Source organism: Campylobacter sp. US55, assembly GCF_004378955.1.
Taxonomy (GTDB): Bacteria; Campylobacterota; Campylobacteria; order Campylobacterales; family Campylobacteraceae; genus Campylobacter_D; species Campylobacter_D jejuni.
In genome coordinates, this window is sequence record NZ_RYYF01000006.1 from 57672 (window position 1) to 115342 (window position 57671).

At 30.4% G+C, this 57671-nt stretch carries 55 protein-coding genes, 1 tRNA gene and 2 pseudogenes (2 of these 58 cut by a window edge); 18 read left to right on the top strand and 40 right to left on the bottom strand.

What is annotated here, in order from left to right; translation table 11 throughout:
* From bumR to ELQ07_RS05380, 9 genes are all read right to left on the bottom strand, one after another.
* Positions 1-122: the 5' end (the start) of a butyrate response regulator transcription factor BumR gene (bumR, locus tag ELQ07_RS05340; protein WP_088303602.1), read on the bottom strand. Its footprint begins 559 nt before the window's first position; the window shows 122 of its 681 coding nt (coding positions 1-122); the start codon lies at positions 120-122; the stop codon falls past the left edge of the window.
* 2 nt (positions 123-124) lie between these two features.
* Complete coding sequence (gene bumS, locus ELQ07_RS05345) at positions 125-1336, bottom strand: butyrate sensor histidiine kinase-like phosphatase BumS (protein ID WP_088303603.1); 1212 nt, start codon at positions 1334-1336, stop codon at positions 125-127.
* Positions 1333-1992, bottom strand: a complete 660-nt coding sequence (locus ELQ07_RS05350) for a sulfite exporter TauE/SafE family protein (protein ID WP_088592077.1) — start codon at positions 1990-1992, stop codon at positions 1333-1335. The genes bumS and ELQ07_RS05350 overlap by 4 nt, the downstream gene beginning before the upstream one ends.
* Entirely contained in the window at positions 1989-3107 is a 1119-nt protein-coding gene (gene carA / locus ELQ07_RS05355; protein ID WP_052785476.1) for a glutamine-hydrolyzing carbamoyl-phosphate synthase small subunit, read from the bottom strand. Before carA ends, ELQ07_RS05350 begins: the two co-directional genes overlap by 4 nt.
* Complete coding sequence (locus ELQ07_RS05360; RefSeq protein ID WP_002851269.1) at positions 3107-3658, bottom strand: DUF507 family protein; 552 nt, start codon at positions 3656-3658, stop codon at positions 3107-3109. The genes carA and ELQ07_RS05360 overlap by 1 nt, the downstream gene beginning before the upstream one ends.
* Positions 3659-3750: 92 nt before the next feature.
* Complete coding sequence (locus ELQ07_RS05365) at positions 3751-4269, bottom strand: MotE family protein (protein ID WP_002851265.1); 519 nt, start codon at positions 4267-4269, stop codon at positions 3751-3753.
* Positions 4262-4690 carry a flagellar export protein FliJ gene (locus tag ELQ07_RS05370; protein WP_002880459.1) on the bottom strand — a complete coding sequence of 143 codons (429 nt, stop codon included), beginning with the start codon at positions 4688-4690 and terminating at the stop codon, positions 4262-4264. The genes ELQ07_RS05365 and ELQ07_RS05370 overlap by 8 nt, the downstream gene beginning before the upstream one ends.
* Complete coding sequence (locus tag ELQ07_RS05375) at positions 4687-5937, bottom strand: adenylosuccinate synthase (protein WP_052785477.1); 1251 nt, start codon at positions 5935-5937, stop codon at positions 4687-4689. The genes ELQ07_RS05370 and ELQ07_RS05375 overlap by 4 nt, the downstream gene beginning before the upstream one ends.
* Before the next feature lie 27 nt (positions 5938-5964).
* Positions 5965-6062, bottom strand: a tRNA-Sec gene (locus ELQ07_RS05380).
* Positions 6063-6202: 140 nt separating this feature from the next.
* Between ELQ07_RS05380 and yedE the strand changes: the two genes are divergently transcribed.
* A complete protein-coding gene (gene yedE / locus ELQ07_RS05385; protein ID WP_070300849.1) occupies positions 6203-7411 on the top strand; it encodes a selenium metabolism membrane protein YedE/FdhT in 1209 nt (402 codons plus the stop codon).
* Positions 7412-7414: 3 nt separating this feature from the next.
* Positions 7415-7642 (top strand): sulfurtransferase-like selenium metabolism protein YedF, encoded by a 228-nt coding sequence (yedF, locus tag ELQ07_RS05390; RefSeq protein WP_002862153.1) that lies wholly within the window; start codon positions 7415-7417, stop codon positions 7640-7642.
* A gap of 15 nt (positions 7643-7657) precedes the next feature.
* Here yedF (ELQ07_RS05390) and putP read toward each other — a convergent pair whose 3' ends face one another.
* The 13 genes from putP to nspC form a co-directional block, all read right to left on the bottom strand.
* Entirely contained in the window at positions 7658-9127 is a 1470-nt protein-coding gene (gene putP / locus ELQ07_RS05395) for a sodium/proline symporter PutP (RefSeq protein WP_208357092.1), read from the bottom strand.
* A gap of 17 nt (positions 9128-9144) precedes the next feature.
* A complete protein-coding gene (locus tag ELQ07_RS05400) occupies positions 9145-12633 on the bottom strand; it encodes a proline dehydrogenase family protein (RefSeq protein WP_134224847.1) in 3489 nt (1162 codons plus the stop codon).
* A 129-nt stretch (positions 12634-12762) separates the two neighbouring features.
* Positions 12763-13785, bottom strand: a complete 1023-nt coding sequence (gene selD / locus ELQ07_RS05405; RefSeq protein WP_079461991.1) for a selenide, water dikinase SelD — start codon at positions 13783-13785, stop codon at positions 12763-12765.
* 10 nt (positions 13786-13795) lie between these two features.
* A complete protein-coding gene (gene yedF, locus ELQ07_RS05410; RefSeq protein WP_052785480.1) occupies positions 13796-14368 on the bottom strand; it encodes a sulfurtransferase-like selenium metabolism protein YedF in 573 nt (190 codons plus the stop codon).
* Positions 14369-14479: 111 nt separating this feature from the next.
* Complete coding sequence (gene ccaA / locus ELQ07_RS05415) at positions 14480-16582, bottom strand: aspartate chemotaxis receptor CcaA (protein WP_070316795.1); 2103 nt, start codon at positions 16580-16582, stop codon at positions 14480-14482.
* Between the two features lie 114 nt (positions 16583-16696).
* Complete coding sequence (locus tag ELQ07_RS05420; protein ID WP_002855349.1) at positions 16697-17434, bottom strand: winged helix-turn-helix domain-containing protein; 738 nt, start codon at positions 17432-17434, stop codon at positions 16697-16699.
* Complete coding sequence (gene fdhD / locus ELQ07_RS05425; protein WP_070241095.1) at positions 17427-18209, bottom strand: formate dehydrogenase accessory sulfurtransferase FdhD; 783 nt, start codon at positions 18207-18209, stop codon at positions 17427-17429. The genes ELQ07_RS05420 and fdhD overlap by 8 nt, the downstream gene beginning before the upstream one ends.
* 166 nt (positions 18210-18375) lie before the next feature.
* Complete coding sequence (locus ELQ07_RS05430) at positions 18376-19308, bottom strand: formate dehydrogenase subunit gamma (protein ID WP_134224848.1); 933 nt, start codon at positions 19306-19308, stop codon at positions 18376-18378.
* On the bottom strand, positions 19305-19946 hold the full coding sequence (gene fdh3B / locus ELQ07_RS05435) for a formate dehydrogenase FDH3 subunit beta (RefSeq protein ID WP_002851264.1): 642 nt from the start codon (positions 19944-19946) through the stop codon (positions 19305-19307). Before fdh3B ends, ELQ07_RS05430 begins: the two co-directional genes overlap by 4 nt.
* Positions 19943-22747, bottom strand: a complete 2805-nt coding sequence (locus tag ELQ07_RS05440; RefSeq protein WP_079742596.1) for a formate dehydrogenase subunit alpha — start codon at positions 22745-22747, stop codon at positions 19943-19945. Before ELQ07_RS05440 ends, fdh3B begins: the two co-directional genes overlap by 4 nt.
* Positions 22747-22938, bottom strand: coding sequence for a twin-arginine translocation signal domain-containing protein (locus ELQ07_RS05445; RefSeq protein WP_002851537.1), 192 nt, complete (start codon positions 22936-22938; stop codon positions 22747-22749). Before ELQ07_RS05445 ends, ELQ07_RS05440 begins: the two co-directional genes overlap by 1 nt.
* Positions 22913-23626, bottom strand: a complete 714-nt coding sequence (locus ELQ07_RS05450) for a molecular chaperone TorD family protein (protein WP_079860164.1) — start codon at positions 23624-23626, stop codon at positions 22913-22915. The genes ELQ07_RS05445 and ELQ07_RS05450 overlap by 26 nt, the downstream gene beginning before the upstream one ends.
* A 302-nt stretch (positions 23627-23928) precedes the next feature.
* Positions 23929-25077: a carboxynorspermidine decarboxylase gene (nspC, locus tag ELQ07_RS05455; RefSeq protein WP_134224849.1), complete on the bottom strand. Its 1149-nt coding sequence runs from the start codon at positions 25075-25077 to the stop codon at positions 23929-23931.
* Positions 25078-25200: 123 nt separating this feature from the next.
* On the opposite strand from nspC, the gene cueO reads away from it, so the two are divergent.
* From cueO to ELQ07_RS05475, 4 genes are read left to right on the top strand one after another with little or no spacing between them, the layout of a single operon-like run.
* On the top strand, positions 25201-26742 hold the full coding sequence (gene cueO, locus ELQ07_RS05460) for a multicopper oxidase CueO (protein WP_134224850.1): 1542 nt from the start codon (positions 25201-25203) through the stop codon (positions 26740-26742).
* Between the two features lies 1 nt (position 26743).
* Complete coding sequence (locus ELQ07_RS05465; protein WP_002779488.1) at positions 26744-26965, top strand: MoaD/ThiS family protein; 222 nt, start codon at positions 26744-26746, stop codon at positions 26963-26965.
* Positions 26966-27412 carry a molybdenum cofactor biosynthesis protein MoaE gene (locus ELQ07_RS05470; RefSeq protein ID WP_002932396.1) on the top strand — a complete coding sequence of 149 codons (447 nt, stop codon included), beginning with the start codon at positions 26966-26968 and terminating at the stop codon, positions 27410-27412. It abuts the gene before it with no gap.
* Positions 27413-27415: 3 nt separating this feature from the next.
* Positions 27416-28606 carry a molybdopterin molybdotransferase MoeA gene (locus tag ELQ07_RS05475; protein ID WP_070241101.1) on the top strand — a complete coding sequence of 397 codons (1191 nt, stop codon included), beginning with the start codon at positions 27416-27418 and terminating at the stop codon, positions 28604-28606.
* A 429-nt stretch (positions 28607-29035) separates the two neighbouring features.
* On the opposite strand, the gene cas2 is transcribed toward ELQ07_RS05475, so the two are convergent.
* Genes cas2 through cas9 form a run of 3 tightly spaced genes read right to left on the bottom strand, consistent with a single transcriptional unit; the run spans position 29036 to position 33310 of the window.
* Positions 29036-29467 carry a CRISPR-associated endonuclease Cas2 gene (cas2, locus tag ELQ07_RS05480; protein ID WP_002797817.1) on the bottom strand — a complete coding sequence of 144 codons (432 nt, stop codon included), beginning with the start codon at positions 29465-29467 and terminating at the stop codon, positions 29036-29038.
* A complete protein-coding gene (cas1, locus tag ELQ07_RS05485; RefSeq protein WP_057042706.1) occupies positions 29460-30350 on the bottom strand; it encodes a type II CRISPR-associated endonuclease Cas1 in 891 nt (296 codons plus the stop codon). Before cas1 ends, cas2 begins: the two co-directional genes overlap by 8 nt.
* Positions 30347-33310 carry a type II CRISPR RNA-guided endonuclease Cas9 gene (gene cas9, locus ELQ07_RS05490; RefSeq protein ID WP_057042707.1) on the bottom strand — a complete coding sequence of 988 codons (2964 nt, stop codon included), beginning with the start codon at positions 33308-33310 and terminating at the stop codon, positions 30347-30349. The genes cas1 and cas9 overlap by 4 nt, the downstream gene beginning before the upstream one ends.
* Positions 33311-33516: 206 nt before the next feature.
* Here cas9 and dcuC point away from each other — a divergent pair, with 206 nt between their 5' ends.
* Positions 33517-34971, top strand: coding sequence for a C4-dicarboxylate transporter DcuC (dcuC, locus tag ELQ07_RS05495; RefSeq protein ID WP_057042708.1), 1455 nt, complete (start codon positions 33517-33519; stop codon positions 34969-34971).
* A 20-nt stretch (positions 34972-34991) separates the two neighbouring features.
* Here the strand turns inward: dcuC and purM are convergent, their stop codons facing one another.
* Complete coding sequence (purM, locus tag ELQ07_RS05500; protein WP_057042709.1) at positions 34992-35981, bottom strand: phosphoribosylformylglycinamidine cyclo-ligase; 990 nt, start codon at positions 35979-35981, stop codon at positions 34992-34994.
* Between the two features lie 60 nt (positions 35982-36041).
* On the opposite strand from purM, the gene coaE reads away from it, so the two are divergent.
* From coaE to ELQ07_RS05515, 3 genes are read left to right on the top strand one after another with little or no spacing between them, the layout of a single operon-like run.
* Positions 36042-36647, top strand: coding sequence for a dephospho-CoA kinase (gene coaE, locus ELQ07_RS05505; RefSeq protein WP_057042710.1), 606 nt, complete (start codon positions 36042-36044; stop codon positions 36645-36647).
* Positions 36644-37393: a diaminopimelate epimerase gene (gene dapF, locus ELQ07_RS05510; RefSeq protein WP_057042711.1), complete on the top strand. Its 750-nt coding sequence runs from the start codon at positions 36644-36646 to the stop codon at positions 37391-37393. The genes coaE and dapF overlap by 4 nt, the downstream gene beginning before the upstream one ends.
* Entirely contained in the window at positions 37368-38099 is a 732-nt protein-coding gene (locus tag ELQ07_RS05515) for a glucosaminidase domain-containing protein (protein ID WP_057042712.1), read from the top strand. The genes dapF and ELQ07_RS05515 overlap by 26 nt, the downstream gene beginning before the upstream one ends.
* Here the strand turns inward: ELQ07_RS05515 and ELQ07_RS05520 are convergent.
* The 7 genes from ELQ07_RS05520 to tupB form a co-directional block, all read right to left on the bottom strand.
* Entirely contained in the window at positions 38096-39133 is a 1038-nt protein-coding gene (locus ELQ07_RS05520; protein WP_002892926.1) for an ATP-binding protein, read from the bottom strand. The genes ELQ07_RS05515 and ELQ07_RS05520 overlap by 4 nt on opposite strands.
* A gap of 64 nt (positions 39134-39197) precedes the next feature.
* Positions 39198-39647 carry a Dps family protein gene (locus ELQ07_RS05525; protein ID WP_057042713.1) on the bottom strand — a complete coding sequence of 150 codons (450 nt, stop codon included), beginning with the start codon at positions 39645-39647 and terminating at the stop codon, positions 39198-39200.
* A gap of 127 nt (positions 39648-39774) precedes the next feature.
* The gene (locus ELQ07_RS05530; protein WP_052799596.1) at positions 39775-40995 is read right to left on the bottom strand and encodes a glucose-6-phosphate isomerase; all 1221 of its coding nucleotides are present in this window, start codon (positions 40993-40995) and stop codon (positions 39775-39777) included.
* Entirely contained in the window at positions 40989-41813 is an 825-nt protein-coding gene (gene galU, locus ELQ07_RS05535) for a UTP--glucose-1-phosphate uridylyltransferase GalU (protein WP_070287187.1), read from the bottom strand. Before galU ends, ELQ07_RS05530 begins: the two co-directional genes overlap by 7 nt.
* 81 nt (positions 41814-41894) lie before the next feature.
* The gene (gene acs, locus ELQ07_RS05540) at positions 41895-43868 is read right to left on the bottom strand and encodes an acetate--CoA ligase (protein ID WP_070241107.1); all 1974 of its coding nucleotides are present in this window, start codon (positions 43866-43868) and stop codon (positions 41895-41897) included.
* Positions 43869-44005: 137 nt separating this feature from the next.
* The gene (gene tupC / locus ELQ07_RS05545) at positions 44006-45001 is read right to left on the bottom strand and encodes a tungstate ABC transporter ATP-binding protein TupC (RefSeq protein ID WP_002877295.1); all 996 of its coding nucleotides are present in this window, start codon (positions 44999-45001) and stop codon (positions 44006-44008) included.
* Between the two features lies 1 nt (position 45002).
* Positions 45003-45689 (bottom strand): tungstate ABC transporter permease TupB, encoded by a 687-nt coding sequence (tupB, locus tag ELQ07_RS05550; protein WP_002877293.1) that lies wholly within the window; start codon positions 45687-45689, stop codon positions 45003-45005.
* A gap of 78 nt (positions 45690-45767) precedes the next feature.
* On the opposite strand from tupB, the gene tupA reads away from it, so the two are divergent.
* From tupA to ELQ07_RS05570, 4 genes are all read left to right on the top strand, one after another.
* A complete protein-coding gene (gene tupA, locus ELQ07_RS05555; protein WP_002882425.1) occupies positions 45768-46577 on the top strand; it encodes a tungstate ABC transporter substrate-binding protein TupA in 810 nt (269 codons plus the stop codon).
* A 141-nt stretch (positions 46578-46718) separates the two neighbouring features.
* On the top strand, positions 46719-47486 hold the full coding sequence (locus ELQ07_RS05560; protein WP_070316791.1) for a LamB/YcsF family protein: 768 nt from the start codon (positions 46719-46721) through the stop codon (positions 47484-47486).
* Between the two features lie 9 nt (positions 47487-47495).
* The gene (gene pxpB, locus ELQ07_RS05565) at positions 47496-48236 is read left to right on the top strand and encodes a 5-oxoprolinase subunit PxpB (protein WP_070316790.1); all 741 of its coding nucleotides are present in this window, start codon (positions 47496-47498) and stop codon (positions 48234-48236) included.
* Positions 48217-49182, top strand: a complete 966-nt coding sequence (locus tag ELQ07_RS05570) for a biotin-dependent carboxyltransferase family protein (protein ID WP_134224851.1) — start codon at positions 48217-48219, stop codon at positions 49180-49182. The genes pxpB and ELQ07_RS05570 overlap by 20 nt, the downstream gene beginning before the upstream one ends.
* Here ELQ07_RS05570 and ELQ07_RS05575 read toward each other — a convergent pair.
* Positions 49179-50075 carry a DMT family transporter gene (locus ELQ07_RS05575; protein ID WP_002921812.1) on the bottom strand — a complete coding sequence of 299 codons (897 nt, stop codon included), beginning with the start codon at positions 50073-50075 and terminating at the stop codon, positions 49179-49181. The two genes, ELQ07_RS05570 and ELQ07_RS05575, sit on opposite strands and share 4 nt — an antisense overlap.
* 33 nt (positions 50076-50108) lie before the next feature.
* Positions 50109-50687: an NAD(P)H-dependent oxidoreductase gene (locus ELQ07_RS05580; protein WP_070316788.1), complete on the bottom strand. Its 579-nt coding sequence runs from the start codon at positions 50685-50687 to the stop codon at positions 50109-50111.
* Positions 50688-50786: 99 nt separating this feature from the next.
* Here ELQ07_RS05580 and ELQ07_RS05585 point away from each other — a divergent pair, with 99 nt between their 5' ends.
* A complete protein-coding gene (locus ELQ07_RS05585) occupies positions 50787-51128 on the top strand; it encodes a helix-turn-helix domain-containing protein (protein ID WP_002867086.1) in 342 nt (113 codons plus the stop codon).
* The gene (locus tag ELQ07_RS05590; protein ID WP_070316787.1) at positions 51121-51570 is read left to right on the top strand and encodes a lipocalin family protein; all 450 of its coding nucleotides are present in this window, start codon (positions 51121-51123) and stop codon (positions 51568-51570) included. Before ELQ07_RS05585 ends, ELQ07_RS05590 begins: the two co-directional genes overlap by 8 nt.
* Before the next feature lies 1 nt (position 51571).
* On the opposite strand, the gene ELQ07_RS05595 is transcribed toward ELQ07_RS05590, so the two are convergent.
* Positions 51572-52648 carry an NAD(P)-dependent alcohol dehydrogenase gene (locus ELQ07_RS05595; protein WP_088303958.1) on the bottom strand — a complete coding sequence of 359 codons (1077 nt, stop codon included), beginning with the start codon at positions 52646-52648 and terminating at the stop codon, positions 51572-51574.
* A gap of 253 nt (positions 52649-52901) precedes the next feature.
* Between ELQ07_RS05595 and ELQ07_RS08435 the strand changes: the two are divergent.
* Positions 52902-53133: pseudogene (locus tag ELQ07_RS08435) on the top strand (hypothetical protein); the annotation flags it as partial.
* Positions 53099-53977, top strand: coding sequence for an aminoglycoside 6-adenylyltransferase (locus tag ELQ07_RS05600; RefSeq protein WP_134224852.1), 879 nt, complete (start codon positions 53099-53101; stop codon positions 53975-53977). The pseudogene ELQ07_RS08435 and the gene ELQ07_RS05600, both read left to right, overlap by 35 nt.
* Positions 53978-54129: 152 nt before the next feature.
* Here ELQ07_RS05600 and ELQ07_RS05605 read toward each other — a convergent pair whose 3' ends face one another.
* From ELQ07_RS05605 to ELQ07_RS05620, 4 genes and pseudogenes are all read right to left on the bottom strand, one after another.
* Positions 54130-55149 (bottom strand): hypothetical protein, encoded by a 1020-nt coding sequence (locus ELQ07_RS05605; RefSeq protein ID WP_243832736.1) that lies wholly within the window; start codon positions 55147-55149, stop codon positions 54130-54132.
* A 311-nt stretch (positions 55150-55460) separates the two neighbouring features.
* Positions 55461-56215, bottom strand: a pseudogene (locus tag ELQ07_RS05610) (carboxymuconolactone decarboxylase family protein).
* A gap of 107 nt (positions 56216-56322) precedes the next feature.
* Positions 56323-56742: a cupin domain-containing protein gene (locus ELQ07_RS05615; RefSeq protein ID WP_070247970.1), complete on the bottom strand. Its 420-nt coding sequence runs from the start codon at positions 56740-56742 to the stop codon at positions 56323-56325.
* Between the two features lie 55 nt (positions 56743-56797).
* A protein-coding gene (locus tag ELQ07_RS05620) for an aldo/keto reductase (RefSeq protein ID WP_134224853.1) crosses the window boundary here: on the bottom strand, positions 56798-57671 show its 3' portion. 104 nt of this gene lie beyond the right edge of the window; the window shows 874 of its 978 coding nt (coding positions 105-978); the start codon falls outside the window, past its right edge — the gene reads right to left on this strand; it ends in the stop codon at positions 56798-56800.

Sequence of the window (57671 nt, forward strand, 5' to 3'; positions counted from 1 at the left end):
TCTCCATTTTGAGCTCCGATTACTTTACTAAAGCGTTCGCTTAATACATTAATCAATGATTCTCTAGTCTTAATCTCATCTTCAACTACCAATATTATCAATTCTTTACATTCTTGTGACATTTTTACTCTACCCTCTCTTTTAGCTTTAAAAATACTTCAAAACAAGCCCCATCTTTTCCATTCTTAACTTTTATTTTTCCTTGGAAACTTTCGATAATTTGTCTACTTATATAAAGTCCTACTCCTATACCCTGACTAGGATGTTTTGTTGTAAAATAAGGTTGAAAAATTTTATCTAAGTTTTCTTTATCAATCCCACCAGCATTATCTTTTATTGTAATTTTCAGATAATTTTTTCCAAATTTTGAAAAAGTTATTGTTATGATTTTTCTTTTTTTGTTTTTAAATGCTTCTATTGAATTTAAAATCAAGTTAAGAAAAACTCTTATTAAACCATTCTCATACGCCAAAACTTCATAATCACTTTTCGAAACAATATTAATATTTACATGATTTTTTTCTATAGTTTCAAAAGCAATTTCTAAGGCTTTATTTAAAGTCTCTTTTATAAATACACACTGCTCTACTCCTTTGTTAAACAAAGTTCTAAACACATCAATTGTTTCTGACATATTTTTAATCATATCTTTTGATTGTGAATAAATTTCAGCAAATCCTTTTTCATCTTTAAGATTTTGTTTCATTTGAAACATGGCAATACCAAGCTCATTTAACGGTTGTCTCCATTGATGTGCTATATCACTAATTATTTGCTCTAATGAAGATTTCAAAATCTCTTCATATGCTATTTTAATATCTTTTTCATTTTTTTCCAAGGCAATTTGCATTTTTTTCTCAAATTTTTTACCTAACTGTATAAATTCTTGTTGGTGGTTTTTAACTGTATTTTCAAGATTAATACTTAATTCTCTTAATTTAGCGTGATTTAGAGCAAGCTCTTCATTAAGCTTAAAAGAATTACTGACATCATGAGAAAGTGCTACTATTTCTATTAATTCATTATTTTTATCCAATATGGGGATTAATAAAGTTTCAAGATAGAAGGTTTTGCCTAATTTATCAATATTTTTAAAAATAACCTGATAAGGCTTTTTATATGAAAGATCTTTTAAAAGCTTCTCAACATAACATTCCTCAACATCTGGATGTTTAAATATCGAATGTTTTTTTCCTATAAGCTCTTTTTTACTATATCCACTTATTTGACAAAGCTTATCACTGACAAAAATTAAATTTCCTTGCACATCGGCTCTTGAAAAAATTGTATTTTTTTCAAGAGCTTTAAAAAACTGATCTTTAAAAAAATCTTTCATTGAAAAGCCTTAAAACCTATATAGGCAAGATTTATACCGTAACAAACAATAATGCCATACGATAAATAATTAAACAAATTTTTCAAAAAATCACTAAAAAACTGTGAAATTTTAGAAAAAAATAACATCGCAGGTAAAGTTGATATTCCAAAAATCATCATTACCAAAATACCTTCAAAAATATTTTGCTTACTCATTGCATTGGCTATAAAAAAATACACCAATCCACAAGGAACAAAACCATTTGAAAATCCTAAAAATATGGCTGATTTTATTCCTTTAAAATTTTTAGATTTTTTAATAATTTTCTTTACAAAACTATCAAAAAAAACATTATTTTCAATAAAAGATAATATGTTGCCTCTAAAAATAAGAGCAAAACCCAAAATCATCATAAATATACCAAGAATAAAAAATGACAAACTTTGAACCTTAGTATTGATTGCTAAGATATTCCCAAAAGTCCCAAAAATTATCCCTAAAACAATATAAGCAAAAATTCTAAACAAATGATAAATAAAAGTTAATACAAATAAATTATTGCTTTTTAAATTCAAATTTATAAAAAGTAAATTAAAACCACCGCACATAGAATAGCAGTGTCCAAAACTAGATAAAAAAGCAACGCTGATAATAGCTAAAAAATCTATACTCACATCAAATTCATAAATTCTTTAAAAATGTACTTACTTTCATGAGGACCCGAAGAACTTTCTGGGTGATGTTGGACTGAAATAATAGGATAGTCTTTATATCTTACTCCTTCAACATTGTCGCCAAATAAATTTCTATGAGTGATATGAGCCACTTGAGCTAATTCTTCTGGAACATTATAATTATGATTTTGTGCGGTAATTTCTACCGTTTTTGTATCAAGATTGATCACAGGATGATTTGCTCCATGTTGTCCAAATTTCATTTTATAAGTTGCATATCCAAAAGCATTACTTAAAAGCTGGTGACCTAAGCAAATTCCAAGCATAGGAATTTTAGCTTCTGCAAGTTTTTTAATCTCTGCAATCTCTTGTTTTAAAATCCTTGGCTCACCTGGACCATTAGAAAGAAACACGCCTTGAATTTCACCTTTCTTATACAGAGTAATCAACTCATCTGCTTTAACATTATATGGATAAACTTCTACTTCAAAACCTACTTCTACAAGTTCATTTAGGATATTTGTTTTAACACCATAGTCTATAACAGCAACTTTTTTCTCACTTCTTTTAGCATCATTAAATTTTTGAAAACTAGCGTCCCAAACACCTTGTTTATGAGAATAATTTTTCTTAGTGCTAACTTCTTTTACAAAATTTACTTCATCAATTTTTGCTGATTTTTCTAAGGCGATTTTTAAATCTTCTTTATTTGAAATTTCAGTTGAAATTACAGCTCTTAAATTGCCATTATTTCTTATCATTTTTACTAGATATCTCGTATCAAGTTCATAAATTCCTATTTTTCCATGTTTTTCAAGATAATCTTGCAGACTTTCTTTAGCACGAAAATTTGAAAAACTAGAACTTAATTCACGCATTAAAACGCCACTTGCAAAAATTTCCTTACTTTCATTATCATTTTCATTGGTTCCCACTATACCAATTTCTGGCATGGAAAATACGATAAATTGCCCTGCATAAGAAGGATCTGAAATAATTTCTTGATACCCTGTTAAAGAAGTGTTAAATACAAGCTCTCCAAAAAAAGTACCGCTCTTTCCAAAAGCCTTAGCACTTAAAAAAATATCATTTTCTAAATAAATATAAGCCTTCATTAAAACATACCTTTTTTTCTAAGCTCTTCTTGATAGAGTTTTTCAAAGATAAGATCGTATTCTTCGCTACCTGGAATAGGTTTTGTTTTATAATTGCTAATTTTCTCATAAACCTCATCTTCAAGTTTTTCATAAATTTTAAGATAAGACTCTATGCTTGAAAAGATTAAATTTTTAACTCTATTTTCACTCACTATAAAATTAATATAATCATTCTCTACAAGTTCTTCCAAAATTTGATGCGCTAGATGATTATGTCTATCTTCAGAATCTAAAATCACATTAAATTCAGGAGCTAACTTTTTCTTCACAAGCCAAAACATATTTTTACGATCTACTTGCATAAGCTCCATTTCATCTTCTTGTTGCTCTAAAAGCTCTTTTACTCTTTCATCTAATTTTCTTTCATTTAGAATATCTTTCTCTAAAACTTCTATTATACATACCTTAAGCTTTTCTAATTGATCTTTAATTTCTACAAAAGAAGAATTAGCTATATCTAACATCATTTTATTTGCGATATAAGGAATATGTGGTAATTTTATACGCATCTTGAAAACCTTTTATTTAATAATGTTTGAAATAATAGCTTATTTTTGGTAAAAGAATGTTAAAAATGAAAAATTTTCATTCTTTTAATCACCTAATTACTAGCATTATTATCTAAATTTTTCAAAAGCAAAGTAAGCTCGCTAGCTTTTTTTGGATCCATTTTAGATAAAACACCTGAAATTTTACGCGATTCCAAAGAAAGCATTATTTTACTTGCATCCTCTGCATCCATTTGACTTAAAACATCTGCAATGGCTGCATCTTTCATTTGGGAATAAATTTCTTTAACCCTACCTTGAGTTTTATCATTGATTGAATTTAAAATCTTTTGTTGCTCTTCTACAAGCCTTGCGTTTTCAAGCTTTAATTCTTCAATTTTTGCTAAAGTTGCATTAACCTCAGCCTCTTTTTTTTCTAAATTTTCAAGCCTTTCTTTTTGCAAAGCTTCAAAAGAGGCTTTATAAGCTTCTAAAGATTGTCTTGCTTCATCAAATTCTCTAGTTTGCAATTCAATTTGAGCTTTTCTAGCTTCAAAATACTGCTCACAATCTTGTTCAGCTCCAAAAACTACACTTGAAATAAAAACTAACAATATAAATTTTTTAATCATCTTTTTCCCCTTTGAAAAAACGACTGATTGCAATTTCATCTAAAAATTTTTCTTCAGCCTTCGCAAGTTCTTTTTGTTTTTGTTTAATTTCTTCAGTTTCCAAAGCCTTCATTTTTTCATAATCTAAATGCGCTTTTTGATATAAAAACTGATAATGATTCATTTCTTTTTTAGAAAGTTCTACTTTCTCCTTAGCTCTTGCCAAAGCCTCGCGTCCTACTTGCGCCATACTTAAATTTGATCTTAATTCTGCTATAGATCCTGATTTTGGCAATACGCCTAAACTTTCACACTCTTGGCGTGAAAGTTCATAAGCTTTTTCATGTTCAAGCTGTCTTTGTTTGGCTTGATTAAGATTTGATTCTGCTTTATCAAGTTGTTGTTTTCTTACTTTTACAACAGAATTATATTTACTTTTCATAAGATGATAGTATCATCTCTTTCAGGGCTAGTGGAAATATACTTTACTTTAACCCCTGCAAGCTCTTCAAGTCTTGCTATATATTTTTTAGCATTTTCTGGCAATAAATCATAATCTTTTATACCAAAAACTTTATCCCAACCATCCATTTCTTCATAAATAGGTTGAACATTTTCTAAATCACTTGGTATATAGTCGATTTCCATACCCTTATATTCATAAGCACGACAAATTTTTATCTTTTCAAAACCATCTAAAACATCAAGCTTCATCAAAGATAAAGCATCAAGACCATTAAGCCTTGCTGTATATCTTACAGCAACCGCATCAAACCATCCACAGCGTCTTGTACGTCCAGTGCTTACGCCAATTTCTTTTCCAATTTGCGCAATTTTTTCTCCATCTTCGCCCTTATCCTCAGTAGGAAAAGCTCCATTTCCCACACGCGTTGCATAAGCTTTTACAATACCTATAATATTTCCCGCTTCTTTAGGATTTAACCCAAGTCCTGTTAAAGCGCCTGCTGAAATAGTACTTGAACTTGTAACATAAGGATAAGTTCCATGATCAATATCAAGCATAGAACCCTGAGCTCCTTCTAAAAGCACTCTTTTATCTTCATCTAAAGCCTTCCAAAGCATTCTTGTAGTATCTGTAATATAAGGAGTTAAAATTTCATTAAAGCGTTTTAAATCAGCAAGCAATTCTTCAGCACTTGGAATTTCAATTTCAAGCATTTCAAAAAAAGTTTTATTAGCTTCAAAATCTTTCATCAAAGCCTCACAAAGTCTTTGTGGTTCTAAAAGCTCTCCAACTCTATGTCCCGTACGATTAATCTTATCTGCATAAGAAGGTCCTATACCCTTACCTGTTGTTCCTATGGCATTTTTGCCTTTGAGTTTTTCTTTTGCAATGTCTATTAAAGAATGATGTTTTAAATTTAAATGAGCTCTATCACTGATATATAATCTACCTTTTAAATTTTCAAATTGAGCCATTTCAGCAATCAATACTTCAGGAGAAACCACAACTCCATTTCCGATAATATTAATACATCTTGGATGCAAAACTCCACTTGGCATAAGATGAAGCGCATATCTTACACCATTTACCCAAATCGTATGTCCTGCATTGTGTCCACCTGCACTTCTGCAAACAAAATCATAATTTTCACATAATTTATCAACTACCTTACCTTTTCCTTCATCGCCCCATTGAATGCCGACAATAATATCTGCTTTGCTCATAAAAATTTCCTTGATTTTACTTAATATTGGCGAGAAGATGAGAGAATCGAACTCCCCAAAGAATAGTCAACTATCCTTTCATCTGATTTGAAGTCAGTGGCGATCACCAGATACGCTAATCTTCCAAAGTGATAATTATAGCGATTTTTAATGAAAAACAAAATAAATTTATCAATATTCTTTTTGACTTCATATTAAATTTAAGCTATAATCTCACTCTTTTTTTAGCATCAAGTTTTGATGATTACATTTTTAGGATCTTTCTTTGAATTCTTTTAAACAAAAATATTTAATCAATTTTTGGGACAATTCCCGTTCTATGATTGCACTTGGAATTTTAAGTGCAGTGTATTTTGGGATTTTTGGTGGCGTTTGGGCTGTTACTGGAGAAATGACGCGTTGGGGTGGTGAATTTTTAGAACTTTTAGGTATGAATTTAGATGGGTATTCTTATTACCAAAAGCAAAATTTAAATGGAACCCCTTTAACAAGAACTGATGGTATTATGCTCATAGGTATGTTTATAGGTTGTTTAGTAGCCGCACTTTTAGCTAACAAAGTCAAATTTCGTCTACCTGCTAGCAATATAAGAATTTTTCAAGCAATAGTAGGTGGAATTCTTTCAGGATATGGAGCAAGACTTGCATTTGGATGCAATTTAGCTAATTTTTTTACAGGTTTACCTTATTTTTCTTTACACACTTGGCTTTTTACTGTTTTTATGGTTTTAGGAATTTATCTAGGAGTGAAAATTTGCAACACTTCCTTTTTTAAACCTAAAGCTAAATTAGAACGGGTAAATAAAGAAAACTTGCCGCTAAACAAGCAAAGTTTGCGTACAAAACTATATTTTAACTTAGGCATATTACTTTTCATAGCCTTTTTAGTTTGGGTGTTTTATCTTGTTTTTACAAACGGCAATATCAGCACACAAAACAAACAAAGCCTTCTAGCTTTAGCGCTGATTTTTGGTTTTGTTTTTGGCTTTGTTATTTCTAGAGGGCAAATTTGTTTTACTTCTTGCTTTAGAGATTTGTTTTTATTTGGTAGAGATAATGCTATAAAAGGCGCATTAATCAGTATGATTATCGCCTCTTTAATCGCTTTTGCTTTTATCTTGCAAGGTCATACTAGCAAACTCATAGAACTTTCTCCTGCTGTAGCTGTAGGAGCATTTTTGTTTGGTTTTGGTATAGTTTTTGCCGGAGGTTGTGAGTGTGGTTGGGCTTATCGTGCCTTTGAAGGACAAAGTCATTTTATGATAGTAGGAATTGCAAATATAATAGGAACTATGATTTTAGCTTTAAGTTACGACTTTTTACCAAAAGCTTTTAAAGAAGGTATAAAAATCAATCTTTTAACTGAATTTGGAAATTTAAATGGATTTTTTATCAACCTTATTTTATTCATCTTGATGTTTGTTTTTGTAGTATTTTACAAAAAACACTTCTTTAAAAATCAACTTAAAGGATAAACAGTGAAAATTACTTATAGTTTAAATTTACAAGGTGAAGCTTGTCCTTATCCTGCTATAGCAACACTTGATGTCTTACCTAAGCTTCAAAGCGGAGAAATTTTGGAAGTGCTTTGTGATTGCCCACAAAGTATCAATTCCATACCTCAAGATGCAAAAAACCGTGGTTTTAAAGTGCTTGAAATCGATCAAAGTGGATCCACGCTAAGATTTTTAATACAAAAGCCTTAAAAAAGGCTTTTGTTCTCAAAGCTCTTTTAACATCTTTTCATAAGCTGCTTTAGTTCCAGATCTTACATTTGTAAACAAACTTGCAATAATAATTACCACAGAAGCTGCTAAAAACCCTGGAACTATTTCATAAAGACCTGAATTTGCAAAATTCTTCCAAAGCACCACAGTAGCAGCTCCTGTTATCATACCTAAAATCGCTCCTACTCTTGTCATCCTACTCCAAAATAAAGAAAAAAGCATTACAGAACCAAAAGAAGCTCCAAATCCAGCCCATGCATAAGAAACTATACTCAAAACACTTGAGTTTTTATCAGTAGAAATCAAAAACGCTATTACAGCTACTAGTAAAACACCTAATTTACCTAAATTTAATACAACATGACTTGGTGCATCTTCTCTAAAAATCTTTTTATAAAAATCTTCCGCTATAGTAGAACTTGAAACCAGCAATTGTGAACTTGCTGTACTCATAATAGCTGCTAAAATAGCACTGAGTAAAATACCTGCTATCCAAGGATTAAATAAAAGCTGCGACATCACGATGAAAATCTTTTCAGGATCTTGCAAACTTAATTCAAATTTATGCACATAAGCTATGCCCAAAATACCTATCATACAAGCACTTAAAAGACAAACCGCCATCCAAGCAATACCTATAAAAGTGGCCATAGGAATATCTTTAGTAGAACGAATCGACATAAAACGCACTAAAATATGTGGTTGACCAAAATAACCCAAACCCCAAGCAAGTGCAGATATAATGCTTATAACTCCTACTCCTTCGCCCATAGATAAAGCTTGTGGCTTTATTTCTCTTACTATATTCACCGCTTCACCAAAGCCACCTAAATGATAAAGCATAACCAAAGGTACAATAATTAAAGCCATCATCATTAAAAGCCCTTGTATCATATCCGTCCAACAAACCGCCTTGTATCCGCCTAAAAAAGTATAAGCAACAATAATAATCGTTCCAGTAGTTAAAGCATAATCATATCTGATACCAAAAGTACTTTCAAAAAGTTTTGCTCCACTTACAAGCCCTGATGAAACATAAAAGGTAAAAAATATCAAAATTACCACCGCACATACGATGCGTAGTATATGTTTATCATCATCAAAACGAGTTTCAAAATAATCAGGAATAGTCAAAGAATTTGCAATCACACTGGTATAAATTCTAAGTCTTTTTGCCACAAAAATCCAATTTAAACTAGCTCCTATAGTAAGCCCAATTGCAATATAAGAATCTATAAAGCCACTTACATATAAAGCTCCTGGTAATCCCATTAAAAGCCAACCACTCATATCAGAAGCCCCTGCGCTAAGCGCAGATATCACAGGCCCCATAGTACGCCCACCTAGAAAATAATCCTCTGAATTTTTATTTTGTTTATAAAAATAAAAACCTATATAAAGCATTAACAAGGCATAAACTACAAACATCACTGCTATTGGGGTATTAATTTGAACTACTTCCATCAATCTCTCCTTGATCATTAAGATATTGCTCTAATGCCTAAATTTCCATAGCGATGAAAAGATATACTTAAAGCTTTTTCATTAAAATAATTTAAAAGTTCAAAACGACCATTTAACAATGGCTTTTCTCTTATGATGATTTTAGCAAGCTTTGCAGCCTCTTTATAAATCTCATCATTTACATCTGGTTTTGCTAAATAACGCACTCTTTCATATTCTTTAATACTCTTGATAAAATTTTCTTTATTTTCTTTTAAAAATAATACTTTTACTCCTATGCTTTGAACAATTCGTTCTATCATACTAATATCTTGCTCATCATAACTGATACTTAGATCAATATTTACAATATTTGCACCTAAAATCACCCCTAAAACATCTTTTAAGCTTTCATTTCCACAAAGTCTTAAAACCATATTCTTTATTTTAGTATAAGAAAAAAGATTATCTTCTCCACGTATATTGACATAATCTTTTGAAACACTAAACTCATTTTTATAATGATAAGCATAAGATTGAGACATTTTAATTAAATCGTTCATAAAATCTTGTGCTTCTTTTAAATCTATTTGTGCTAATTTTTTTGAAAATTTATCTTCAATTAAATGATCATCAAAATCTTCTTGCTTAATCTCTAAAAATTGAGTGATATAATTATAAATTCCCACTTTTCTACCCAAACCTATGGCTGATTTTTTAACCCCTCCAAAAGGTTGACGCAGTACTATAGCCCCTGTGGTTGGTTTGTTGATATAAATATTTCCTGCTTCTATGTGAGTGTGAAAATACTCCCATTCTCTTTCATCTAAGCTTTCAAAACCTGCAGTTAAACCATAACCTGTGGAATTTACTATATCAATAGCTTCTTTTAAGTCTTTAGCCTTCATCACGCTTAAAATCGGTACAAAAAGTTCATTCATATGAGTAAAATCACCCTTTTTAGTGCCATATTTTATACCTGGAGTCATCAAATAAGGATTATTCTCTAAAAACTTAGGTTTTAATGCCCATTCTTCATAAGGTTGTAATTCATCTAAGGCCTTTTGAACTTTAGAACTTGGCTTATCAGCTAAAGTACCCAATTTATTTTTAAATTCAAAAGGATTACCCACTGCCATAGAACTTGCAGCATCTACTAAAGTCTTTTTAAATTCTTCATCATGATAAACTTCTTCTTCTAAAACTAGCAAAGAAGTAGCTGAACATTTTTGACCGCTATTGCTAAAAGCAGAATGAATGATATTTTTAATCGCACTATCACGATCAGCAAATTTAGAAACTATAGTCGCATTCTTTCCGCCCGTTTCAGCACTTAAAAGCAAGGTTGGATTAGCTTTTAACATAGCATAAGCAGTATCCTCCCCTCCTGTAAGAATTGAAAATTTAATCGCTTCATCAACAAGTAAATATTTAGAAATATCACTTCCTTTTGAAGGTAAGAAAATCAAAGCGTCTTTTGGAATACCTGCATCCCAAAAACACTTACAAAGCATATAACCTGTTAGAGTTGAAAGTGAAGAAGGTTTGTAAATCACCACATTACCTGCAGCTAGTGGTGCAGCTATGGTGCCCACTGAAATCCCTATAGGAAAATTCCAAGGAGCTATGGTAACCCCTATGCCCTTAGGTGTGAATTTAACTTTTGGATTTTGTTTTTTAAGCTCTTCTAAAGAGTGCGGATAAAACTCTATAAAATCAATAGCCTCACTTACTTCAGGATCGATCTCTAAAAAGGTTTTGCCCACTTCTAAAGCTGCCAAACCTATCAAATCCCCTCTTCTTTCTCTCATAAGTTTTGCACTTTTAGCTAAAATTTGATAAATTTCATCATGACTTTTTTGTGTAAATTTGGAATTTTTAGCTACTTCTAAAGCTTGTTTGATTTCTTTTTCTCCGGCTAAATAAGCCTTTCCTATCACTCTATCTTCAATCTTATCTTTAACTTCTAAAACATTTAAATTTTCTGCTTTAAAATCAAGCTCACCTATAACAGGATAAACATCATAATCTTTTAAATTTTCATATTTAGCTTTAATTTCTTTAGCCCATGCTCTATTTTGCGCTAAAATAAAATCCGTATCACTTTCGTTGCTAAATTTTTTACTTTCATAAGAACTTATGATATTTGATTCTTTATTTCTATCTTGCTTACGATGTGTAGTATTATCAAGAGTTTTTATGCCTTCTAAAGATTTTAAAAAAAGTTCTTTTTGGATATTCCAGTTTTTATCTCCTACTTTAAGATTGAAAAAATAACGCATAAAATTATCTTCACTTGTATTTTCATCAAGGCGTCTTACAAGATAAGCAATGGCATTGTTAAAATGTGCTTCATCGCAAACTGGGGCATAAAGGATTAAATCATGCATTTTAGATAATTCATAAGAACATTGCAAACTCATACCTTCAAGCATTTCAAAAGTAAAAGAATCTAAAGCACCCGCTTCACTTATGCGTGTATAAGCATAAGCAATCTCAAAGATATTATGACTTGCAATTCCTATGTTGATGTATTTATAATTATCTCCTTCAAGAATAAAATCAAGCATTTTATTATAATTGCTATCAGTATCTATTTTTTTGTAAAAAGTAGGAAGCTCCCAGCCTTTTTGAGATGCAATAGTTTCTTCACTTTCCATATTAGCACCCTTAACAAAACGGATCTTAATAGGCTTCATACCTTTTAAAACCCTCTCTTTTGAAAAAGCAAAAAGTTTTTTAAGATACTCATAAGAATCAGGAATATAAGCTTGCAAAACAATCCCCGCTTTAATATCAAATTTAGCCACACTTTCCATAAAAGCTGCAACAGTAAGTTCTAAATCTCTAAATTCTTCCATATCAAGATTGATAAATTTAGATACACCTTGTTTTTTCTCTTCTTCTAAGGCTAAAGCATAAAGATAATCTAGTCTTTTTACTACCTCTTCTTTGGAATAATCAAAATCTATAATATTAATTTGTGAAAAAATCGTAGTAATTTTTATGGAAATATAAGTGATATAACTTGATTTTAAAGCCTCTTCATATTTTTGCATACGATATTTACTCTCAGCTTCACCTAAAACCTCTTCGCCGATTAAATTCACATTTAAGGTAATTTTATCTTGCTCTTTTCTTTTGTTAATGTGCGGTTCTAAAACACTAGGATTTGCATCTAGAACCATAGCTTTAGTATCTTCTCTTAAATGTTTGACAAAAAAAGGTACACTTAAATTAGGAGCAAATTTGCCAAAATTTAAAAAGCTAAAAAGTAGGAATTTTTCAAAAGTGCTAAAAAAATCCGCTATGCCATATTTACTCAAAGTATATTCTATAAGCTCAAAACTTGCATTTTTATCTTTACATCTAAAAGAACGATCTAAAAGTTCTATAAGCATAACTTTATTTTTGGGATTATTAAGAAGTTTTTGCATTTTAGCATGAAATTCTTTTTCAGAATTTGAAATATTGACTTCTATTTGTCCTTGCAATTCTTCAGCTAAGGCTAAAGCTTTTTGTATCATTTTATATCTCCTAAGATAAAATAAATTTTAATAGATAATATATAAATAAGATAAAAATAATATTTTAAATCATAGAAAATGTATAAAAAATGATAAAAAAAATTTTAATGGGTATATAAGTAACAAAAATTAAGAAATGATAATATCATTTTCTTGCTTATTTACAACCTTGGCAATAATTTTAGCTTGAATATTTTCATCTTCTAGTTTTTTTAAACATTCTAAGGATTCTTTTTCACTTATAGAAATCAAAAGTCCTCCTGAAGTTTGCGGATCACAAAGTAATAATTTTTCTTCATTTAAATCAGGGATAAGTTCTTTTATAAATTCTAAATTTTTATAAGCTCCAGCAGGAATTAAACCCATATTAAAATACTCTTTTACTCCATCTAAAAAAGGAAGTTCACTTTCAAAAATTTCAAAAGAAATATTTTTATTTAGCATTTCTTTTAAATGTCCTAAAAGTCCAAAACCTGTGACATCACTCATGGCACTTGGATGAAATTTAAGAACAATTTGACTGGCTTTATAATTTAACTCCATCATACTTTTAAGCATTATATCTAAATGTTTTTGATTTAACATTTGCGCCTTTAAGGCTGTGCTTAAAATTCCCGTTCCTAAAGGCTTGGTTAAAATGATACAATCTCCAACTTTAGAAGTATTATTAGCAATAAATTGACTAGGATGTATTTTTCCTGTAACACTAAGTCCAAAAAAAAGCTCAGTGCTTTCTATAGTATGACCACCCACAACTAAAGCATTGCATTCTTGAACCTTATCATTTGCGCCCTCTAAAAGCTCTTTTAAGATATTTAAATCATGATTACAAGTATCAAAACCTACTATATTTAAGGCATTAATCACCTCTGCACCCATAGCAAAAACATCGCTTAAAGCATTTGCTGCAGCAATAGCACCAAAATGATAAGCACTGTCTACTATAGGAGTGATAAAATCAAGCGTTTGCACCAAAGCTAAATCGGGACTGATTTGATATACGCTTGCATCTTCATTATTTCCGATATCACTAAGTAAAGCAGGGGTTTTTTGCATGAAATTTAAAATTGTTTTAAGACCACCCGGGCTTAATTTCGCTGCTCAGCCTGCTGCTTTAACAAAATGGGTTAAATTTTGATTTTTATATTGCAGTATTTTTCCTTTACAAAGTAATAATTTTTGCTTTACCAAAAAGCTCGTTTAAAATTTCATATGCGTTACCTATATTTCCTATTTTAAGCTCTTTGCTTTTATTAAAAAATTCTAGACAAGCTCCACAACTTATGATCTCGATACCTAAATTTTCAAGTTCTTTCATAGCTAAATGTGCTTTATGATTTTCATCAACATTGATTAAAACACTTTCATTTACGCAAAGAATTTTACTTGGGGCATGATCTAAATTTTTTAAGGTACTTAAAAATCCTACAAGTAAATTTTGTCCCAATTCACCCTCACCCACTTTGTCAGTTTTTAAAAATAAAACATTATAATCGTGAATATTTACTTCACTAGAATTAAAATTATTTTTTTGTACTTTGATGCAAAACTCTTGTGCATTTTCATCTACAACAGGGTTTAAATTTAAAGAGTTAAGAAATTTTACAACATTATTTTTTGAAATAATAGAATTTAAAACGATTTCTAAAATTTCATTTTCCTGAAGTTTTTCAAGAGCGTTTTTTGTTTCAACTATAGGCTGAGGACAAGAAAGATTGCGACAATCAATTTTCATTATTTTTCCTTAATATTAGCTTTGGAAAATAATATTATTTTATTACTTGTTTTGTGTTTAAAAATTTTAAATAATATAGAAAAAATTTAAAAGCTCAAAAATGAGCTTTTTTTAAAATCTTTTTTTATTCACATCTTCAAGAATTGCTGCAGCAATTTGATTGACTTCATTTGTTATATTATTGGTGACATTTGCAACTTCGACATTTTCCTTAGTTACAGTTTCAAGTTGCGCTATAGCATCGTTAATCTGTGTGATTCCTGCTGTTTGTTCTTTTACAGATTCTGCTACTTCATTTACGCTTTGAACAAGTATATTAATATTTGCCTCGATTTCAGATAAGGATTTTCCCGTTCTTTCCGCAAGCTGTCTTACCTCATCTGCAACAACTGCAAAACCACGCCCATGTTCTCCAGCACGTGCAGCTTCAATAGCTGCATTTAAAGCAAGAAGATTCGTTTGCTCAGCGATATCTTTAATCACATTGACAATATTTTTTATATCATCAGCTTGCGAAGCAACCTCAACTGTTTTTCCACTTACATTTTGCATAGAAGAATTAATCTCCTCTACAGCTGCAGCCGATTGTTCTAAAGAACTCGCTTGTGCATTAGAGCCATCAGCAAGTTTTTGCATAGAATTTTTTAACTCTTCTGACTGATTGGCTAAATCTTTAGCAAAATTGGAAGAAGCTACAAGCATCTTTTTAATTTCTTTACCTAAAATATTAGTTGTAATCTCAACTTCGCCTTTAGCATCAAATACTTCTGTGCTAAAATCAAGCGCTTTATAACTATCAAAAACTCTATTAATTTCATTCATATTAGAACCAATTTTACTTTGCAAAACATCAAGCATTCTATTAAGAACATTTTTAAGTTCTACTAATTGAGGATTTATAGGATTTTTAGTAATTCTTGCAGTTAAATTACCTTTTTCGATTTCTCTAGCAGTTTGCACTGATTCATCTACAGCATTTTGATCTTGTTCTAAAGATATTTGAATCTTTTCAATATTTTCATTTATGATTCTACCCATTGCCCCTAATTCATCATTAGCTCGAATTTTAATTAATTTGAGCTCAATTTTTTCATGATTTAAGAAACGGAAAAAAGATTCTAAAGAATTAAGAATAATTGGCAATCTTGTTGCAACAATTTTTCTTACACAATAATAAACCACTCCTAAAACAACAAAAATAAAAATCAAAGATGCACTGATAATAATTAATTGTAATTTTTTCAAAGGTTCAAAAACTGAATATTTAGGGGCTGTTACCAAAACTGTCCAAGAACTATCTTGCACTTTAAAACTATTAATCGCGGCATAAGAATCATCACCATCAAAAGCTATATAGTTAAAAACTCCATTTTTTCCTTCGCTCATAGCCTTATAAGTCTCTTGTGCACCTTTATTAGGATTGATATCTTTTAAATTTTTTAAAACCAAATTTTTATTAGGGTGAATCGCGACAAATCCATCGGAATTTAAAAGAACTCTTAATTCTCCATCATATTTTTGACTCTTAGGATCTAAAAGATAAGTAGCAATAGCCGAAAAATCCAAAGTCATACCGATAACACCTACAACTTGATTCTTTCGGTCAAATATAGGCATAGCAATATTTACAGCATCAAAATCTTGACCTTCTAAATTCATCCTAATAGGACGTCCTATATATACTTTATTTTCCCCATATTTTGCTTTTTTTAATATATCTTGCACAACTTGTAAATTAGCTATTTCATCACTAGCTTGTATTGCTTTTATCCCGCCTTTGCTATCTTTTTCTTCATCAACATAAAGCATAACAAATTTTCCACTTTGAGTATTGAAAAATTTACTCTCCTCTTTAAAATATTCTGGCGGATCGATAAGATACAAATAAGTAAAATTAGAATAAGCACTATTATCAAAAGTATTGGTTATAATATTTGTTATACTATCTATATCTAAATTTTCTTTTGAAGTTGATCTAAACATTTCTGTTAAAGTACCTGAAATACTTTTATTTAAAGCAATCATTTCCCCAAAAATTCCTTGAGTTTGGGTAGCATATTCTTTCGTGATAGAAGCTAGAATATCTTCTGTGTTTTTGGTAATATTTTGACTTACTTGTTTTGTGATTAATGAGATTAAAATAATAAGCCCAATAACAACAACAGTTGCTACAGAAAAAATAAGTTTTAAACCTATATTTAAAGATTTAAACATCTTAATAACTCCTAAAAAATAAAATTTTGGATTTTATATTTTAACATATTTTTTAAAAAAATACCATTAATTAATTATAAAAATATTATGTATTAGTATTTTTTGATAGAAGATTTATTTTTTTCCTTTTAAAAACAATTCTTTAAAGCGTTTATTAGCGTATTCTTCTATGTCCTTTTGCAAAATAGAGTAATTTTCCATTAATTCCAAAGCTCTAGGAGTAAGTTTTGTTCCTGATTCTTTAGAGCGTCCTTGTCGTGTGCTAACTAAAATTTCTTGAGAATTTTTTTGTAAGGTTTGTAAATGCATCCAAGCTTTTTTATAATTAATCCCCATAAGTTTAGAAGCATGCAATAAACTACCTGTTTGTCCGATAAGCTCTAAAAGTTCTGTTTTTCCTCGTCCAAAAAGCAAATCTCCATCCGCATTTTCAATCCAAGTTTTTGTTCTTACTATAAATTGCTTACCTTTTTTTTCTTTAAAACAACCAAGTTGACAATACTTTACATCAACCTTATAAGCTTTTAAAGCTGAACGCATACTTTTAAGTCCACAACCTTCTTTAGCAATATCTCTTGCATCTTTACAAAAAATTCTACGCTTTTCATCTAAACTAGGTTCTATTTTTTTAAGCACTTCAATCTTTGCTTTTTCAAAATCTAAATGTCCAAATTGCCCCAACTCGCAATTATCAATTCTCATGTGATTTTCATCGGCTAATTGTCCGATTTTTTCTATATTTACATTAAATTTCTTTGCAATTTTAAAAGCCGTACCACAATCTAATTTTTCATTACTATTTAACAATTCTCTCATGTATGAGATGATTTCTTTTTCTTGGTTTTTATCCATGAATTCTAAATTCTCCACTATAAATATTGATCTTATTTTCTCTAGCAAAACCACAAAGCGTTAAATCAAATTTTCTTGCTATCATAACTCCTAAACAAGTAGGAGCCGTGCGTGAAACAAGGACTGGAATTTTATGCATAACTGCTTTAGCTACCATTTCAGAACTTAGCCTTCCACTAACCATTAAAAAACATTGACTTAAATCAACCCCAGCTAAACATGCTTTTCCTAAAGCTTTATCTATGGTATTATGTTGAGCTATATCTTCACCTATAAAAAAAGTTTTCTCATTTACAAAAAGCTTAGCCGTATGCACACAGCCTGTTTTCTCATAAAGCTCACATTGAGTATAAAAAGTACTCATTTGTTTTAAAATTTCATCTTTGCTAAATTTTGCATCAGAACTAATTTTACTCGCTTCAATGGCTTCTAAATCGATATTTGCAGTATGTGCTCTACCACAACCACTTATAACTACGCCTTCAGCATTAAGCTTTGCTAAATTTTCTTTATCAATCTTTGCTTTGATATACACACTCATACCATCATCTTTTGTTTCTATGTTCTCAATATCGCTTACTTTTGCAATGATATTTTCGCTCATTAAATACCCTATTGCTAATGCCTGTTCATCTACAGGAGTTGCCATTAAAGCACCTACTTTTTCATCATTAATAAAAATTTCAAGCTTAATTTCACGCACTAAAGTATCATCGCATGTAAAAGATTCATCACCTTTATATTTTAAAATCTGAGTTGTAAATAATGGATCCATACCTTATCCTTTAAATATCTTTAAATAATATTATATCAAAAAAACATAAATAACAAATTTATATATGGAAAAATAGATTTTAGATTCAACTTGTAAAATAAAATTCGTTCTATTTATTTCAAAAAAGCTTAAAACTACCGCTATGCAATAACATAGCGGTTAAAGATTAAATTTTCACATTAGGATCATAAGAAAAATTAGGTTCAATTTGTTTTTTACTACTTAATTCTTTATACCAATAAGAATGTAAAATATAAACCTCTTCTTCCTCTTTATAACCACTAATCATAGAATGGATACTGCCTTTGATTGCAAATACTGCCATATAAATATGCACACCAAAAAATACTGCACACACTATACCCAAGAAATTATGCACTATAGCTGAAATTCTTAAAAGTTCAATTTGAGTTAAACCAAAAAGACCTTGAATTGCCGTGGAATTAAAATCAAGAAAATACATAAATCCACCTGTAATTATCATCAAAAATCCACCAAAAACAGCAATATAATACCAAGATTTTTGACCAAAATTAAACTTACCTGCAGGTACAGGACGTTTTACTTTGCTTAAATAACCACCTACTATCATCATCCATCTGATATCATAACTTGCAGGAAGCATTCTTTTAATCCAGCATAAAAACATAGGGATTATAGAGATGATAAATAAAACCGTTGCAAAAGCGTGTAAATTTTTACAAACTCTTACAAAAAGTCCACCTCCAAAAGTCGCCCCAAACATCATCACAAAACCAGTTGGCACTAAAATCACCCAAGAAATTGCCGCGATAAAATGAAAAAGTCTTTCAAATAATGTAAAAGCATAAATTTTCTTTCCATCGTGTGAAAATTGTTTAGGTCCTATAACCATATAATGCAAAGCAAATGCAGACAACACGGCAATAACAGCAATTAAAGCTATAGTAGCTATATATTCACCTTGCAAAGTTGTCCAAAGTTTGCCAAAAGTTTCATAATTTGAGATATTTGTAATACGATGAAAATCCCAAATTTGAGTATCTTGTCCTATTCTCTCACTACCATAAGCAAATAAACTTACTACGCTTAATAAAAGCGTTGCAAATACTTTTCTCATAAGCGTTCCTTTCCTGTGTAAGCAATCTTCCATTCCAAACTTTCCGAAGGATTTGGAATGCCATAATTTCTATTCATAAGTCTATTATGATAAATCTCTTCTATTTTAGAACTTTCGCCTACTAAAAGTGCTTTTGTTGAACACATCGCAGCACATACAGGAACTTTACCTTCTGCAATACGATTTTGACCATAAAGTTCTCTTTCTTTTTCTGAATTTGTTGCTTCAGGGCCACCTGCACACATAGTACATTTATCCATAATGCCTTTATTTCCAAAAACACTATCTTTTGGAAATTGTGGTGCGCCAAAAGGACAAGCATAAAGACAATATCCGCAACCTATGCAAATTTCTTTATCATGCAAAACAATACCATCAGCACGGATATAAAAACAATCCACAGGACAAACGATAGAACAAGGAGCATCATCACAATGCATACAAGAAATAGAAGTTGAAACTTCTTTTCCTTGAATTCCTTCATTTAAAGTAATCACACGGCGACGGCGAATGTGAATAGGAAGCTCATGTGCTTCATCACAAGCTACCGCACAACCATTACAATCAATACAACGCTCATTATCACAAAAGAATTTCAAGCGTTCTTTTTCCAAATTTGCAAAATTTACCTTACTCATTTTCCATCCTTACTGATTCTACAAAGCCCACCTTTAGTCTCTGGAATCTGACACATAATATCATAACCATAATTTGTTACCGTATTAGCACTTTCTCCGCTTGCATAAGGCTTAGTTCCTTCTGGGAAGTTATGTGTTAAATCCACACCTTGCATTACCCCTGTAAAATGGAAAGGTAAGAAAATCATATCTTTTGCTACACCTGGATTAACCTTCACTCTTACATGAATTTTAGTACCCTCTGGAGAATGCACCCAAATCATATCTCCTGCTTTAATGTCTTGCTCTTTTGCTAATTCAGGATTGATCTCACAAAACATTTCAGGTGTTAAACGCGTTAGATACATAGATGCTCTATTTTCCATACCCGCACCATTTAAATTCACAAGTCTTGCAGTAACAAGATTAAGCGGGAATTCTTTAGAATAATCCTTAGCTTGTTGCACAGAAACAAATTTAGTATCCACGCGATAAAGTGCTTTTTGATCTTCAAAACTTGGATATTTTTGTACCAAATCGTTTCTTGGAGAATGTAAAGGCTCACGGTGGAGTGGAATTTTATCTTTAAAAGTCCAAACTACAGCTCTAGCTTTAGCATTTCCATAAGGAACTATGCCTTTTTCTATACATTTAGTTGCTATGATATTGCTATCATCATAAGACCAAGTTGATCCCATTTTTTCTTTTTCTTGGGCACTTAAAGTAATGCCTAAAACTTTTTCTATATTATCCTTAGTAATTTGTGGATAACCTGTATCAATAGGCGAATTTAAAGGTGCATTTTTAGCAAGTAAACTCTCTCCTTCATACTCAAGTCCAAAATTGTTTCTAAAGCCCATACCACCTTTTGCTACTTCAATGTCGGTATTATAAAGTACAGGAGAACCTGGGTGTTTATCACTCCAACAAGGCCAAGGAAGCCCGTAATACTCGCCAGCAACTTCGTCTTTTCCTTCTAAAGTTACCTCATCAAATTTATCCCAGTATAAAGTATGCTTTTTAAGCCTTTCAGGACTCCAACCATTAAGCCCTATACTTCTAACTGCTTTTGCAATTTCTCTTGTTGCATTTTCAGGCCAAACGATCTCACCTTTTTCATCGCGTAAAGTCTTGGTAAAGTCTTCATAAAAGCCTAATTTTTTAGCAAGCTCAAATAAAATTTCTTGATCTTCCATGCTTTCATAAAGTGGATCTACAACTTTAAATCTCCATTGTCCGCTACGATTTGTTGCTGTTACACTTCCGCTTGTTTCAAACTGTGTTGCTGCAGGTAAAAGATAAATTCCATCTTTTCTTTCTGCGATAATCCCTGCTTCATTTACAAAAGGATCAGCCAAAACTAAAAGCTCTAAAGCTTCTAAACCTTCTTTAACCTTAGCTTGTTGTGCGGTTGAAGTGATACCATTTCCCATAACTACTAAAGCTTTTAAAGGCGTTCCTGCATTATCGATAGCATCATTGCCATCTTTTCCATTTAAAGCTGCTGCCCACCATCTAGCAAGTGAAAGTCCGGTTTTATGCATCCAATCTTTACTTACAAAATTTCCTAAAAGCCACTCATAATCTACGCCCCAAATTTTGGCATAGTATCTCCAAGTCGCTTCATTTAAAGGATAATAACCAGGTAAATTTTCGCTTAAACAAGCCATGTCCGAAGCACCTTGAACATTATCGTGTCCGCGTAAGATATTAACTCCGCCGCCAAATTTACCTATATTTCCAAGTACCATTTGTACAATAGGTGCTAAACGCGTATTTGAAGTTCCTACGGTATGTTGAGTTAAACCCATAGCCCAAATAAGCGTAGTTGGTTTATTTTTAGCTACTTCGTGAGTAATTTGCACTAAAAGTTCTTTAGAAATTCCTGTAACATTTTCTACTTCTTCAGCTGTCCATTTTGCTGCTTCTTCACGAATTTTATCGATTCCAAAAACTCTTTCATCGAGATATTTTGTATCTTCTAAACCTTCATCAAAGATAATTTTTAGCATTCCATACATGAAAGCAATGTCAGTTCCCGGACGAATTCTTGCATAAATATCTGCCTTAGCTGCACTTTTTGTAAATCTAGGATCTACAACAATAAGCTTTGCGCCTTTTTCTTTTGCTTTTAAGAAATGTCTAAAACCCACAGGGTGATTTACCGCTGGATTTGCCCCAATGATAATGATACATTTACTTCTTTGAATGTCTCCAAGATGGTTTGTCATAGCGCCATAACCAAATGTATTCGCCACACCGGCGACTGTTGCGCTGTGTCAAATTCTAGCTTGATGATCTACATTGTTCGTTCCAAAAAACGCTGCAAATTTACGCACATAATAAGCTTGTTCATTGCTCATTTTTGCAGAACCTAAAAACATAACACTTTCAGGATTTTCTTTACGATAAGCAGCTAGTTTTTCTCCAATCTCACTTAAAGCTTGCTCATAACTTATGCGTTTCCATTCTCCATTTTCTTTTTTCATAGGATATTTTAAACGCACATGCGAACGCACCATATCGATCATATCAGATCCCTTGCAGCAATGTCCACCTGAACTCACAGGATGATCTTGAGCAATTTCTTGACGCACCCAAACACCATTTTGCACTTCTGCAATAATCCCACAGCCTACAGAACAGGCTGTACAAACTGTTTTTACTTTTTTACTACCTTCGTACGCTTCTTTAAGCTCATCAGCACTCGCTTCTCTTAAAGTTTCACTTCTAGCAAGCAACGGTGTTGCTAGGCTTGAAAGTGCTGCCATTTTAAGAAAAGAACGACGCGTAAGCTTGATATTTTCACCTACACTTGACATTACTCAGCCTTTATATAATAATTTTCCCAATTAGCACTTCTTTGAAAAAGCACTTCTTTTTTCTTACTTTTACCTTTAACTAAATCTTTTCTTTCTTCATCTTTAGCTAGAGCTAAAGTCGTACTACCAAGCACTCCAGCAGCCCCTAAGGCAAAAGCGGATTTTTTAAGAAATTCCCTGCGATTTTTCACGAGTCCTCCTTTGTTTATTTGCTTCTCTTCTTAAAAATTCTGAACGCGATAGATCGTTTTGCACTTTTTTAGAATTTATTTTTACAGGTTTTTCTACTTCAAAGCAAAATCTTTCAAATTCCATAAAAGCCAATGCAATACTTGAAATTTCCTTGTATAAATTCGCATTTTTATTCATGAAAACATCACCTAAAAACTCATCGATGTTTTTATTGATCACTTTTTCAAAAAGTTCTTTGGCTAAATCATCTTCATTTTGCCTTAAAAATTCACTCATCAACAATAAACAAAATCCAACACTATCTTCACTTTCTTTAAAAAATTTTTCATTGCGTCTTATTTTACTTTTGACTAAAATTTGACGCACACAAAGTAAAGGATTTGAATTTTCAAAACCTTCTTCTATGTAAGAAAAAGTCGTTGGAATGCTATTTTTAAGACTTAAAAAAAGCAAATCATATTCTTTAAAAAATGCTTGTATAGAATTTTCATCATCTAAATGCTTGAGCAAGATATCAAAATTTGATTTTAAATTTTCATCAAATAAACATTCTTGCATTGTCTTTAAATACTCTTGTAATTTTGACAATCTTTCTTCAGAAAATGAAAAAACAAAAAGCTCTCCTAGACATTGATAATAAAGACTTCTAGCTAATCTTAATTTTTCCAAATCCATTAAAGCCTCCATGCATTCAAAATTTTCAAAAATAGCTTTAAATTTTGCTTGAATGAATATTATGCAAAATATACCTAATATTCATTTTAAAGCCGATTTTTAAATCGATTTATCTTAATACTATTTGATTTAAAAATCACTGAATTTCAATAAAATTCTATAAGGACTTAAAATCTTAAAAAATCATACCAAAGTATTAAAAATTAGATATTTAAGTTGATTTTATATTTGAAAAAATAAAATACTTTGTATAAAATTTATGTCTTTGATTTTTTCCAAGTAAAATTAACATTTTATGCAAATTATAAATAATACTAATTTCTTAAAGAATAATCCTTATAAGAAAATTCTCTTATCATTTGAAGTTCATTTTTATGGTCTAAAAGCATGAGATTTGGAAGTCTTATACCATTAAAAGTTGTGTTTTTCACAATGGTGTAATGAATTTGATCTAAAAAAATAATTTTATCGCCGATTTTAAGCTTTTTATCAAAGGCGTATTCTCCCATTACATCACCCGCTAAACAAGTATTTCCAGTAAGCAAATAGGAAAATTCGTTTTCTTTTAAGTCTGAAATTTTTTCATTTTCTCTTGTGGCTAAAATTCTAGCATTTAAAACTTCACTTGTATAAGGCATGATGATAGTATCTGGCATATGTGCTTCGCTTGAAGTATCTAAAATAGCAATTTGTTTTTCATTTTCTATGATATCTACTACACTAGCCACCAAATTTCCTGTTTGCCAACCCACCGCTTCACCTGGTTCAAGATAAACTTGCACACCGTATTTATCACTGAAATTTTTACACAAAACAATAAGTTTTTCAACATCATAGCCTTTTTTAGTGATGTGATGTCCTCCTCCAAAATTCACCCATTTCATTTGCCCTATCCATTTACCAAATTTCTCTTCAAAGACCTTTAAAACAGCTTCTAAAGCGTCAGCACTTTCTTCACAAAGTGCGTGAAAATGAAGTCCTTCTATAGCATTTAAATCCACATTTTCAAAATCTTTAGCACGAATTCCAAGTCTTGAGTATCTTCCACAAGGATTGTAAAGTTCTTTTGGAGCTAGAGAAAATTCAATATTACAACGAAGGCCTAAGGAATTTTTTTGTGTTTTGCTTTGAAATTTATGAAATTGAGCTAAAGAGTTAAACACTATATGATGAGATAAACTGGCTATTTCACCTATTTCATCTTCTTTAAAAGCAGGAGAATAAGTATGAATTTCTTTATCCATGTATTCTTTAGCAAATTTTGCTTCCCAAAGTCCGCTACAAGTACAACCTTTTAGATATTCTCCGACAATTTTCATCGCTCCTGAAAAAGCAAAACCTTTTAAAGCTAAAAGCACTTTAGCACCACTTTTTTCGCCAACACTTGCTAAAAGCTCGCAATTTTTTCTTAATTTATCTTCTTCTAAAATATAAGCTGGGGTTTGAATATTTTCATAAAACATTATTTTTCCTTGATTAAATTGCTAAAATCATAACAAAATTAAACCAAATTTTCAAAATAAATATTTACTAAAACTAAAAAAATAATGACTATAATACAAAAAATCAAGCAAAAGGAAAAACTAATGAATAGAAGAAATTTTTTAAAATTTAATGCACTTACTCTAGCAAGTATGGGTGTAGCCTATGCAAATCCTATGCACGATATGCACTCCATGCATAAAAATCATTCTATAAATCATGACTTAGATACTTCTTTTATAAACTTTGCTTCAAAAAATTTAAAGCTTTTAGATCCAAAACAATTCCCCCAAGGAGAAATTTTAAAAGCCTTACCTTTACTCAAAAATGAAAGTAAAGAAAAAAATATTTTTCGTGCTACCCTAGAAATCAAAGAAAATCATATAGAGCTTATCAAAGGTAAAAAAACCTTATTTTATACTTACAATGGTCTAGTACCTGCTCCAAAAATAGAAGTTTTTGAAGGAGATAAACTTGAAATTTTAGTCAAAAACAAACTCAAAGAAGCTACAACTATACATTGGCATGGCGTTCCTGTGCCACCTGATCAAGATGGAAGCCCACATGATCCTATCTTAGCAGGAGAAGAAAGAATATATCGTTTTGAAATTCCTCAAGATAGCGCAGGAACTTACTGGTATCATCCACACCCTCATTATACCACTTCTAAACAAGTTTTTATGGGTTTAGCAGGGGCTTTTGTGATCAAAGCAAAAAAAGATGCTTTAAGTCATTTAAAAGAAAAAGATTTGATGATTAGCGATTTGCGTCTTGATGAAAACGCTCAAATTCCAAACAACAACCTAAATGATTGGCTAAATGGTAGAGAAGGAGAATTTGTACTCATCAATGGACAATTTAAACCTAAAATCAAACTCGCCACAAACGAACGCATACGCATTTATAATGCTACTGCGGCAAGATATTTAAATTTACGCATACAAGGAGCTAAGTTTATACTTGTTGGTACTGATGGTGGACTTATAGAAAAAGCTATTTATAAAGAAGAACTTTTTTTAAGTCCTGCTTCTCGCGTAGAAGTTTTAATCGACGCTCCAAAAGATGGAGAATTTAAGCTAGAAAGTGCTTATTATGATAGGGATAAAATGATGGTAAAAGAAGAACCTAATACCCTATTTCTAGCCAATATTAGCCTAAAAAAAGAAAATTTAGAACTTCCAAAAAATTTAAAAATTTTCAAACCTTTAGAAGAGCCTAAGGAATTTAAAGAAATAATCATGAGTGAAGATCATATGCAAATGCATGGTATGATGGGAAAAAGTGAAAGCGAATTAAAAATCGCTCTTGCGTCTATGTTTTTAATCAATGGTAAAAGCTATGATTTAAAACGCATTGATTTAAGCTCCAAGCTTGGAGTAGTTGAAGACTGGATAGTGATAAATAAATCTCACATGGATCATCCTTTCCACATACACGGCACGCAATTTGAACTCATCTCATCAAAACTCAATGGCAAAGTTCAAAAAGCCGAATTTAGAGCCTTAAGAGATACTATAAATGTGCGTCCTAATGAAGAGTTAAGACTTAGAATGAAACAAGATTTTAAAGGACTTAGAATGTATCATTGCCATATTTTAGAACATGAAGATTTAGGAATGATGGGAAATTTAGAAGTAAAGGAATAAAATGGTAAAAGTGGAATTTTTAGGCCCTATAAATAAAGAAAATTTAGAACTTGAAGTAAAAAATTTAAAAGAATTAAAAGAAATTTTGCAAAAAGATGAGAGTTTAAAAGAATGGCTAGAACTTTGTGCCGTATCTTTAAACGATGAAATCATTTTTGATGAAAACACTAAGTTAAAAGATGGTGATAAAATAGCACTTTTACCGCCAGTTTGTGGGGGTTAAATGAAACATTTTACACTCTATCAAGGTTCTTTAGATATTCCTAAAATTTATAGCCAATGGTATGAATTTGCCAAGAATAAAAACTGCGGTGCTTTGCTGACTTTTTGTGGTATTGTGCGTGAAGAAGGAGGCATTGAGGCACTTAGTTTTGATATTTATGAACCGCTTTTAAAAAAATGGTTTGATGAGTGGCAAAAAAGAGTAGATTTTGATGGTATTAGCTTGCTTTTTGCTCACTCTATAGGCGATGTGGCGGTTCATGAAAGCTCTTATTTTGCAGGAATTTTAAGCAAACAAAGAAAATTAGGACTTAAACTCCTTAATGAATTTGTTGAAGATTTTAAAGCAAGCGCACCCATTTGGAAGTATGATGTGATAAACAAAGAAAGAATTTATGCCAAAGAAAGATCAACCAAACTTTGCGGTGCAGGACTTTTAAAAGGATAAAAAATGTTAATGTCTTATGAAGAAAGTTTAAAAATTTTACACTCTCATATCAAAACTTATGAAAAGATTGAAAAAATAGCTCTTACAGAGTGTTTAGGACGCATTTTAGCTCAAGACATAAAAGCCCTTAAAAATCAGCCTGAATTTCCAACTTCGGCTATGGATGGTTATGCGATCAAATTTGAAGATCAAGATAAGCCTTTAAAAATTTTAGGCCTCACACCTGCAGGCACTATGCCACAATTTAGCGTGCAAAATGGTACTTGTGTAAAAACCTTTACAGGCTCACTCATGAGCGAAGGAAGCGATACTTTAGTCCCTGTTGAAAATGTACGCGTAGAAAATGATACTCTTTTTATAGAAAAAAAAGTTCCCCAAGCTTTTGCCGTGCGTGCGGTAGGAGAAAACTATAAAAAAGATGAAATTTTACTCAAAAAAGGCACAAGGTTAAATTATAGCGAAATAGCTCTTTTAGCTGAACTTGGATTTTTTCACATTGGTGTGTTTATAAAGCCTATTGTAGGGGTTTTAAGCAGTGGAAGTGAGATAAAAGATCTAGGAGAAGCCTTGGAAAATCCTGCTCAAATCCGCTCTTCAAATCATATCGCCATAGCTAATTTAGCTAAAAATTTAAATTGCGATACAAGGGTTTTTCCTCTTTTAAAAGATGATGAAAAAGCCACTTTTTCTACCCTTGAAAGCGCTTTGCAAAGTTGTGATATTTTGATTACAACAGGCGGGGTTTCTATGGGGGATTTTGACTTTTTAAAAAAAGCTGTAAAAGAATATGAAATCATCATCGATAAAGCCGACATAAAACCAGGTAGACATATCAAAATAGCCAAGGCTAATGAAAAATTCATCATCGCCTTACCAGGTTTTCCTTACTCGGCTATGGTAATGTTTAATCTTTACGCAAGAGAGATTTTAAACTCTTGGTTACTTCAACCTAAAGACTATATTTGCAAGGCCTTTTTACAAGGAAGTTACAAGAAAAAAACACCTTATTTGGAATTTGTCGCTTGTAATGTGGAATTTAAAAATGGACGCATTTTAGCCAATCTTGAAGGTAAGAAAGAAGGCTCTAGTGCGATTATAAACAATCTTAACAATAAAGCTGCCCTTATGGTGGTACCAAAAGAATGTGAAATTTTAGAAAATGAAAGTTTAGTGGATATTATCTTTATGCCTTAAAATTATTTAAATAATTTTATTTCGATTTTAATCAACCCTAAATTTCAATAAGTTTCAAATTTACAACCTCCTTTTAGTGAAGTAATTAGCCCTAGCAGAATTTCAATCCACTAGGGTTTTTTAGTCCCTTTTTAAATTTCTTTATGGTAAAATCAAGCGATGCTATTATAAATAATGCAATAAGTTTTAGTCCCTTTTTAAATTTCTTTATGGTAAAATATAATAATCAACAACTCGCCTGTAAATATTGTTTTAGTCCCTTTTTAAATTTCTTTATGGTAAAATAGATATTTACCAGATAATGAAAATTTCGGGGTTTTTTCATGAAAAATAGCAAAAATTATGCTATAATCTCATAAGAAATTTAAAAAGGGACTAAAATAAAGAGTTTGCGGGACTCTGCGGGGTTACAATCCCCTAAAACCGCTTTTAAAATTCAAATAAATTTTGCTGATGATATTTTTCTTGTTTTTTGTTTATTTGAATTTCTTCGTTATTTGAATTTTTATATTTAAATTCTCCATGACTATCTATATCAAAAAGCGTTAAATTGGTTTCGTTATTAACTTTTTCGTTAAAAACTATGCCACCAAGCAAAAGCTCCATTTTATCAAACTGCTTTTCAGTGATGATTAAAGCCCTTACATTTCCATAAGGTGGCAAAATCTTTTTTACATTTTCAATAGAACTTTTTGCAGAACTTAAACCCTTGCAAATACGCATATAAACGCTAAATTGCAACATAAAATAACCTAATTTTATAAGATTGTTTCTAAATTTACTTGCTAGTTTTTGCTCTTTTTTACTTTTAGTTGGCACATCAAACATCAAAAGCACACGCATAAATTTATCTTCAATCATCAAATTTTACTATCTTTAGCTCATCTTCATACAATAAAGCATTTTTAAAATTTGCCACATAATGATTTATCGCTCTGTTTAAAGGATAATTTTGCCCATCAAAATTGATTTTGCTTTGCAAATTGCCAATCAACGCTCTTTTGTCATCTTTGCTTAAAAACTCACTTTCACCCTTAAGCTTTAAAACACAATCATCAACACTAGCCCTAAACACTTCTATCAAATCATCGCAAAGCGCAAAAGAATTATAAATATTATCGTGCTTTATGCCAAGCCAAGGCAAAAGCCCACTTATACAAACTGCTCTAATAATACAAGCCCTAATGATTGCATAGCCATAATTTAAAGCAGAATTTTCAAAGCAAAGCTCATCTCTTGAAAAAGAAACACCAAACAAAGTTTTAAAATAAAGCGCCGCCGCAACAGCTTCGATATTTTTACTATCATTTAAGCTTACTTTTTTAGCCAAATTTATAAGCTCATTGCTTTGCTCTATTTTATTGTGTTTTTTCAAAACAAAGGCTTGATTTAGGATTTTGTTTTTAATGATTTTTTGCCATAAAATAGCCTTTTTTTGAGCACTTACATTTATTTGTTCTTTTGCGATTTTTGCACTTTGAAAATGCCCTAAAAAAGGAGTAAAAACACCATTTATACTATGAGTTTCATCGCAGGTTAGCAAGATGATTTTATGCTTTGCAAAAGCGTTAAAAAGTGCGGAACTAAGGCTTGCTTGTAAGCTTTCTAAAATGATGATATTTATATCTTTTAAAAACAATTTGGCTATATTTTCATCTTGCTTAATCACAAGATGATTTAGCTCTAAATTTAGCTTGGCATTAGAGCTAATAAGCAGTGTTTTAAAAGCTTCATCGTAACTCATTTTTTAAAATCTTCTCTTTGTCTAAACTCAGCCTTTGTCACTTCTCCAAGTGCTGAAACTATGTATTTTTCAAATACTTTTAGATTTTGAATTCCTATGCTTTTTGCGATTACTTCTTTTTCATTTGCATTTTTAAACAATATTTTTTGATTTTTGCTTAGCGTTTCAAATTTATTATCGTGTTTTGAAACAATCAAACTAACAGTAGAGCTTGTAAAAGCATTAAAATAAACAAGTTCTGGCTCTTGCATATCTTTAGTTTGAATTAAAATCAAACTATCTTTGTATAAAGAAAAGCAAAACTCATAATTTTCATCCATTAAAATCCAATCTTTTATAAGACCTGACTTTTTATCTTTACCTTGCACCACGGCTTTATTTGGTAATACTTTTAAAGCAAAATCCATAGTATAAATTGGCACAGCATAAAATTTATTTGTCTTTTTGTGTTTAAAAATATCCACTCTAAACATATCGCCATTTTTAACAATTTTACCATTTACTTTGCGGATTTTACCAAGCTCTAGGGCTTTTAAAACTCCTTCTTTTCCGCCGTATGATTGATAGAATTCTTCTTCTTTTCTAAATGTTTCTTCGTGTAAGGCTCCGCTTGGCTTTTTTCTCTCAGGTTTTGAGACAAAAATTTCATCAATTTTATCTAAAACCTTTTGCCTAAAACCACTAAAAGGCTCAAAAAACTTCCTTTTGTTTTTATAATCTAATTCACTAATTTTTTTTGCATAAAGTTCTGCACTGTTGCTTTCTTGCTCTTTTTTAAAATCTGAAAAAGCCTTTACGATAGAGTTGTTTGCATAAGCTATAATTACCGCATCGATGGCGTGATGAAGATGATTATTTCTATCTTTAGTGCTAAAGCCCCAAGTGTGTCTTAAAGCCGATGTTAGCATACCGCTTTTTGCTTCTACATGCACTTTTGAGCCTTTTTGTATGTCATTTAACTTTGTATTTTCATCATCGCTTAAAGGTAAAAAATCTAAATAATCTTTAGTATAGTTTAAAACAAGCCTTGCGATGTAGCGAGTATCGTTTAGATTTCTATCTTTAAAGTCTTTTTGCTCTTTGTCTTTATAGTTTTTATCTAAAATTCTTTTTTGCTTTTTAGTAGGCAAATTTTTTGCTAAAACTTCAATTTTCTGCCATTTTGTACTATCATTGCCAAAGGCTTCAAAGGGGGTTTTATTAAGCTTTTCTTGATTTTGCTTGGTAAAAACTAAAACCTTATTCATATAAGAATCATCAAAACTTCTAGAGTAAGGGTAAATATGGTCAATTTCAAGCATTTTTTCATCTTGCAAATCGCTAAGTTTAATCTTTTCTCCACTATAAGCACAAAATTCTTTTTGTTCTTTAAATAATCTTAATTTTAAAATATTTTTATTATTTATTTTTAAGCCTAGTTTTTCACACTCAAGCTCGGCGTCTTTTTTGGCCTTGTAGTTTTCATTTTGCTCTTTTTCTATTTTAGCTCTTTGGCTGTGATTTTTACCTACTTCTCTTGCTAATTCAATGTTTATTTTATGCACTTTGCCGTATTTTTTAAGTAAAGCATTTAAGACCTTTCTGTATTCTTTAATCGCCCTTAAAACTACAGGATTAGTTACCTCATCTTTATAATAAGTTTCATTAAATGCGGGTAAAAAATCTTTTTTATCTTCATTGATTACTACTTTTAAATTAAGCTCATTACAAGCTTCATCGTATTTTTTACCTTCAAGCATTAAAGGAGTGATAAGTTTTAAGGCTTTAAAACTTATATTTAAATGGTCTTTAAATTCCAATTTGCTTAAACTATCAATTTGATTTTGATTTAAATCGTATTTTGCTAAAGCCTTTTTAAGCTTAATCTCATCTTTTATAAGGGTAATATCTTTTGCTATTTCATTTAAATCATCTTGGCTTAAACTATGATCACCTAGGGCTTTTATAAATTCTTTATATTTTTTAAACTCAATAAAATAAGTTCCTTTTTCTCCTTTAAATTCATAATCATCGCTTAAGCCCAAAAGCTTTTTTGTTTGTTTATAAGTTAGAGTGCCGTTTTTTAAAACTTCATTCAAAAGCGTGTTTAAATCATCTTTTGTATATAAAATTCCTTCAGTATTTTTAAGATTGTTTAAAAGATTGATAATTCTTGTAAGCGCTACAAACATAAAAGCTAAAGGCGAATTTTTTGGCGCTCTTTTTTCATCAGTAAAAAAACTACAATTTCCCACCAAATGAGAAAAATCTTTTAAAGCCCTTTTATAAAATGCTACACTAAGCACTTCTTCTTCAAATTTCTTTGAAAAAGAAAGGCCAAATTCTCTTTGTTTTTGAAAAATAAGCTTTAATTCATCTTTTAAAAAACTTTGCGCTATGCAGCGTTCATAACTTTCTTTTTTATTTCTAACATTTATAAATTCTTTGGAATTTTCTTTGAATTTTTGAAAATACTCTTTATAAAGATACTCTCCCACACTTTGATAATTTACTAGTTTTTCTTCATTTTGCTTGATAGCTTTTAAAATTTCACTCTTTTCTTCATTATCGCTATTTTTAATATCATCATAGCCACGCCTTTTTGCAATATGTAAAATCACTCTTGCAAAATCTTGCTTACTTAAAAGCTCGTTTAAAGCTCTAAATCTTAACTCATAAGGGCTAATTAAAGAGCCTTTATAAGCCTTAGCTAAACTTTCATCAAAGCTTTGATAATCTTCGTAATTTAACTTAAATTCATTTGCGATTAAATGTTTTAAGTGATTTAGCCTTGCTTTGCGTCTAACAAGGCGTTTTCTAGCACTTCTTGCAAGGCGTCTTGGCAAGGCTAAGGATTCTCCTGTTTTAGGATTTTCAGCCTTTGTAAAAATCCTAACTCCGCAATCTTTTAACTCATCATTTTCGCTAAATGCCCAGCCAATAGAGCTTATTCCTATATCAAATGCCAAAATTCTTGCCACACTAGATCCTTTTTAATATTTATGATTTGTTTATAATTATAATATAAAAATCATTTTTTATACAAACATAAACCTTTCAGTAACCAAACTATACATATTATTAATTTTATAATGCAAAAAATAAGTAAAATTTTAAATGAAAAATATTTATTAGTTAAATTTTAGCTAAAATAAAATAAAAGCTAATAATAACCTTAGGAGAAATCATGCCAATTTTTATGATATGTTCTACACTTTTAGCGGTAATTGTTGTTGCTTATTATATACTCAAAAAATACAATCCCATTTTTGTATTTTTTCTTTCAGGTATTATCTTGCTTATTTTTGCTTTTTACATCACAGGAACACCTATACAAAAAGCCCCGAGCAGAGAACATGCAAGCTTTTTGAATGTTTTACTTGATAGTTATGCTTTTATCACAGCGACTTTTAAAAGTCAGCTTTCTGGAGTAGGACTTATTATCATGAGTGTGGCAGGTTTTGCTGCTTATATGAAACATATCAATGCTTCGGCAAAACTTGCTTTTTTAGCAAATAAACCCTTAGGAAAAATCAAAAATAAATACTTGATTTTAAGTGGAACTTTTGTTGTTGGAATGGCTTTAAAAATCGTCATTTCTAGCTATGCTGGATTGCTTTTGCTTTTGTTAGCATGTATTTATCCTGTTTTAATCTCACTTAAAATCCGTCCTATTACAGCTGTATGTGTGCTTTCTTTAATTGCGCTTGATTATGGTCCAAAAGATGGAAATTCAATCAATATGGCAGATATGGTAGGACAAAGTGATAATGTCGTAGGGCTTTTTTTAAATTACCAAATTTATAGTGTGATTGCCTATGTTGTAGTTATTGCCATCTTGATTCCTTTTTATTTTGCTTGGATTGATAAAAGAGATAAAGAAAAAGGTGTTTTAAATGATGAAGTTGAAATTCCGCAAATCATTGATCCTAAATGCCCTACTTTTTACATACTCTTTCCTTGGTTACCTGTTGTATTTTTATTTACAGCGTATTTTTTTACTATCAAGCTTGATGTTGTAACAGCAAATTTTGTAAGCATTTCTTTAGTTTTTCTTGTTGAATTTGCAAGACACAGAAATGCTAGAAAATTAGGCGAAGATATAATGGTGATTTTAAAAGCTATGGCTGAAATTTTTATCTCAGTCGTAAGCATAATCATCGCTGCTGGAGTATTTGCTGAAGGCATTAAAGCACTTGGTGGAGTTAATATCCTTGCTAACGCGGTTTCAAATCTTGGAACAGGAAATTTTGCATGGTTTGGAATTCTTTTGAGTATAGCTATTTTAAGCTTTTTAGTTTATTTTGCCACAGTGATTATGGGAAGTGGAATTGCTGCTTTTAATGCTTTTGGCAAACTAGCTCCTGATATAGCTACAAAATTAGGCGTTGCACCTATTACTCTAGTTTTACCTATAGAAATTGCATCTTGTTTAGGTCGTGCAGCTTCACCAATAGCAGGCGGAATCATAGCTTTAGCTGGATTTGCAAAAGTAGCTCCAATGGATATTATAAAACGAACCACTCCTCTTTTACTTATCGCTATGCTTGTAAATGTACTCGTAGCCTTTTATCTAGCACAAACCAATCCTTTGCCAAAAGAACAAAACACTACAAAAATAGAACTTAAAATACAAAAATAAAGCGTATTGACGCTTTATTTTCACTCTAAAACAATACCTTCATTAATGCAAATTTCGCCGATAATAAAGGCATCTGAATTTTCTAAAACCTTACTTACATTAGAAGGATCTACAACCATTACTAAACCCACTCCCATGTTAAAGCTTCTATACATTTCGCTTTCTTCTACAGCCTGTCCTATAGTATAAAAAATTTCAGGAGTTTTAAGATGATGTTTGCGTATAGTTGCACCCATACCACGAGGTAAAACGCGTGGTAAATTTTCTACTAAACCACCCCCTGTAATATGTGCTAGAGCACTGATATAAGGCTTTAGTGTAAGAAAATCACGTACATAAATCCTTGTAGGTTCTAACAAAATATCAATTAAATTTTTACCCTCTATCTTGTCATCAAATTTTAATTTTAAACTTTCAAAAAGTACTTTTCTAGCTAAAGAATAACCATTTGAATGAAGTCCTGAACTAGGAAGTGCCAATAAAATATCACCATTTTTAACAAATTTACTTCTATCAATCTCATCTTCTTCAGCCATACCCACTGCAAAACCCGCAAGATCAAAATCATCTTTTGCATACATTCCAGGCATTTCAGCAGTTTCTCCGCCAATTAATGCACAATTTGCCATCTTACATCCCTTGGCAATACCTGATACAACAGCCTTTGCTACTTCTACTTCGAGCTTGGCTGTAGCATAATAATCTAGGAAAAACAAAGGCGTAGCAAAATTACAAATCAAATCATTCACACACATTGCTACTAAATCTTGCCCTATAGCATCATATTTTTTAGCATCAATTGCCAAGCGAAGCTTAGTACCAACCCCATCTGTTGCACCTAAAATCACAGGCTTTTTAAAACCACTTGGCATTCTAAAAGCACCAGCAAAAGAACCAATTCCACCTACAACATTATCATTAAAAGTTTCTTTAACCAAAGGTTTTATAGCCTCTACAAAGGCATTTCCATTATCTATACTTACGCCTGCATCTTCATATGAAATTTTCATTTATTTTCCTTTAAGAAGTAAAAAGGTATTTTAACGAAAAAAGTTTTAATAAGGCATAAGATGAAAAATGCTTTTTTTGTAACCGCTTCAATTGCTTGTGGTAAAAGCACTTTTATAGAAATAGCGAATTCTTTAGGCTTTAAAAGCATTAGCGCAGATAAAATCACTCATAAAATTTTAGATGAAAATGCTTTAGAACTTGAAAAGATTTTTTCTCCCTTTAGTTTAAAAAATTTACTCACAAAAGAAAAGAAAATCGATAGAAAAATCCTTGGAGAAATTGTTTTTAATAATAAAGAAGCTAAAAAAATCTTAGAAAATTTCACTCATCCTAAAATTCGAGCTAAAATTTTAGAACAAATGCAAATTCTAGATAAGGAAAATAAAGCTTTTTTTGTAGAAATTCCTCTTTTTTTTGAAAGCGGTGCTTATGAAAATTTAGGCAAAGTCATAGTAATTTACACACCTAAAGAATTAAGCCTTAAAAGAATCATGCAAAGAGATAAGCTCAGCTTAGAAGCTGCAAAAGCAAGACTTGATTCTCAAATAGATATTGAAGAAAAACTTAAAAAAGCAGATTTTATCATTAAAAATACTAATTCTTATGCCGATTTTAGGCAAGAATGTGTTAAAGTAATACAAGAAATTTCTAAAGGAAAAATGTGAAATTTTATAAATATTGTGCAAGTGGGAATGATTTTGTCATAACAAATGCTGATAGAAAAGAAGATAGAAGTGCTTTAGCTAAAGAACTTTGTAATCGTTATGAGGGTATAGGTGCGGATGGCTTTATCGTGATATTGCCTCATGAAAAATACGACTTTGAATGGGAATTTTATAATAACGATGGCTCAAGGGCTGCTATGTGTGGCAATGGCTCAAGGGCTGCGGCACATTTTGCACATCATATTAACAAAATAAATCCTAACATGAGTTTTTTAACCGGTGCAGGAGTAATAAAAGCAAAGGTAAATCAAGATAGAGTTGAAGTGTCTTTAGGCAAAATAAAAAGCGTGCAAAATACTTTTGAAGAATTAGGAAAAACTTGGCAACTTTGCGACACTGGAGTTCCACATCTAGTGCATTTTTGTCAAAATTTAGATGAATTTGATACAATGCTTTGTCAAAAAATGAGACAAAAATATAATGCCAATGTAAATTTTGTAAAAATTTTAGATGAAAATTATTTAAAAGTTCGCACCTATGAACGCGGAGTTGAAGATGAAACCTTAGCTTGTGGCACAGGAATGGGGGCTTGTTTTTATCTGGCATTTTTAAATAAAAAAGTACAAAATAAAGTTAAAATAACTCCTAAAAGTGGTGAAGAGGTGGGGTTTGCATATAAAAATGAAGAATTGTTTTTTGAAGGAAAGGTAAAGTATTGTTTTGAAGCCAATTATAATTTTTCTTAGTTTTTTTCTAATCCCACTTTTTGCTGATGATCTAAAGAGTGGATTTGGAGAGGAATATTATAAACTTGATATAGATCAAAAAAGACAAATTTTTTTTATAAAAATGAATGAAATGTTTAATCAAAGCTTTAAAAAAATTGAGCAAGAAAAAGCTTTTATCGAAGCGTTTTTTAAAGATGCTTACAAAACAGGCTTTAGGACTTCAAACCAAACAAATCTTGAAAAACTTATCATGATAAAAAACAAATATCGCATTGAAAATCTTTATGATTTTACAGAATACAAAAAACGTATTCAAAAAATTCCAAAATCCATGGGTATAGCCCAAGCTTTAGTTGAAAGTGCTACAGGTACAAGTCGCTTCGCAAGAGAAGCAAACAATCTTTTTGGAGAATGGACTTGGGGTAAGAAAGGTTTAATTCCTGATTTAAGACATCCAGATAAAAAACACAAAATTAAGATTTTTGATAGTCTGCAAGATAGTGTTGACTCTTATGTTTTAAATTTAAATCGTCATTTTGCTTATGAAAAGTTTCGCGATGCAAGATCTAAATTTAAAAGCGAAGGCAAAGAGATAACAGGGCTAGAGGCTATTAAAACTTTAGATTCTTATTCTGAACGCAAGGGATATTATATCAATCTTATTACAAAAATCATCAAACGATACAACCTTGAAAAATACGATACGAACTCAAACAACACCTAAAATCCAAGTGAAAATTTATCAAAAGATATGACTTCAAATTTAACCCCTTGTTCAAAAAAACTATCCTCGCTTGAAAGAGTGATAAAAATCACATGAAAAATTCCAAGTTCTAAAGCCTTTGGTAAAATTTTCTTAGCACGTAGTTTAATCAAATCAATATCTAAAGTTGGACTTGAAATATAAGCAATTTTAGATATTTGGCTATAAAAGTTAAAGTATTTGTTATAAAAAAATTCTTCTTTAAATTTAAACAGCTCGCTTAAAACTAAATTTTCAAATAAATGTGAAAAATCCTTTGAAATACAAAGATTATTTCTTAGGCCAAAATCTTTAAAATAAATCTTTTGAAGTTTTTTTTCATCATGTTTTAAAGTATAGATCACATAAGTATTTTCTAATTTTTTTATAGCTTGATAAACACTATCTTTTGAAGTTTTTAATCTTTTTTTGAGTTCTATAAATATCTTAGAAATACTGATTTGCTGACCCAAATTTAAAGCTAAATACTTTAAAATTTCTAATTCTAAAAGAGTGAAGCTTTGTCTTAGAAGTATGTTTTTTTCTCCAAATTTACTGCGTCCACTTTGCAAAAAAAGACCTACTAAATTATTTATAGGTAAATTTTTCTTACTTACACTAATAAATTCTTCAAAATCAAAATAATCGAGTTCAAGCTCTTCAAACCCATTTATATTTAAATCTTTTATATTTGTACTTAAGATGATGGGAATTTTAATTTTTTCTAAATTAGGGATAAAATCCAAATTATAAAGGCAAAGAATTTTAATTTGTAAATTTTCATTCAGAAAATCAGCAAGTCTTTCTAAACTTTGTTTTTCAAAGCGTGTATCATATAAATCTAAAAACAAAATTTCACTTGCTTTAAATTGAGATAAAAAATTAAAAATAAGTGTTTTTTTACCACAAAATCGTGGGCCTTTTATGATAATATTTGGTTTTGAAATTTGATTTTTTCTTTCATAACTTACTTCAAATTTAGGGTGGTTTTCATAAAAAAAATTAAGTACTTTCAATTTTATCCTTTAAAAAAGGATATTATAACCTAGTTTGTATAATTGGGGCATAAAGCCCCTTAAATTACATTTTGCAAGTATCTTGTAAAGTAGCGCCTATCATCCAAAGACTTTTTTCATATTTTGCGATATTTTCTTGCGCAAAAGCAGCTGTTGTGGTATCACTTTCTTTTTCTGCTGCTTCATTGAGTTTTTTAAATTCTGCTAAAAGATATTCATAATCTTGTTTGATCAGTTCTATGACTTCAAGCGGAGTAAAGCAATCTTTTGCAACTTTTGGACTTTTTGCATTTTCCATTAAAACTTTTTGGCAAGTGATAGCTTTTTCACCAAGTTGTAAAACTCTTTCAGCACAACTATCAAAAAGTTCTGCCATTTCTTCATAAGCTTTTTCTGTGTATTCGTGTATAGAAAAAAATTGCAAACCTTTTACATTCCAGTGATAATTATGAAATTTAACCCATAGATGATGAGCATCTGCTTGCATTTGTAATAATTGTTTTGTAACTGACATGATTGACTCCTTTTTTTTGATTTTTAAAATTATAACATAAAATTCTTAAATAATAATTATTATTAATTAATAGTTTTTATTATAATTTTAACTTAAAATCATTATACTCTTTTTTAATGAATTTTTATCAAGAATTCAATATATTTTTTAAGATTAATTTTCCAACTTCTACACCAGGTTGATCATAAGTATTAATTCCTAGCATAATACCACAAGTTGAAGTAAAAAGTTCATAATAATACATCAAATATCCCGCATGCCAAGCGTCAAGTTTTTCAAGTTCTATCACATCGACACTTAAATTTTCAGCAATTAAAGCGTGCATAGTTGCATCACATTGGGCGTTTAAAAGTTCGTGAAGATTGACTTTGTTACTTAAAGAATCTAAAAATTTAAAATGAATATCAGGGATAATAGGCGCTTTTTGAGCGTCTTTGATTTTTAAAAAAGTTACAGTTTTATTTTTAGGTCCATCCATAATGAGTTGTAAAAAACTATGCTGATCTCTTGCTCCAATGAGTGCAATAGGAGTTAAACCTATGCGTTTGTAGCCTTGCTTTTTACCTAAACTTTCAGCAATAAGCTGGATATACCATTCATTAAAGCCTTTAAAAGCATCGCTATATGAAAAAAGTACATTGATATTGGCATTTTTGTGTGTGCAATAATGATAGGCTTTTTGTAAAATTTCATCTTTTTTATGAGTAAAAAAATCTTCAAAACAAGCTTTAGCTCCTTCTAAAAGAGCTTTGGCATTATAGCCACAAAAACAAAGTGGAACTATACCTACAGCTGAAAGTATGCTAAAACGACCTCCTACATTTGCAGGGATAAAAAAGCATTTAATACCTAAATTTTCACCTTCTTGATGAAGTTTTGAATCCTTATCGGTAATAAAAACAAAGTATTTTTTTAATTCTTGCATATCAAGTTTAAAATGTTCAATAAGAAGTTTAAAAAGCGATACAACTTCTATAGTGCTACCTGTTTTACTGATGATTAAAAACAAACTTTCTTCAAGCTTGATTTTTTCTAAAGTCTTATTAAAAGAATGTGAACTTGTGTTATCGAGTATAAAAAGCTCTCTTTGGTTGCTTTTTTCATTAAAAAGCATATCACGCAAGGCTTTTACACCACAACTTGAACCTCCCATTCCCACTAAAACAATATTTTTTATGTGTTCTTTGTCTTTGATAAAAGCCAAACTCTCATCAATCAGGCTTAAGCTTGTGTCAATAAGATGATAATACCCTATATCTCCACTTTTTACCTCATCATTAATACGATTTGCATAAGAGCTTATAGTGTGAATTTCACTTTGTTTAAAAAAAAGTGTATTGTTTAACATTTACTTTTCTCGTAAAAATAATTTGTCGCCTCTACAAAGCCTTCTACACTTCCACAATCAAAGCGTTTCCCTTGAAATTTATAAGCTAAAACCATACCATTGGTTGCTTGAGTTAAAAGCGCGTCGGTAAGTTGAATTTCGCCATTTTTTCCTACTTTAGTATTTTCTAAAATTCCAAAAATATCAGGAGTTAAAATATATCTTCCTATGATAGCAAGATTACTTGGAGCTTCATCAGGACTTGGTTTTTCTATCATAGAATTAACCATGATAAGATTTTCTTCTACAAAATTTCCAGAAATTACTCCATAGTTTGAAACTTGTTCTTTTGGTACTTCCATCACAGCTATGATGGTGCAGCGATATTTTTCATAAATTTTTACCATTTGAGCCATAACATTTAAGCCTTCTTCATTGACACACAAATCATCAGCCAAAATTACGCCAAAAGCTTCATCGCCAACCAAAGGTTTACCTTTTAAAACCGCATCACCTAAGCCTTTCATTTGATTTTGTCTTGTAAAAGTAAAGGTGCAACGATTGATCAAAGAGCGAATTTCATCAAGCAAGTATTCTTTTTTTGTACCTGAAATTTGATGCTCAAGTTCATAAGAAATATCAAAATAATCCTCCAAAGCTCTTTTTCCACGCCCTGTGACAAAGCCCATATTTTCCATTCCTGCTTCCAAAGCTTCATCAACCCCATAATGGATCAAAGGCTTAGTTAAGATAGGTAACATCTCTTTAGGTAAAGTTTTTGTTGCAGGTAAAAATCTCGTCCCATAACCTGCCGCAGGGAAAATACAAGTTTGAAGCATAAAAATTTCCTTTTATTTTTTTATCATTATAGCTTATTTTTATGAATTTTTATGCAACAAGGCAAAGTTCTTTTTGCCTTGTTATTCAAACTCTGCCTTAGCTAATTTAACAATGATTTCTACTACTCCAGAATCTTCGAGCGTTGAAATATCCTGTTTGATTTCTTCACCTCTTGCTATAGTTCTTAAAATTCTTCTCATTATTTTACCACTTCTAGTTTTTGGCAAACCTGGAGTATAAAGAATTTTTTCTATTTTAGCTATAGGTCCTATTTCTACTCTTAAAATGTCATTAAGTTCTTTTAAAGTTTCTATAGCTCCGCCAAGATCACAACTGGATGCAGGACTTAAAACCACAAAAGCAAACAGTGACTCGCCCTTAATCGCATCCAAAATACTCACTACAGCTGATTCTGCTACACTTGGATGTTTAGCAATAGCGCTTTCAATTTCAGCCGTTCCTATACGATGTCCTGCAACATTAACCACATCATCTGTTCTTCCTGTGATAGTTATATAACCATTTTTATCATAAAAAGCACCATCGCCACTAAAATATACAGCTTTTCCATCTTTTCTAGCTTGAGAAAAATAACTTTCTATATAGCGTTCATCATTACCCCAAATTCCACGAATCATCGAAGGCCAAGGTTTGGTTATACAAAGCAATCCATCTTCACCTTCATTTTTTTTATTGCCTTCTTCATCAATAACTTCTGCAAAAATTCCTGGCAAAGGCAAGGTAGCACAACCTGGTTTTAAAGGAGTAGCACCTGGTAAAGGCGTGATCATATGCCCACCTGTTTCTGTTTGCCACCAAGTATCGACTATAGGACTTTTAGTTCTCCCTATTTCATCATAAAACCACTTCCAAGCACTAGGATTGATAGGCTCTCCAACCGTTCCAAGCACTTCAAGCGTACTTAAATCATATTTTCTTGGCTCATCAGGTGCATCAGCATGAAGCATTCTTATGGCAGTTGGCGAAGTGTAGAATTTGCTTATTTGATACTCTTCTATCATTCTCCACCAACGCCCAGAATTTGGATAAGTAGGAGTTCCTTCATGCATTATAGTCGTTGCTCCACATGCTAAAGGCCCATAAACTACATAAGTATGTCCTGTAATCCAACCCACATCAGCACTACACCAATAATTATCATAATCTTTAATATCAAAAACCCATTCCATAGTCATTTGTGCCCAAAGTATATATCCTGCACTTGCATGCATAACTCCTTTTGGCTTACCTGTTGATCCTGAAGTGTAAAGCAAAAACAACAAATCCTCGCTATCCATGATTTCGGGTTCACACTTATAAGACTCATTTTTCACAAGTTCGTTATAAACATAATCCCTTCCTTTAATATATTCTATAGGTTCATTATTGCGTATAACTATAAGTACTTTTTCTACACTTTCGCACCCTTCACTTAAAGCCTTATCTACTGCAGGTTTTAACATATAAGGTTTGCCACGACGAAAAGCACCATCAGCTGTTACTACAAGTTTAGCTCCTGCATCTATAATCCTATCTCGCAAAGCTTCTGGAGAAAATCCTCCAAATACCACACTATGAATAGCCCCAATCCTTGCACAAGCTAACATTACTATAGCTGTTTCTGGAATCATAGGCATATAAATTACAACCCTATCGCCTTTTTTTACTCCGAATTTTTTAAGCAAATTGGCCGCCTTGCAAGTTTCATGCAATAATCTTCTATAAGTATAAACTTCATAATCCCCCATTTCACCTTCAAAAATCAAAGCAGCTTTATTGCGTCTTGTTTTCATATGACGATCAAGACATTGATAACTTACATTTAAAGTTCCACCTTCAAACCATTTATAAAATGGAGCTTTATCCTCATTTAACACTCTTGAAAAAGGCGAAAACCACTCGATCTTCTCAAGTGCTTGTCTTTTCCAAAAACCTTCAAAATCTTCCTTGGCTTCATCGCATAAATCATAGTATTCACATAAATTTTTTATACGAGCATTACGAGAAAATTCTTTACTTGGCTTAAAAAGCTCTTGATTATTTTGATTAAGCATAAAAACTCCTTTATGGTTATTTTTAAACATTATATAAGAGTTTATTTGTATTAAATACAAATTTAAAAAATAATTAAGATAAATTTTATAAAAAATGGGAATATTTGTAATATTTTATTTAAATTTTATAATGTATGTTAATTTAAGAAACATATTGCATCTTCATAAAAATAAAGACTGAGTTCTTCGTATAATTTTAAATCGAATTTTAAAAATTCTTGTTTTTCTAAGGCAAATTCTAAAATTTTATCCATACAACTTACCCTTATAAAAACATCACTTTTCCTGCTTCTAAGTGCTATAATATAACATTTTTCTAAAATAAACTCATAATTATTTTTTGGGATATTTTTAGAATTAAAAAAAGAAATTTTATAAGGATCAATAGCAATTTTACTTGGAGGTTTTTTAAAATCTTTATATTTTTTACAATTACTAAAATCTATAAAATTACAAAATTTCACACCTTGATTTTCTAGTTCAAAAACATTAGTATTTTCAAATTCTAAAATTTCTCCACTGTGTAAATAAAGTTTTTTTTGCGCCAAAGAATCTAAAAAATGTTTATCATGACTTGCGATTAAAAAACCTGTATTGAAATTTTCATGCATTTTAAGAATAGCTTTTTTAAATAAAAGCGTAGTATTTTTATCCAAAAAAGCACTCGGTTCATCAAGTAAATAATACTTCGCTCTTACGCTTAAAGCTATAGCAAAAGCTATTTTTTGACTTTGTCCTGATGAAAGTTCATTAGGATATTTACTTAAAAGACTTTCATCTAAATTTAAACACATCAAACTTTCTTTTATGCGTTCTTCGATATTTTCTTTAATCCCATAAGTTTTTAAAGTAAATAAAAAATTTGCCCTTACACTACGATTTAACAAAATGGGCTCTGGAAAAAGCAAATAAATTTCACGCTTTTGTTTATTATTAAGTTTAAAATTTCCAAAATAAGAAATATTTTTTGAAAAATCTCCTTCTAAAAATTTTAATATTCTTAAAAATGTAGATTTTCCACTTCCATTCACTCCCATTAAGATGCTAATTTTACTTGTATCAAGTTTTAAATTTTTGATTTTTAAAACTTCTTTGTTTTGATAGTTGAAAAAAAGATTAGAAATTTCTATCATTTTATGTTCTTTTGAGTTTGTGTGTGATGAAATTTAAACAAAAGGCAATGAGGATTAAAACCAAAGCCAAAGCTATACCGCTAGCAAATTCGCCTTTGTTTGTTTCAAGTGAAATAGCTGTGGTTATGGTTCTAGTGTCGTATTTGATATTTCCACCTACTATCATCGCTACTCCTACTTCTGCTACAATGCGTCCATAAGCTAGTGCAACGACGCTAATCAAAGCAAAGCGTAATTCATAAATCATCATTAAAACAAGTTTTAAAGGACTTAGGTGAAAAGATTTTATAAGTAAAAAATGTTTTTTATTCATGTTTTCTATCAAATTTGAAAAAAGTGCGATCACTATAGGAAGCGCTAAGACAAACTGCCCTAAAATTAAAGCCTTTATAGTAAAAAGTAGTCCAAATTCCCCCAAAGGTCCTCGACTTGAAATCAGTGCATAAAGTATAAGTCCTACTGCAACTGTTGGAAAAGAGAGGCTAGTATCTATGATAAGTTTTATAAAGCGTTTGAATTTAAAATCAAAAAAGCCTAAGATAAATCCCAAAGGAAAACCTATAAGCAAAGCCAAAACTATAGAAATACTTGAGCTTAAAAGTGTAGTTTTTATAGCCGAAATTACACTTTCATCAGCATTGAAAAGTAAAAATAAAGCTTGCTTAAAACCATCAAAAATATAATCCAAAAATATCCTTTTTAAAATAAGTAATTTTAGCATAATTATGCTAAAATATTTTTTTATGTAAATTTATAAGGAGAAAAAATGAAAAAAATCATTTCTTTAGCCCTTGCTTTAGCTTTAAGTGCAAGTGCAGCAGAACTTAAAATGGCAACCACAACAAGCACTGACAATACAGGACTTTTAGATGCTCTAAAACCCCTTTATGAAAAAGAAAGTGGCAATACCTTAAAATGGGTTGCGGTAGGAACAGGTGCAGCTTTAAAAATGGGTGAAGATTGCAACGCTGATGTGCTTTTTGTGCATTCTCCAAAGGCTGAAAAAGAATTTATGAAAAAAGGCTTTGGCGTAGATAGAACTCCTGTGATGTATAATGATTTTATCATCATCGCAGATAAATCTTTAGCTTCTAAATTTAAAGGTAAAAATTTAAAAGAAAGCTTAGAACTTATCAAAAATGAAAAGCTTACTTTCATCTCAAGAGGCGATAAATCAGGCACTGATAATAAAGAAAAAAGCCTTTGGAAAAATCTTGGCGGTGTTCCTGAAAAACAAAGCTGGTATCAACAAAGCGGACAAGGTATGCTAGCAAGCATTAAAATCGCTGAAGAAAAAAAAGGTGTGATTTTAACTGATCGTGGTACCTATATCAAATATGAAGCCAATGAAAAAGGCAAACCAAACTTAGTAATCGTAAATGAAGGCGATGATAGTCTTAAAAATTTCTATTCTGTTATAGCAACAAATCCTAAGCATTGTAAAAATGTAAATTATACAGAAGCTAGCAAATTTATCAAATGGGTAACAAGTGATAAGACTTTAAATTTCATTGCTGATTTTAAACTTCTTGATAAACCTTTATTTGTAATTGATGCAAAAACAAGAAAAGACTAAAAATTAAGCAGGTTTTAACCTGCTTAAAATATCATTTTTTACTTATTGTAACTTTTTTATTTATTTTTCAAAACTTTTAGCTTATTTAAAATTCTTCTTTAGATATAATAAAATCAATAATTAAATATACAAGGTCAAATAATGTTCAAAGTGGATTTAAATAGTGATTTAGGGGAAAGTTTTGGCACCTATAAAATGGGGATGGATGAAGAAATTTTAAAATTTGTAAGCTCAGTAAATGTCGCTTGTGGCTTTCATGCGGGTGATCCTTGTGTGATGGATAAAACCTTAAATTTAGCCAAGCAAAATAGTGTTTGCATAGGAGCACACCCATCTTATCCTGATCTTTTGGGTTTTGGAAGACGCAATATGCAAATAAGCTTTGAAGAGGCTAAAAACTATGCCTTGTATCAACTAGGAGCTTTATTTGGCTTTGCTAGAGCAAAAGATATGAAAATACAGCATTTTAAAGCTCATGGAGCACTTTATAATATGGCAGCTATTGATGAAAATTTAGCCTTGGCACTTTGTGAGGCAGTGGCGAGTTTTGATGAAAATATTATTTTTCTAGGGCTTAGTAATTCTGCTATGAATGAAGCGGCTAAGAAAAAAGGTTTAAGATATGCTAATGAAGTTTTTGCAGATCGTGCTTATAATGATGATGGCACTTTAGTTTCAAGAAAATTAGAAGGAGCGTTAATACACGATGAAAATTTAGCCATCAAACGCGTGATAAAAATGATAAAAGAAAGCAAAGTTACAAGCATAAATGGCAAAGAAATTGATTTAAAAGCGGATAGTATTTGTGTTCATGGGGATAATGCAAAAGCTTTAGAATTTGTTAAAAAAATCAAAGAAAATTTAGAAAAAGAGCAAATTCAAATTTGTGCTTTGGAAAATTTTATATAGGTTTTAGCAATGTTTAGTGTGCATTTTAGCGGAAGCAAGGCTTTGCTTTTACGTTTTGAGCAAGAAATTTCACCTCAAATCAATGCCTGTGTTTTAAGTACAGAACAAAGGATACAAAAAGCCCTAAAAGAAGGTGAAATTTATGGGATTGATGAGTTAGTAAGTGCTTATGCAAGCTTGCTTATATATTTTAATCCTTGTATACTTTCTTTAAATTCTTTGCTTGATTTTTTAGAAAAAATTAAAAAGGATATTAAACTTACGGAGCAAAACTCAAGTCTTTGTATAGAAGTTCCACTTTGTTATGATGAAGAATTTGGACTGGATTTAGAATTTGTGTGCAAACACAATCAAATTTCAAAAGAAGAGCTTATATCTCTTCACACTAAGCCTTATTATCTTGTTTTTATGCTAGGTTTTATGGCAGGTTTTCCTTATCTTGGAGGTTTGGACGAAAGACTTTTTACCCCACGCCTTTCAAGCCCTAGAGCAAAAATAGAAGCTGGAAGTGTAGGCATAGCTGATAAGCAAACAGGAGTTTATCCTATATCAAGCCCAGGGGGTTGGCAAATCATTGCTAGAACACCTTTGGAATTTTTTGATAAAGAAGATGAAAAAAATCCCACTCTTTTAAAAGCGGGTATGTTTTTAAAATTTAAAGCCATTTCAAAAGATGAATTTTTCGATATCCAAGAGCAAGTTGCTAAAAAAGTCTATCAAAAGGAAATTTATGAGTATAAAAATCATTGAAGCGTCTATAAATTCAAGTTTGCAAGACTTTGGTAGAAAAAAATTTGCTAAATTTGGCATAGCAAGAAGTGGAGCTATGGATGAAGATGCTTTAAGAATGGCAAATATCTTACTTGGAAACAAACAAGATGAAGCAGGAGTTGAGCTTTGTTTAAAAGGTGGAAAATATAAATTTTTAGATGAGAATTATTTTGTTTTAAGTGGGGCTAAATTTGAAGCAAAGCTTAATAATCAAAAAATCAAAACTTATAAAGTATATAAAGCAAATAAAGGCGATATTTTAGAACTTGGTTTAGCAAAAATAGGTTTTCGTGGGTATTTATGCGTAGCGGGTGGCTTTGAAGTAAAAAGTTTTTTAAACTCTAAATCCAGCGATGCTAAAATGGGGGTTGGAATTTTTGAAGGAAGAGCTTTGCAAAAAGATGATATTCTAAATACTCATAATACTTTTATACCTTTTAATTTAGAAGCTAGAGAATGTGAAAATCCTCTTTTTAAAAGTCCTAAAGAGCCTATTATACGCGTTATTTTAGGAACAAATGAAGATGCTTTTACTCAAAAAGGCATAGATACTTTTTTAAATACTACTTATAAAGTAGGTTCAAAAAGCGATAGAATGGCAATTTACGCAGAATCTAGTGAAAGTATAGAGCATAAAAACTCAGCAGATATCATCTCAGATCCTGCGGTTTTTGGAAACATACAAGTGCCAAAAAGTGGTATTCCTATCATTTTAATGGCAGGAAGACAAAGCACAGGAGGTTATACAAAAATAGCCACGGTTATAGAAAATGATCTAAGCTTACTCGCACAAGCTAAGTTAGGTTCTAACTTTAAATTTCAAAGCATTAGTATGCAAGAAGCTTTAGAGCTTTATAAACAAAGAGAAATAAATTTTAAAGCCATGGATCAAAAAATCAATCTTGATTTTGAAAATTTGATTTAAGCTTTTTTACCATAAATATTGATAAAATATATAGCACCTATAGCCAAGGCACAACCTAACAAGGTAAGTGCATTTGGCACCTCATCTAGTATAAAATAACTACAAATTAAAGCACTAGCAGGAGTGATTAAAACAAAAGAATTTGCCTTAACACTCCCTAAAATGTGAATCCCATAATAATAAATACTAGTACCTATAATAGTTGATAAAAAAGCCACGACAAACATACTGATCCAAAATTTAAATTCAAAATGAAAAATTTCATAACTTTTTACATCAAACAATACCCAAGAAAACATTAAAACAGAAATGAGATTAATATAAAAGTTAATCGCCAAAGGGTGAGCTCCTTTGGCTTTATGATTAAACACTGCTATCAAAGCCCAAATAAAAGAACAAGTTAAAAATAAAATATTAAATTTGCCAAATAAATCTTCTAAACTCCCTAAATTTAACAAACAAAATCCAGATAATAAACCTAAAAATAAGCCTAGAATTTCACTCTTTGTGATCTTGTGAGTTGATTTTTTATCTTTTTGAAATAATATTGCTATCATAAATATCAAATAAGAAAAAATAGGAATCATAGTTGTAACCAAAACACCGCCTTTTCCAGCTAAACCATGCTTAATGGCAATAAAAAATACAAAAGTATAAAGCCCATTTAAAATTCCTGCTATCAGCACCCATTTTAAAATAGATTTTTCAAGCCTTAAAGGAATTCTTAAAAAGCCTAATACCATCAAAGAGCCTAGCAAAACAAAGAAAAAACGCCAAAAAGTAATCACAGAAGTATCAGCATAAGCTGATAAAATCTTAGAAGTAGGCCAAGATGAGCCCCATAAAAACATAGCTAAAACAAGCAAGATATACAAATACTTTGTTCGAGTCAATGTTACACCTTGAAATTTTTAAGTCAAATTTTTTTAAAAAATTTTTTTCAAGTGTAGTTCATACTCGTTTAGATATTTTTCCACTTGAGGATTTTTAATCACATCGTGGCAAATAAAAGTTGGTAAAGCACTCATTCCTAAAAACTGATTTGCTTTGTGTAAATGCAAATAAACACCATCAACCCCAACACCTTCAAAAAATTCATCTTTTTCACTAAAAGCTTCAGATGGAGCATTCCAAGTGAGAGAAAACATATATTTTTTTCCCTGTAAAAGCCCGCCTTTACCATAATTTTTAGTAGGATTTGTATGACTTCTTCCATCGCTTGCGTATAATCTTGTATGCCCTGCAGTAAATACTTCATCCATATATTTTTTAACTATCCAAGGCTCGCCCATCCACCAGCCAGGCATTTGATAAATCACTACATCAGAATTTAAAATCTTTTGAATTTCATTTTCTACATCATACCCACGATCAATATGAGTTTCATTTATATTATAATTTAATTCTTTAAGGGTTTCAACAGCAAGATTATGCAAAGTAAGATTAAGCTCACCCTTAGAATGACCGAAATTCTTTCCGCCATTAAGTAAAAGTATATTTTTCATTTTTATCCTTTTTTAAATTTTATGATACAATTATAACTTAGCATAATATCATTTTCAATACAGAAAATAAAGTAAGATACTATACTAAAGGAATGTTAAATGACTAAAGAGAATTCTCAGTGCAATTTCGAAGAATGCGGATTTAACTATACTCTAGCATTAATTAATGGAAAATATAAAATGAGTATTTTATACTGCTTATTTCGCTATGAAATCGTGCGTTATAATGAACTCAAACGCTTTTTAAGCTCCATATCTTTTAAAACTTTAACCAATACCTTAAGAGAACTAGAAAACGATGGTTTAATCATCAGAAAAGAATACGCTCAAATTCCACCCAAGGTAGAATATAGCTTATCCAAACGCGGACAAAGTTTAATTCCTATTTTACAAGCTATGTGCAAATGGGGCGAGAAAGACAAAAAGGAAAAAAATGCTTGAATTAATTGGCGAACTTTCTTTGCAAAATTATATGGGAGAATGGCTTGAAATGGCTAGAAAACCAGCCTTTTTTCAAAAATCTTGCCTAAATTCAAAGGCAAAATACGAGCTTAAATACAAAAATGGCGTTCCTTATGTAGAAATTGAGAATTTTTGCAGTAAAGAAAATGAAATTTCAAGTATAAAAGGCAAGGCAAAAATCGTTTCAAATAGGCAATTAGCAGTGAGATTTAACATCTTTATGAACCTGTTTAATAAGGTAAATTATGAAATCATTTTTGTTGATAGCGAGTATAAAGTTGCCATTGTGGGTAGTCCTGATAAAAAATATCTTTGGATCTTAGCAAGAAATATAATTGATGAAAAAAGTATAAAAGAGCTTTTAAACATCGCTAGGCAAAGGGGATTTGACATTAGCGATGTGGTTTTTAATAAGTATTAAATTATTCTTTTGTCATATCAATGACATAGCGAAATTTAGCCTTTCCTGAGGTTAGATTTTCATAAGCTTTATCGATTTCTTGCGGTGTGATAAGCTCGGTTTCTGGATAAATTTCGTGTTTTAAAGAAAAATCAAGCATTTCTTGAGTTTCAGCAATACCGCCAATTAGCGAGCCATAAACCTTTTTACCTGCCTTATGTACAAGCTCGTTTATGCCTATATTTACCTTATCTTCCACAGGTGGTAAGCCAACTATAGCCATTTCGCCACCAAATTTAAGTAAATCCAAATAAATTGCAGGATTATAAGGCGTTGGAATGGTTGAGATGATTAAATCAAAACGTTCTTTTACGGCGTTTTTATCAGCGCTTGTGTAAAATGAGCTTACACCCATAGCCAAAGCGTCGGCTTTTTTGTTTTCATTTCTAGCAAAAACGCTAACCTTTGCACCCATTTTAACAGCGTATTTTACAGCCATCATACCAAGTCCGCCAAAGCCTGCTATAGCAACGCTTGAGCCTTCTTTTATCTTAGAAAATTTTAAAGGAGAGTAAGTAGTAATGCCCGCACAAAGCAAAGGCGCAACCTTATGCATCGGTGCATTTTTTGGTACACAAATGGCAAATTTTTCACTTACAACTATGTTGTTTGAGTAGCCCCCATAAGTGTTTTCATTGCCGTGAAATACATCACAACTATTGTAAGTAAAGATGGTTTTGCCATTTTCGCAAAACTGCTCTTGTGAGCGTTTGCAAGCATCGCACTCACCACATGAATTTACCATACAACCAACCCCTGCGTAATCTCCTACTTTAAATTTACTCACATTTTTACCCACAGCGATAACTTCTCCTGCTATCTCATGCCCAGGCACGCAAGGATAAGTAGCTTTTCCCCACTCGCTTCTTGCGGTGTGAATATCGCTATGACAAATGCCTGCATATAGGATTTTAATCAAAATATCATTATCGCCAATGGCGTGGCGGCTAAATTCAAAGGGTGTAAATTTCGCATCTTTACTAAGCATTGCATAGCCTTTACTTGCGATGCGATTGTTTTCTAAAATTTTGTATTGCATTTTTGCTCCTTTTTTGATTTTTTATAATTATAAAACATTAGAGTAGCTATAAGTCAAGAGTGAAAATAATTTTTTAAAAATTAGAATAAATACTTGATGTGTTAAAATTTTTTGATTTTTTAACGTATTTTTTTATAATGTTAAAAATCTTTAGAAATTTTAAAATATAAAAGAATTTATACCGCCAAAGCTACTTCTAAATATAGAGAAAATGTGTGATAAAGAAGCGATTTTAAATGAATGAAATATATAAAATAAAACAAATTTTTATAGCGAAGATTTCTTAGAGCTTTTATTTTCTTATCCTTAAACAAGGATAGAATTTTAATAAAATATTAAAATATCTTAAAATTTATGAAAATTTAATATTTTTAAAGTATATCAAAATGGATAAAAATCATTATTATATAAATATAAAACTTTTAAGATTTTTTAAAAAGGAATTTTTAGATGCAAAGCGAAAAAAGAATTTTAGAAAAAATTAAAAATATTGCTTTTATTTATAAACAAATTCGTCTTATAACACTTGAAGGTTCAAGAGTAAATAAGAAAGCTAAAAAGGATAAATATCAAGATTATGATATTTCATTTTTTCTAAAATCTAAAAATTTGAGAAAATTATTAAACCTAAACAAAAGCAAAGATATCAAAAAAGCAAAATTACCTAAATTTATTAAAAATTTTGGAAAAATTTTATTTTATCAAGCGCCTGAAAGCTTTGAATTCTATAAAGCTGATTTGCCTAAAAATTGGGTGAGTTTTTTGGTAATTTTTAAAAATGGAGTGAGAATAGACTTTAAATTTATCCCCTTAAAATCATTGAAACATTATTATAAATTTGAACCTTTAAGTAAAGCGCTTATAGATAAAGATCAAAGATTTAAGAAAACTCAAAACAAGAATGTTTTTTGCATTAAGAAACCAACAGAAAAAGATTTTGATGAAATATGCAATGAGTTTTATTTTACTTTTACAAAATTAGAAAAAGCTCTTTTAAGAAAACAATTTATAATGTCAAATTATTTGTTAAATTCTATGCGTGAAACACTTTTTGATATGCTTAGTTTTAAAGTCGGACTTAAATTTGGTTTTGAAATTTGGCTAGGTAAACAAAATACTGATATTCTAAATTTTTTAAAGCAAAAAGAAATAAAAATTATCTTAAATTCTTTTAATACTACTTCACTTGAACAAATTGAAAAAACAAGAAAAAAGCTTGAAAATTTATTTCACAAAAACACCAAATTTGTAGCAAAAAAGAATGACTTTAAGCTTTTTTCTTATCGAAAAAATGTAAAAAAATATTGCAAAATTTTAAGAAAATTGTAAAGTTATTTTATTCTTCTTTAATAAAAACTACTTTTATTTCGCATTTTTATAGTCTTTAAGTTTTTTTAAACTGATATATTTAAAAATAAGTGTAATTTATACTAAAGTAAAATATTTTAACTTATACTTTGCACTTTAACTTTCCTTTTTTATCAAAAATCTTTATCTAAAACATATTTTTTATCTATTAGAAATGACTTTTTTAGTTTCTTATTTTCTTCTTTTTTGCTTTGTATATAATATACATCTTTTGCATCTGAAAGAATATATAAATCTTTTACTTTTAAACCTTCTTCATTTTCAATAAAGCTGATATTATTATCTAATAATTTATTTTTTACAATTTTATTTTTACTTAGTGTCATTTCTTCTACCTTAAAATTGCCTATTTTCAAATAAGAAGTGATATTTTCATTTAAAAACATAATAGATAAAAATAAGATAATAGTGTTAATCAAAACAAAAAATTTAAAACTTTTAAAGTCTTTAAAACACAATTGAAGACTAAAAAATATAAAAATAATTAAATGACCAATACCCAGATAAATACAATTAACTTCTTGAGATTTGATGATGATAAAAATACTAACAATGATCATAGATACATACATAATAAATATTAATATGGTTTGTAGCATAAAAGTTTCTATTTTATTTAATGAAATTCTATATTCTCTCCCAAAAAAATATAATGCACCATTTGCAACTATAAATACAATAACAATAGATATTAATAATAATATATTAGGTTTCTGTAATGTGATAAAAGTGATAATGGATGAAGCAACATAAATTATAAAAGGGATTCTTTTTGGTATTTTAAAATATTGTTTATATAGTTCTCTTGAAAAAGAAAATATTCCCATGTAGAAAAAACTAAAAATTCCTCCAAATAAAACTCCTGTAATCGCCAAAGCAGTTGCCTTTTGGCTATCCAAAAAAGGAATGGTTTTTGTTTGCAAAGAATGTAGAATGAGTATAAAAATAATTATGGAAAATCCAGCCAAAATTGCAACTTGAAATAAATCTTTTGAAGTTTGCAAAATTGATTTTGAAAGTTTAATAAAATCTTTTTTATCTTTTCTTATTTCATAACGTTCCTCATATTTTTTAAATTCAACTTTAGAATTAAACTCAAGCTCTTTTAACTCTGGTTTGGAAATATTTATCATATATAAATCAAAATAAAAATAAATTTCATCTTCTAAATCATCAAATTCTTGGGGATTATTTTTAAATTTTTCATATTCTAAATTTTCAAAAAATAAAATTTCTTTTTTTATCAATTTTTCTAATTTTATATTTATTTCTTTTATATTTTTACAATTTGTAATTTCATAATTGCTTCTTTCCTTTTCAAGTTTTTTTATCAATTCTTGACATTCTTGTAATCTTTTTTCTTTTATATTTAATAAAGTTTTAAATTCCATTTTTTAATCCTTTCATTCAATAAAAATGCAACATAAATTTTTAACATAAAAAATTATAAAGTCAAGCTATCTAACACAGCAATTGCATTTAAAGCCCTTGGATAACCGATATAAGGAATAAGAGCTGCAATGATATTTAGCAAATCTTTTCTACTTTGTCCCATGTTAAGATTACCTTGTATATGGGCTTTTACTTGATTATCTAGCCCACCAAGTGAGATAAGATATACAAGGGTTAAAAGCTCCCTAGTTTTTAGATCAAGTCCTGTGCGTGTATAGTAGTCTCCAAAACAATTCGCACTCAAAAAATCATTTATAAAAGCTTTATCTTCTAGGGTAGATTCTATCATTTAGTGATATTGGCTTCACCAAAAATAGCATTTTGTATTTCCCTGCCTTTTATTTTGCGATTTTCTTGCGTAGTGGTGTCTTGTGAAGTCAAAGATAAGGCAATATTTAGTTTTTTAAATGCTTTATTACAAAGACTTAAAAAATCACATACTCTAGCAAAACCCACATAAGGCGTAGCTTGATAAATCACTTCTTTGATGACAATAGGACTTATATCGTTCTTGATTGCACCTTTAAGTAAAGCTTTAAACTCTATTTTTCCACCTATTGCTAAAGTAGAAGCAAGGGTGATTAAAAAATATTTTTGTGTATCCAAATTTGCTTTTACAAAACTCTCGCCAAAAGTAAAATTTATGTGATTGATAAAATGCTCTTTATCACTTGCAAAAAGTTGATCCTTTTTTGCTCCTCCTAAGAGTTTTTCAAAAATTTCTCTTGCTTTTTGTCTTAATTGCATGGTTTTATCCTTGGTGGTTTTTAAAGTTTGTGAAAAAAGAGCATTTAAAATACTTCAAAAACATAAAAGTTTTTATAAAAATTTTGTGTTTTATTTACAAATTTCTTTTACTCTCTTGCTTCTTTTAAGGCATTTTCATATTCTTCATCGCTTACAAGCTCAAGCCATTCTACATTTTTACCCTCTTTCTCGCCTGTAAGTGCTATGTGTGCTCCACTACTTGTATTAGTCGCACCATGAAAATGTTTTACTCCTATAGGACAGCTTATCACATCGCCTTTTTTAGCAATAAATGCTTTTTGCCCTGGAACTTTTGTGATGATTTCGCCCTCTGTTACGATTAAGGTTTGTCCTTGAGGATGTGTATGCCATGCACTTCTAGCACTAGCTTCAAATTCAACCAAAGCTCCACTAAAATTTCTCCACTCATTTGATTTAAACATCATAGAAACTTTTACATTTTTGCTAAAAAATTTACTATCGCCTTTAAAACTTCCATGAATTCCTTTACTTTCAAGTTCTTGCATTTACACTCCTTTAACAAAACTACATAAAATCATTATAAGAAATAAACCAAACTTTCTATTTCCCAACTCTAAGAGCAGCTTCACCGGCATAGCGATCCCCTTTGATTTTTATTTTATCCAAGATACTCTTTAAATGATTTAATTCTTCTTGAGTAAAATCAATATTAACAGCGTTAATGTTTTCTTCTAACCTTTGCAAATTTGTTGTTCCAAAAATAGGCACAATAAATGTTTTTTGTGCTAAAACCCAAGCAAGAGCAATTTGTGCTAAAGTAGCATTTTTAGCTTTTGCTATATCTTCTAATGCATAAACTAAATCCAAATTAGCTTTTAAATTCTCGCTTTTAAAACGTGGAACTTGCGATCTAAAATCATTATTTTCAAAAGTAGAATTTGCATTAAATTTACCTGCTAAAAATCCTTTTCCTAAAGGAGAAAAAGGAACAAAACCTATATTTAATTCTTCCAAAACTTTTAAAAGTTCTTTTTCTGGTTCTCTCCACCATAAAGAATACTCACTTTGAACCGCACTAAGCGGAAATACTGCATGAGCTTTTTTAATGCTTTGCACTCCTGCTTCACTCATACCCCAAGCTTTAATTTTTCCTTCTTTATAAAACTCGCTCATTAAGTTAGCAACTTCTTCAACTGGAACATTTGTATCAACTCTGTGTTGATAATAAAGATCAATACAATCCGTTTGCAAACGCTTCAAACTACCTTCTAAACTTTGTCTGATTTTATTAAGCGTGCTATCAACAATTTGCTTAGCACCCTCAATTCTAACACCAAATTTTGTTGCTAATATTACTTCATTTCTAAAAGGTTTTATTGCTTTACCTACTAATTCTTCATTAACAAAAGGACCATAAACTTCGGCTGTATCAAAAAAATCAATACCAAGATCCTTTGCCCTATGAATGAGTGTT

Coding starts and splice junctions, on each gene's coding strand:
- bumS (WP_088303603.1), bottom strand. CDS start 1,336: ATGAAAGATTTTTTTAAAGATCAGTTTTTTAAAGCTCTTGAAAAAAAT.
- carA (WP_052785476.1), bottom strand. CDS start 3,107: ATGAAGGCTTATATTTATTTAGAAAATGATATTTTTTTAAGTGCTAAG.
- ELQ07_RS05360 (WP_002851269.1), bottom strand. CDS start 3,658: ATGCGTATAAAATTACCACATATTCCTTATATCGCAAATAAAATGATG.
- ELQ07_RS05365 (WP_002851265.1), bottom strand. CDS start 4,269: ATGATTAAAAAATTTATATTGTTAGTTTTTATTTCAAGTGTAGTTTTT.
- ELQ07_RS05370 (WP_002880459.1), bottom strand. CDS start 4,690: ATGAAAAGTAAATATAATTCTGTTGTAAAAGTAAGAAAACAACAACTT.
- ELQ07_RS05375 (WP_052785477.1), bottom strand. CDS start 5,937: ATGAGCAAAGCAGATATTATTGTCGGCATTCAATGGGGCGATGAAGGA.
- putP (WP_208357092.1), bottom strand. CDS start 9,127: ATGGAAGTAGTTCAAATTAATACCCCAATAGCAGTGATGTTTGTAGTT.
- ELQ07_RS05400 (WP_134224847.1), bottom strand. CDS start 12,633: ATGATACAAAAAGCTTTAGCCTTAGCTGAAGAATTGCAAGGACAAATA.
- yedF (WP_052785480.1), bottom strand. CDS start 14,368: ATGAAAATTGATTGTCGCAATCTTTCTTGTCCTCAGCCTATAGTTGAA.
- ccaA (WP_070316795.1), bottom strand. CDS start 16,582: ATGTTTAAATCTTTAAATATAGGTTTAAAACTTATTTTTTCTGTAGCA.
- ELQ07_RS05420 (WP_002855349.1), bottom strand. CDS start 17,434: ATGGATAAAAACCAAGAAAAAGAAATCATCTCATACATGAGAGAATTG.
- fdhD (WP_070241095.1), bottom strand. CDS start 18,209: ATGGATCCATTATTTACAACTCAGATTTTAAAATATAAAGGTGATGAA.
- ELQ07_RS05430 (WP_134224848.1), bottom strand. CDS start 19,308: ATGAGAAAAGTATTTGCAACGCTTTTATTAAGCGTAGTAAGTTTATTT.
- fdh3B (WP_002851264.1), bottom strand. CDS start 19,946: ATGAGTAAGGTAAATTTTGCAAATTTGGAAAAAGAACGCTTGAAATTC.
- ELQ07_RS05450 (WP_079860164.1), bottom strand. CDS start 23,626: ATGGAGGCTTTAATGGATTTGGAAAAATTAAGATTAGCTAGAAGTCTT.
- nspC (WP_134224849.1), bottom strand. CDS start 25,077: ATGTTTTATGAAAATATTCAAACCCCAGCTTATATTTTAGAAGAAGAT.
- cueO (WP_134224850.1), top strand. CDS start 25,201: ATGAATAGAAGAAATTTTTTAAAATTTAATGCACTTACTCTAGCAAGT.
- ELQ07_RS05465 (WP_002779488.1), top strand. CDS start 26,744: ATGGTAAAAGTGGAATTTTTAGGCCCTATAAATAAAGAAAATTTAGAA.
- ELQ07_RS05470 (WP_002932396.1), top strand. CDS start 26,966: ATGAAACATTTTACACTCTATCAAGGTTCTTTAGATATTCCTAAAATT.
- ELQ07_RS05475 (WP_070241101.1), top strand. CDS start 27,416: ATGTTAATGTCTTATGAAGAAAGTTTAAAAATTTTACACTCTCATATC.
- cas2 (WP_002797817.1), bottom strand. CDS start 29,467: ATGATTGAAGATAAATTTATGCGTGTGCTTTTGATGTTTGATGTGCCA.
- cas1 (WP_057042706.1), bottom strand. CDS start 30,350: ATGAGTTACGATGAAGCTTTTAAAACACTGCTTATTAGCTCTAATGCC.
- dcuC (WP_057042708.1), top strand. CDS start 33,517: ATGCCAATTTTTATGATATGTTCTACACTTTTAGCGGTAATTGTTGTT.
- purM (WP_057042709.1), bottom strand. CDS start 35,981: ATGAAAATTTCATATGAAGATGCAGGCGTAAGTATAGATAATGGAAAT.
- coaE (WP_057042710.1), top strand. CDS start 36,042: ATGAAAAATGCTTTTTTTGTAACCGCTTCAATTGCTTGTGGTAAAAGC.
- ELQ07_RS05525 (WP_057042713.1), bottom strand. CDS start 39,647: ATGTCAGTTACAAAACAATTATTACAAATGCAAGCAGATGCTCATCAT.
- ELQ07_RS05530 (WP_052799596.1), bottom strand. CDS start 40,995: ATGTTAAACAATACACTTTTTTTTAAACAAAGTGAAATTCACACTATA.
- galU (WP_070287187.1), bottom strand. CDS start 41,813: ATGCTTCAAACTTGTATTTTCCCTGCGGCAGGTTATGGGACGAGATTT.
- acs (WP_070241107.1), bottom strand. CDS start 43,868: ATGCTTAATCAAAATAATCAAGAGCTTTTTAAGCCAAGTAAAGAATTT.
- tupC (WP_002877295.1), bottom strand. CDS start 45,001: ATGATAGAAATTTCTAATCTTTTTTTCAACTATCAAAACAAAGAAGTT.
- tupA (WP_002882425.1), top strand. CDS start 45,768: ATGAAAAAAATCATTTCTTTAGCCCTTGCTTTAGCTTTAAGTGCAAGT.
- ELQ07_RS05560 (WP_070316791.1), top strand. CDS start 46,719: ATGTTCAAAGTGGATTTAAATAGTGATTTAGGGGAAAGTTTTGGCACC.
- pxpB (WP_070316790.1), top strand. CDS start 47,496: ATGTTTAGTGTGCATTTTAGCGGAAGCAAGGCTTTGCTTTTACGTTTT.
- ELQ07_RS05570 (WP_134224851.1), top strand. CDS start 48,217: ATGAGTATAAAAATCATTGAAGCGTCTATAAATTCAAGTTTGCAAGAC.
- ELQ07_RS05580 (WP_070316788.1), bottom strand. CDS start 50,687: ATGAAAAATATACTTTTACTTAATGGCGGAAAGAATTTCGGTCATTCT.
- ELQ07_RS05585 (WP_002867086.1), top strand. CDS start 50,787: ATGACTAAAGAGAATTCTCAGTGCAATTTCGAAGAATGCGGATTTAAC.
- ELQ07_RS05590 (WP_070316787.1), top strand. CDS start 51,121: ATGCTTGAATTAATTGGCGAACTTTCTTTGCAAAATTATATGGGAGAA.
- ELQ07_RS05595 (WP_088303958.1), bottom strand. CDS start 52,648: ATGCAATACAAAATTTTAGAAAACAATCGCATCGCAAGTAAAGGCTAT.
- ELQ07_RS05600 (WP_134224852.1), top strand. CDS start 53,099: ATGCAAAGCGAAAAAAGAATTTTAGAAAAAATTAAAAATATTGCTTTT.
- ELQ07_RS05605 (WP_243832736.1), bottom strand. CDS start 55,149: ATGATAAATATTTCCAAACCAGAGTTAAAAGAGCTTGAGTTTAATTCT.
- ELQ07_RS05615 (WP_070247970.1), bottom strand. CDS start 56,742: ATGCAAGAACTTGAAAGTAAAGGAATTCATGGAAGTTTTAAAGGCGAT.